Source organism: Nocardioides sp. CPCC 206347, assembly GCF_048654605.1.
In the GTDB taxonomy this organism is placed as follows: Bacteria; Actinomycetota; Actinomycetes; order Propionibacteriales; family Nocardioidaceae; genus Nocardioides.
Genome location: NZ_JBMCYZ010000009.1, coordinates 1 through 56413 on the forward strand (window position 1 = coordinate 1; position 56413 = coordinate 56413).

52 protein-coding genes and 1 other RNA gene (1 of these 53 cut by a window edge) are annotated in these 56413 nt (G+C 69.4%); 28 read left to right on the forward strand and 25 right to left on the reverse strand.

What is annotated here, in order from left to right; all coding sequences use genetic code 11:
• The 3 genes from ACOACQ_RS22960 to ACOACQ_RS22970 all read left to right on the forward strand — a co-directional run.
• Positions 1-713: LPXTG cell wall anchor domain-containing protein (locus tag ACOACQ_RS22960; RefSeq protein ID WP_420289353.1), on the forward strand; the 713-nt coding region annotated here is incomplete at its 5' end.
• Positions 714-1161: 448 nt separating this feature from the next.
• Complete coding sequence (locus tag ACOACQ_RS22965) at positions 1162-1317, forward strand: hypothetical protein (protein ID WP_420289354.1); 156 nt, start codon at positions 1162-1164, stop codon at positions 1315-1317.
• On the forward strand, positions 1310-2845 hold the full coding sequence (locus tag ACOACQ_RS22970) for a sigma-70 family RNA polymerase sigma factor (protein ID WP_378595961.1): 1536 nt from the start codon (positions 1310-1312) through the stop codon (positions 2843-2845). Before ACOACQ_RS22965 ends, ACOACQ_RS22970 begins: the two co-directional genes overlap by 8 nt.
• A gap of 222 nt (positions 2846-3067) precedes the next feature.
• On the opposite strand, the gene rnpB is transcribed toward ACOACQ_RS22970, so the two are convergent.
• Positions 3068-3441, reverse strand: an RNA gene (gene rnpB, locus ACOACQ_RS22975) — RNase P RNA component class A.
• A gap of 150 nt (positions 3442-3591) precedes the next feature.
• Here rnpB and ACOACQ_RS22980 point away from each other — a divergent pair.
• On the forward strand, positions 3592-4008 hold the full coding sequence (locus ACOACQ_RS22980; RefSeq protein WP_378595960.1) for a tetratricopeptide repeat protein: 417 nt from the start codon (positions 3592-3594) through the stop codon (positions 4006-4008).
• Between the two features lie 20 nt (positions 4009-4028).
• On the opposite strand, the gene ACOACQ_RS22985 is transcribed toward ACOACQ_RS22980, so the two are convergent.
• From ACOACQ_RS22985 to ACOACQ_RS23000, 4 genes are all read right to left on the reverse strand, one after another.
• Positions 4029-4310: an excalibur calcium-binding domain-containing protein gene (locus tag ACOACQ_RS22985; RefSeq protein WP_378595959.1), complete on the reverse strand. Its 282-nt coding sequence runs from the start codon at positions 4308-4310 to the stop codon at positions 4029-4031.
• Positions 4311-4379: 69 nt separating this feature from the next.
• Entirely contained in the window at positions 4380-5225 is an 846-nt protein-coding gene (locus ACOACQ_RS22990; protein ID WP_378595958.1) for a transglutaminase family protein, read from the reverse strand.
• Positions 5225-6178: an alpha-E domain-containing protein gene (locus ACOACQ_RS22995; protein WP_378595957.1), complete on the reverse strand. Its 954-nt coding sequence runs from the start codon at positions 6176-6178 to the stop codon at positions 5225-5227. The genes ACOACQ_RS22990 and ACOACQ_RS22995 overlap by 1 nt, the downstream gene beginning before the upstream one ends.
• On the reverse strand, positions 6178-7689 hold the full coding sequence (locus ACOACQ_RS23000; protein WP_420289355.1) for a circularly permuted type 2 ATP-grasp protein: 1512 nt from the start codon (positions 7687-7689) through the stop codon (positions 6178-6180). The genes ACOACQ_RS22995 and ACOACQ_RS23000 overlap by 1 nt, the downstream gene beginning before the upstream one ends.
• Before the next feature lie 78 nt (positions 7690-7767).
• On the opposite strand from ACOACQ_RS23000, the gene ACOACQ_RS23005 reads away from it, so the two are divergent.
• Genes ACOACQ_RS23005 through ACOACQ_RS23015 form a run of 3 tightly spaced genes read left to right on the forward strand, consistent with a single transcriptional unit; the run spans position 7768 to position 8907 of the window.
• The gene (locus ACOACQ_RS23005; protein WP_378595955.1) at positions 7768-7950 is read left to right on the forward strand and encodes a hypothetical protein; all 183 of its coding nucleotides are present in this window, start codon (positions 7768-7770) and stop codon (positions 7948-7950) included.
• A gap of 11 nt (positions 7951-7961) precedes the next feature.
• A complete protein-coding gene (locus ACOACQ_RS23010; RefSeq protein ID WP_378595954.1) occupies positions 7962-8273 on the forward strand; it encodes a hypothetical protein in 312 nt (103 codons plus the stop codon).
• A 1-nt stretch (position 8274) separates the two neighbouring features.
• The gene (locus tag ACOACQ_RS23015) at positions 8275-8907 is read left to right on the forward strand and encodes a TetR/AcrR family transcriptional regulator (RefSeq protein ID WP_378595953.1); all 633 of its coding nucleotides are present in this window, start codon (positions 8275-8277) and stop codon (positions 8905-8907) included.
• Between the two features lie 13 nt (positions 8908-8920).
• Here the strand turns inward: ACOACQ_RS23015 and ACOACQ_RS23020 are convergent, their stop codons facing one another.
• A complete protein-coding gene (locus ACOACQ_RS23020; protein WP_378595952.1) occupies positions 8921-10189 on the reverse strand; it encodes an NADH:flavin oxidoreductase/NADH oxidase family protein in 1269 nt (422 codons plus the stop codon).
• On the reverse strand, positions 10186-11028 hold the full coding sequence (locus ACOACQ_RS23025) for an SDR family NAD(P)-dependent oxidoreductase (RefSeq protein WP_378595951.1): 843 nt from the start codon (positions 11026-11028) through the stop codon (positions 10186-10188). The genes ACOACQ_RS23020 and ACOACQ_RS23025 overlap by 4 nt, the downstream gene beginning before the upstream one ends.
• Positions 11029-11128: 100 nt before the next feature.
• Here ACOACQ_RS23025 and ACOACQ_RS23030 point away from each other — a divergent pair, with 100 nt between their 5' ends.
• From ACOACQ_RS23030 to ACOACQ_RS23080, 11 genes are all read left to right on the forward strand, one after another.
• A complete protein-coding gene (locus ACOACQ_RS23030; protein WP_378595950.1) occupies positions 11129-11743 on the forward strand; it encodes a TetR/AcrR family transcriptional regulator in 615 nt (204 codons plus the stop codon).
• A gap of 42 nt (positions 11744-11785) precedes the next feature.
• A complete protein-coding gene (locus tag ACOACQ_RS23035; RefSeq protein ID WP_378595949.1) occupies positions 11786-12193 on the forward strand; it encodes a hypothetical protein in 408 nt (135 codons plus the stop codon).
• 17 nt (positions 12194-12210) lie between these two features.
• Complete coding sequence (locus tag ACOACQ_RS23040; protein WP_378595948.1) at positions 12211-12582, forward strand: hypothetical protein; 372 nt, start codon at positions 12211-12213, stop codon at positions 12580-12582.
• A 37-nt stretch (positions 12583-12619) separates the two neighbouring features.
• Positions 12620-13183 carry an HhH-GPD-type base excision DNA repair protein gene (locus tag ACOACQ_RS23045; protein WP_378595947.1) on the forward strand — a complete coding sequence of 188 codons (564 nt, stop codon included), beginning with the start codon at positions 12620-12622 and terminating at the stop codon, positions 13181-13183.
• A gap of 46 nt (positions 13184-13229) precedes the next feature.
• On the forward strand, positions 13230-13895 hold the full coding sequence (locus ACOACQ_RS23050; protein ID WP_378595946.1) for a TetR/AcrR family transcriptional regulator: 666 nt from the start codon (positions 13230-13232) through the stop codon (positions 13893-13895).
• Positions 13895-14704: an alpha/beta fold hydrolase gene (locus tag ACOACQ_RS23055; protein ID WP_378595945.1), complete on the forward strand. Its 810-nt coding sequence runs from the start codon at positions 13895-13897 to the stop codon at positions 14702-14704. The genes ACOACQ_RS23050 and ACOACQ_RS23055 overlap by 1 nt, the downstream gene beginning before the upstream one ends.
• Position 14705: 1 nt before the next feature.
• Positions 14706-16163, forward strand: a complete 1458-nt coding sequence (locus tag ACOACQ_RS23060) for a flavin-containing monooxygenase (protein ID WP_378595944.1) — start codon at positions 14706-14708, stop codon at positions 16161-16163.
• Complete coding sequence (locus ACOACQ_RS23065; protein ID WP_420289356.1) at positions 16163-17830, forward strand: GMC oxidoreductase; 1668 nt, start codon at positions 16163-16165, stop codon at positions 17828-17830. The genes ACOACQ_RS23060 and ACOACQ_RS23065 overlap by 1 nt, the downstream gene beginning before the upstream one ends.
• Positions 17827-18375 (forward strand): DUF4334 domain-containing protein, encoded by a 549-nt coding sequence (locus tag ACOACQ_RS23070; protein WP_378595941.1) that lies wholly within the window; start codon positions 17827-17829, stop codon positions 18373-18375. Before ACOACQ_RS23065 ends, ACOACQ_RS23070 begins: the two co-directional genes overlap by 4 nt.
• A gap of 117 nt (positions 18376-18492) precedes the next feature.
• Positions 18493-19998 (forward strand): RNA polymerase sigma factor, encoded by a 1506-nt coding sequence (locus tag ACOACQ_RS23075; protein ID WP_378595940.1) that lies wholly within the window; start codon positions 18493-18495, stop codon positions 19996-19998.
• An 80-nt stretch (positions 19999-20078) separates the two neighbouring features.
• On the forward strand, positions 20079-21497 hold the full coding sequence (locus tag ACOACQ_RS23080) for a hypothetical protein (protein WP_420289357.1): 1419 nt from the start codon (positions 20079-20081) through the stop codon (positions 21495-21497).
• Between the two features lie 21 nt (positions 21498-21518).
• Here ACOACQ_RS23080 and ACOACQ_RS23085 read toward each other — a convergent pair whose 3' ends face one another.
• The 6 genes from ACOACQ_RS23085 to ACOACQ_RS23110 all read right to left on the reverse strand — a co-directional run bounded on the left by ACOACQ_RS23085 (position 21519) and on the right by ACOACQ_RS23110 (position 26465).
• Entirely contained in the window at positions 21519-22103 is a 585-nt protein-coding gene (locus ACOACQ_RS23085; protein WP_420289358.1) for a thermonuclease family protein, read from the reverse strand.
• 99 nt (positions 22104-22202) lie between these two features.
• Complete coding sequence (locus ACOACQ_RS23090; RefSeq protein WP_378605109.1) at positions 22203-23024, reverse strand: ABC transporter ATP-binding protein; 822 nt, start codon at positions 23022-23024, stop codon at positions 22203-22205.
• Positions 23021-24076 (reverse strand): FecCD family ABC transporter permease, encoded by a 1056-nt coding sequence (locus ACOACQ_RS23095; RefSeq protein WP_420289359.1) that lies wholly within the window; start codon positions 24074-24076, stop codon positions 23021-23023. The genes ACOACQ_RS23090 and ACOACQ_RS23095 overlap by 4 nt, the downstream gene beginning before the upstream one ends.
• Entirely contained in the window at positions 24073-25131 is a 1059-nt protein-coding gene (locus ACOACQ_RS23100) for a FecCD family ABC transporter permease (protein ID WP_420289360.1), read from the reverse strand. The genes ACOACQ_RS23095 and ACOACQ_RS23100 overlap by 4 nt, the downstream gene beginning before the upstream one ends.
• On the reverse strand, positions 25124-26134 hold the full coding sequence (locus tag ACOACQ_RS23105; protein WP_420289361.1) for an ABC transporter substrate-binding protein: 1011 nt from the start codon (positions 26132-26134) through the stop codon (positions 25124-25126). Before ACOACQ_RS23105 ends, ACOACQ_RS23100 begins: the two co-directional genes overlap by 8 nt.
• 109 nt (positions 26135-26243) lie before the next feature.
• Complete coding sequence (locus ACOACQ_RS23110) at positions 26244-26465, reverse strand: DUF7455 domain-containing protein (RefSeq protein WP_056711173.1); 222 nt, start codon at positions 26463-26465, stop codon at positions 26244-26246.
• 366 nt (positions 26466-26831) lie between these two features.
• On the opposite strand from ACOACQ_RS23110, the gene ACOACQ_RS23115 reads away from it, so the two are divergent.
• Positions 26832-28895 (forward strand): DNA gyrase/topoisomerase IV subunit B, encoded by a 2064-nt coding sequence (locus ACOACQ_RS23115; RefSeq protein ID WP_420289400.1) that lies wholly within the window; start codon positions 26832-26834, stop codon positions 28893-28895.
• 49 nt (positions 28896-28944) lie between these two features.
• Positions 28945-29250, forward strand: coding sequence for a hypothetical protein (locus ACOACQ_RS23120; RefSeq protein WP_378605099.1), 306 nt, complete (start codon positions 28945-28947; stop codon positions 29248-29250).
• Positions 29251-29272: 22 nt separating this feature from the next.
• Here the strand turns inward: ACOACQ_RS23120 and ACOACQ_RS23125 are convergent, their stop codons facing one another.
• Positions 29273-30289, reverse strand: coding sequence for an LLM class flavin-dependent oxidoreductase (locus ACOACQ_RS23125; RefSeq protein ID WP_420289362.1), 1017 nt, complete (start codon positions 30287-30289; stop codon positions 29273-29275).
• Between the two features lie 137 nt (positions 30290-30426).
• Between ACOACQ_RS23125 and ACOACQ_RS23130 the strand changes: the two genes are divergently transcribed.
• Positions 30427-30798, forward strand: coding sequence for a hypothetical protein (locus ACOACQ_RS23130; protein ID WP_420289363.1), 372 nt, complete (start codon positions 30427-30429; stop codon positions 30796-30798).
• Between the two features lie 14 nt (positions 30799-30812).
• Here the strand turns inward: ACOACQ_RS23130 and ACOACQ_RS23135 are convergent, their stop codons facing one another.
• From ACOACQ_RS23135 to ACOACQ_RS23150, 4 genes are read right to left on the reverse strand one after another with little or no spacing between them, the layout of a single operon-like run.
• A complete protein-coding gene (locus ACOACQ_RS23135; RefSeq protein WP_378605091.1) occupies positions 30813-31307 on the reverse strand; it encodes a beta-class carbonic anhydrase in 495 nt (164 codons plus the stop codon).
• 9 nt (positions 31308-31316) lie between these two features.
• On the reverse strand, positions 31317-33083 hold the full coding sequence (locus ACOACQ_RS23140) for an MFS transporter (protein ID WP_420289364.1): 1767 nt from the start codon (positions 33081-33083) through the stop codon (positions 31317-31319).
• A gap of 14 nt (positions 33084-33097) precedes the next feature.
• Complete coding sequence (locus ACOACQ_RS23145; RefSeq protein WP_420289365.1) at positions 33098-33814, reverse strand: LppX_LprAFG lipoprotein; 717 nt, start codon at positions 33812-33814, stop codon at positions 33098-33100.
• A 4-nt stretch (positions 33815-33818) separates the two neighbouring features.
• The gene (locus ACOACQ_RS23150; protein ID WP_420289366.1) at positions 33819-36323 is read right to left on the reverse strand and encodes a DNA gyrase/topoisomerase IV subunit A; all 2505 of its coding nucleotides are present in this window, start codon (positions 36321-36323) and stop codon (positions 33819-33821) included.
• Positions 36324-36405: 82 nt separating this feature from the next.
• Between ACOACQ_RS23150 and ACOACQ_RS23155 the strand changes: the two genes are divergently transcribed.
• The 3 genes from ACOACQ_RS23155 to ACOACQ_RS23165 are packed head-to-tail and all read left to right on the forward strand — an operon-like array spanning position 36406 to position 40929.
• The gene (locus ACOACQ_RS23155; protein WP_420289367.1) at positions 36406-39129 is read left to right on the forward strand and encodes a GNAT family N-acetyltransferase; all 2724 of its coding nucleotides are present in this window, start codon (positions 36406-36408) and stop codon (positions 39127-39129) included.
• A 51-nt stretch (positions 39130-39180) separates the two neighbouring features.
• Entirely contained in the window at positions 39181-39774 is a 594-nt protein-coding gene (locus ACOACQ_RS23160; RefSeq protein WP_378598080.1) for a DUF5998 family protein, read from the forward strand.
• Positions 39775-39801: 27 nt separating this feature from the next.
• Positions 39802-40929 (forward strand): alkaline phosphatase family protein, encoded by a 1128-nt coding sequence (locus ACOACQ_RS23165; protein ID WP_378598078.1) that lies wholly within the window; start codon positions 39802-39804, stop codon positions 40927-40929.
• Here the strand turns inward: ACOACQ_RS23165 and ACOACQ_RS23170 are convergent, their stop codons facing one another.
• Positions 40930-41595, reverse strand: coding sequence for a thymidine kinase (locus ACOACQ_RS23170; RefSeq protein ID WP_378598076.1), 666 nt, complete (start codon positions 41593-41595; stop codon positions 40930-40932).
• A gap of 177 nt (positions 41596-41772) precedes the next feature.
• Between ACOACQ_RS23170 and ACOACQ_RS23175 the strand changes: the two genes are divergently transcribed.
• Positions 41773-43095 carry a hypothetical protein gene (locus ACOACQ_RS23175; protein WP_420289368.1) on the forward strand — a complete coding sequence of 441 codons (1323 nt, stop codon included), beginning with the start codon at positions 41773-41775 and terminating at the stop codon, positions 43093-43095.
• Here the strand turns inward: ACOACQ_RS23175 and ACOACQ_RS23180 are convergent, their stop codons facing one another.
• Positions 43096-43842, reverse strand: a complete 747-nt coding sequence (locus tag ACOACQ_RS23180) for a CatB-related O-acetyltransferase (protein WP_420289369.1) — start codon at positions 43840-43842, stop codon at positions 43096-43098.
• 55 nt (positions 43843-43897) lie between these two features.
• Between ACOACQ_RS23180 and ACOACQ_RS23185 the strand changes: the two genes are divergently transcribed.
• Positions 43898-45925: a M3 family metallopeptidase gene (locus ACOACQ_RS23185; protein ID WP_420289370.1), complete on the forward strand. Its 2028-nt coding sequence runs from the start codon at positions 43898-43900 to the stop codon at positions 45923-45925.
• A gap of 64 nt (positions 45926-45989) precedes the next feature.
• Here ACOACQ_RS23185 and panB read toward each other — a convergent pair whose 3' ends face one another.
• The 4 genes from panB to ACOACQ_RS23205 all read right to left on the reverse strand — a co-directional run bounded on the left by panB (position 45990) and on the right by ACOACQ_RS23205 (position 52201).
• On the reverse strand, positions 45990-46844 hold the full coding sequence (gene panB, locus ACOACQ_RS23190) for a 3-methyl-2-oxobutanoate hydroxymethyltransferase (protein WP_378598066.1): 855 nt from the start codon (positions 46842-46844) through the stop codon (positions 45990-45992).
• Positions 46845-46952: 108 nt separating this feature from the next.
• Positions 46953-47459: a VOC family protein gene (locus tag ACOACQ_RS23195; protein ID WP_378598064.1), complete on the reverse strand. Its 507-nt coding sequence runs from the start codon at positions 47457-47459 to the stop codon at positions 46953-46955.
• A gap of 78 nt (positions 47460-47537) precedes the next feature.
• The gene (locus ACOACQ_RS23200; protein WP_420289371.1) at positions 47538-47726 is read right to left on the reverse strand and encodes a HEAT repeat domain-containing protein; all 189 of its coding nucleotides are present in this window, start codon (positions 47724-47726) and stop codon (positions 47538-47540) included.
• A gap of 395 nt (positions 47727-48121) precedes the next feature.
• Positions 48122-52201: a phage tail protein gene (locus ACOACQ_RS23205; RefSeq protein ID WP_420289372.1), complete on the reverse strand. Its 4080-nt coding sequence runs from the start codon at positions 52199-52201 to the stop codon at positions 48122-48124.
• A gap of 145 nt (positions 52202-52346) precedes the next feature.
• Between ACOACQ_RS23205 and ACOACQ_RS23210 the strand changes: the two genes are divergently transcribed.
• A complete protein-coding gene (locus ACOACQ_RS23210; RefSeq protein ID WP_378598060.1) occupies positions 52347-54407 on the forward strand; it encodes an NAD(+) synthase in 2061 nt (686 codons plus the stop codon).
• A 57-nt stretch (positions 54408-54464) separates the two neighbouring features.
• Here ACOACQ_RS23210 and ACOACQ_RS23215 read toward each other — a convergent pair whose 3' ends face one another.
• Positions 54465-54923, reverse strand: coding sequence for a hypothetical protein (locus ACOACQ_RS23215; protein ID WP_378598058.1), 459 nt, complete (start codon positions 54921-54923; stop codon positions 54465-54467).
• Positions 54924-55088: 165 nt separating this feature from the next.
• Here ACOACQ_RS23215 and glnA point away from each other — a divergent pair, with 165 nt between their 5' ends.
• Positions 55089-56413, forward strand: partial view of a type I glutamate--ammonia ligase gene (glnA, locus tag ACOACQ_RS23220; protein ID WP_420289373.1) — the 5' portion only. 16 nt of this gene lie beyond the right edge of the window; the window shows 1325 of its 1341 coding nt (coding positions 1-1325); its start codon is at positions 55089-55091; its stop codon lies beyond the right edge, outside the window.

Here is a 56413-nt window from a genome sequence, read left to right on the forward strand (position 1 = left end):
TCACGGTGACGTGTGACCCCACGACCCTGGCGCCCGGAGCGACCGTCACGTGCGAAGCAGACGCGCCGTACGTGATCACCCAGGCTGACGTGGACGCCGGGACGGTGGAGAACGTCGCGACCGCGACCGGTACGCCGCCGACTGGTCCGCCGGCGACGAGCAAGCCGGACGAGACGATCACTGAACTGGACGACGAGCCGGCCCTGACGCTCGACAAGCGCGCCGCGAAGGTCACGGACGTGGACGGCGACGGGCTGACGGATGCAGGTGACACCATCGAGTACGTCTTCGAGCTGGTGAACTCCGGGAATGTGACGCTCACCGACCTGAACGTCGACGACCCGATGCTGGTTGCTGCCGGGATCACGATCAGCTGTCCGGTGACGTCCCTGGCGCCGTCGGAGAAGGTGACGTGTGTCGCGGACGAGGAGTACATCATCACGGCCGCCGACGCTCTGGCCGGATCGGTCCGCAACACCGCGACAGCGGCGTACACACCGCCCGGCGGGACCCCGGTGGTCACGCCGCCGGACTCGGTGCAGACGCCGACCGAGGTCCCAGGAGACGTCTCCTCCGGAGAGACACCACCTGATGGCGGAGTGCTGCCCAACACTGGCGGTCCTTCTCTGGTCCTGACCGTGGGTGCCGTGGTCGCTGTCCTGGCCGGTCTCGTCCTGGTGGGACGTGGGCGGAGACGCCACGAACTGGCCTGAGCCGATGCTGTCCGGTCCGGTCCGGTCGCTCGCGTGCGACCGGACCGGACGGGTGCGTTCCTGAGTCAGGTCGTGTGGGCATCGAACTCCTACTGGAAGACAGGGCGGACAGCCGCCCCGGCGCCGCGTTGGTGCCAAGGAAATGTGAGGAATGATGGTGGGTAGCAAGACAGGTCTCGGACTGGTGCTCGCGTTCAGTGTTGTCCCGATGGCTGCGTGCGGCGGTGACGGAGGGGCTTCGCGGGACCAGCCAGCGGCCGCGACAAGTTCGTCGGAGTCACGAGTGCCGAGTGGGGACAACGGCGACCTGATCGATCCGGTGGGTGCTCGCGCCGATCTCAGGGACTTCCAGTGCGCGCCGAAGGCAAAGAGCAGATGGGCCGCGGGGGGTGCGATCGCCAACGACAGTGATCGAGCTGCGCGTTACCTTGTGCGGGTGTCTGTAGTGGTGTCTGACACCAGCGAGGTCGTTGTCACCCGGCGCCGCACGTTCGACGTCGCGGCCGACAGCAACAAGGAGTTCACGATGACCGGCCTGCGGGGCAGGACCGGTGATGCCGTGGAGTGCACCGTCCGGGTGGTGAGGTCAGAGCTCGATGACTGAGACGCTCGAACCCGCCGTGGTGACGCTCAGCGACGAGGCGTTGCTCGACCTCGTGCGCTCGGGCGACGCCGGTGCGTGGGCCGAGCTGTTCGGTCGACACCATGAGGCCGCGACGAGGATGGCGCGGGGTGTTGATCCCTCGAACGCCGATGACCTCGTCTCCGAGGCGTTCACCCGTGTCTATCTCGCCGCGCGGAAGGGAGCCGGCGTCCGGTCGGCCTTCCGCGCCTACCTGTTCCAGACGATCCGCAACCTCGCCGTGAACCGCTTCCAGCGGGACCGCCGGATCATGTGGGTGGACGAGCTCCCCGACCAGGGCGCGGACACCGCGGCTTCGGGTCAGGTGGAGGACCGGATGACCTCGGAGATGCTCGCCGACGCCTTCCGGTCTCTACCACCGAGGTGGCAGGCCGTCCTGTGGCACACCGCGGTCGAGGGCGAGGACCACCAGGTCGTCGGCCGGATCATGGGACTGAAGCCCAACGCCGTGGCCGCACTGAGTTTCCGGGCGCGCGACGGATTGCGCCGCGCCTACATCGACGCACACGTGGCTGCGACCGACGTGGCCGCGTGCCAGGCCGTACGGCGCCTCGTACCGGGCCACGTCCTCGGAAAGCTGTCACGCCGCGAGCAGGAGCGAGTCGCGTCACACCTCGACGAGTGCAACGCGTGCTCCGCAGTGGTCCTGGAAGTCGTGTCGGTGAACGGCCGCCCCGGGGCGGCCCTGCTGCCGGCGATCGTCGGTCCAGTGCTGGCTGCCGGGTACGTCGGCCAGGGTGGTGCTGCTGGAACCCTGCTCAGTCACCCGACGCCGCTGTTGGTGCTGAGCAAGCCCCATCACGGGGCACTCGCCGCTGCAGGAGTCACTCTCGTGCTCCTGCTCGGTGCTGCCGGGGCCTCTGTGGTGCTCCTCGATGAGGAGCCGCGCAAGGACCGGCCTGCCGTCAGCGCGCCCGCCACCTCGCTGGGCACGCAATCCGAGGCGACGCTGCCCGAGCAGTCGGCAACGGCGACGCCACGGAGCCCGTCCGCCACCTCGGCCCCGTCGCCGTCGCCGTCGGCGACGCCGTCCGCTTCTTCGTCCACCGTCCCGGTGCCTGTTTCGCCTGCCCCCAGTACCGGCAAGCCGGTCGATCCCGAATCGACCGAGGCGTCCCAGCCCGTCCCGCCGACCCGCACCGACCTGGCCATCACCGGCGGCTCCGTGACGTCGTACCCGGACCACGAGCACCTACAGCTGACCCTCGGGCCGGAGTCGTCGGCCTCCGGCACGACGATCACGTTCCAGGTGCTCGGCCTCGAATCCTTCACCGCTCACCGCAGGGGAGAGTTCCGGCCCGGTGCCTGCGAACTCACCGATCGGGGCGACGCCGGGCAGCCCAGTGAGGTGACCTGCACGTTGAGCGCAGGCACCGCTGACTTCGCCCTCGACGTGGTGGTCGCGGGTGAACTCGTCGTGTCGGCGGAGATCAGCGCCGACAACAACATCGACGCCAACCCCAGCAACAACAGCTGGCAAACGCCGTAGCGGAAGTTCTTCTCGACCGCGTAAGGAACTGCGGTGCTCCGCTGTCTTCTCGATGAGCGCGGCGGGAGGGAGCCCGGCCGCGGAGGCTGGCCCGCTTTCCTCTCCGAAAGCATGCCGGCCTTGAGACCGGTCGTCGTCCCCATGCGCGCGGTCGGATCCTCAAAGGGATCGAGGGCGCGTGCGGCCCCACCACACGCCGCGCCCTCGATCCGCCAGCAATGGGGGACGGGCTGGTCTGTAAGCCGGGTTCTGTCCCTGTTGCCAGGGGGCGACCATCCATCTACGGCTGCCGTTGCCGACAGCCTCCAGCAACCTACCCGCACGCTCGGGCGAGCAGCCCTCAAGCGCGTGCTGTCTGGTCTTGCTCCGGGTGGGGTTTGCCTAGCTGCCCCGGTCACCCGAGGCACTGGTGGGCTCTTGCCCCACCGTTTCACCCTTACCGATTCTCCGAGGAGCGCCGGCGGTCTGTTTTCTGTGGCACTTTCCCGCGGGTCACCCCGGGTGGGTGTTACCCACCACCCTGCTCTGTGGAGCCCGGACTTTCCTCGGGACCTGTCGCCTCACGGCGGAGATCACGCGGTCGCCCGACCAGCCCGTCCGTGGGTCACCCTAGTGGTGCGGGAGCGTTCCGGGGGTTTCGAGGCTCGCTTCGCTCGCACCTCAACCACCGGCCCGGCTTCGCTTCGCTCGCACCTCAACCACCGGCCCGCGGGAACATCAGCCCCCGCCAAGGAGTTGGTACGACCATGACCGAGTTCCGCCTCCAGGCGCCGGCGATCGTGTTCCCCGGTGCGTCCAGCGACCACGCGTCGGCGTACCGCACCGCCCACGACCTGCTCAGCCGCAACGCTCCTCGTGAGGCGCTCGAGGTGCTCGAACCGGCGCTCGTCGAGGAGCCGACGAACCGTGGCCTGCGTTCGCTCCGGGCGTGGGCGTACTTCCAGCGGGCTCAGCTCCAGAAGGCCACCACCGAGCTCACCGCCCTGGTGGACGAGGACCCGACGGACACCTGGTCGCGGCACACCCTCGGACGCACGCTCGAGCGGCAGTCGAAGCACGACGAAGCCCTCCCGCACCTGCGCCTCGCTGCGGTGATGACGGGTGACCCCGAGCACGAGTACGACGTCCTGCGGGTCGAGCGGAGCGCGGGGCGGGTCGGCTGACGTCCAGCCCCAGGCCCGGGTCAGCGCTCGCAGGCAGTGCCGTCGCGGTCGCGGTCGAGGCGCTTGTAGTTGGTCCAGTAGACCTTCTTGGCGCGTCTGGTCGTCGACGGGCGCCCGTATCCCAGGCGAACCTGGCGGGCAGCCGCCGTGGCACTCTTGGCGACCCCGTGCGGGTAGACCTTGGCGAGCTTGGTGCAGCTGGAGTAGTAGGTGCCGGCCGCATCGGCTGCCGGGGCGAGTGCCACGGTCACGGGCATGGAGAGGGCGGCAGCGGCCAGGGCTGCAGCGAGGCGTCGGGTCATGGCGGTGACATTAGAGAGGATTCGCCAAAATGATCGGCGAATGCTGGAAATCAGGCCTTTCTTCCCGGGTCAGCTGAGCCGGGTGACCTCGACGAGGACGTCGAGCTTCGCCGTCTTCGCGCCCGAGTAGATCCCGCGCAGCGGCGGGACGTCGGTGTAGTCGCGGCCGTGGCCGATCGCGACGTACCGGTTGCCCGGCGCGGTGTTGGTGCCCGGGTCGAAGCCCTGCCAGCCGTCGTCCCACCACTCCACCCAGGCGTGCGAGTCGCCGGCGACGGTCTCGCCGATGACAGGGTCCTCGACGGGGTGGACGTAGCCGGAGACGTAGCGCGCGGGGATGCCGAGCGTGCGGAGTCCGCCGATCGTCAGGTGGACCATGTCCTGGATGACGCCCGCCCGCTGTTCCCATGCGTCCGCTGCCGGCGACTCGACGTCGGTGGCGCCGGGCAGGAAGTCGATCTGTTCGTGCACCAGGCGGCAGACCTCGAGCGCAGCGAGGCCCGGCAGGTCGGACGCCGTACCGATCGCCCTGACCTGCTCGGCGAAGTCCTGCGGCGGTGCCACGAGGTCGTTGACCACCAGGAACTCGGTCCAGCGGTCGCTCACCTCGCGTTCGGAGTACGACGACCAGGGGGTTGTCGCAACGGGGGAGCCGGTGCGGTTGACCTGCACCGTCGAGGTCGCCGTCACCGTCATCACGTCGTGCGGGTCGACCACCTCGAACGCCGTCACTTGGCAGCCGAAGTAGTCGGTGGACGTGGAGGTCCACGGCTTCGGCGTCACCTCGAGCCGGTTGTGCACGACGATCTGCTCGGGCGTGGTCACGGGTGTCATCCGGGCCTGGTTGTAGGAGGCGGCCGCCCGGCCGTCGTACTCGTACTTCGACGTGTGCACGATCCGCAGCTGCATCGACATCAGACTCCGACTCCCTTCCAGGCCACCGCTTCGGCGCCCGCGAAGTAGCGGTGGCTGATCGCGTCCGTGGCGGCCGCGCAGGTGCGCTGCAACCGCTCCATCTCGTCGGGTACGTCGGCGACCAGGTCCGCGAGCGAGCGGTACTCCAGCTCCGCCCGGACCCGGCCGATCAGCCGGTGTGCCTCGTCCTGGAACCCGGCGCGGTGCGGGTCGCCCCCGATCTTGTCCATCGACTCCTCGGCGCGGTTCAGCGCGAACACCACGGACCGGGGGAACAGCCGGTCCAGCAGCAGGAACTCCGCCGCGGCCCGATCGGTCTCGATGCCGCGATAGGTGCGCAGGAACGCGTCGTACGCACCCGACGCGCGCAGCGCGGACGTCCACCGGTCGGCGGCGCTCGACAGCGCGGTGGTCGCGACGAGTCGTGAGGTCATGTCGGCGCGCTCGATGCTGCGGCCGAGCATGATGAACTGCCAGCTCTCGTCACGGGTCATCGTGGCGTCGGCGGTGCCGGTGATCAGGGCGGCGCGCTCGCGCACCCACTGGAAGACGTACGGCGGCCGGAGGGTCTCGAAGTGCCCCGTCGGGATCGGGCGCCAGGTGGTGTTGATGACCTCCCACAGCGGGACCGTCAGCGTCTCGCGGGCACCTCGCGCGGACTCCCGCGCGGAGGAGAAGATCGCGGCGATCGAGTTGGGGCACTGCGGGTCGTAGGCGAGCAGGCGCAGCACCTGCTCGATGGTGACCGGGCCGTGCACGTCGACGCCGAACTCGGCGGCGATGTCCGGCTCGACGCCCATGCACGCCAGCAGGTCGCGGCAGGTCTGGGTCTCGTCGACCGATCCGTCCTCGAGCAGCAGCTGGGACTGGACGTCGAGGATGCGGGCGGTGTCGTCGGCGCGCTCGATGTAGCGGCCGATCCAGAAGAGCGACTCCGCGATCCGGCTGAGCATCACTCCACCCCCTGCGACTGGGTCTGCGTCTGGGGCTGGGTCTGCGACTGGGACTGCGCTTGCGCCTGCTCGGCACTCGTCGGACCCGCCAGCACCCAGGTGTCCTTGGTGCCGCCACCGCGCGAGGAGTTCACGATCAGCTCGCCCTTGCCGAGCGCGACCCGGGTGAGCCCGCCGGGCAGCACCCACACGCGGTTCCCGTCGTTGACGGCGAACGGCCGGAGGTCGACGTGCCGCGGCCCGAGCTCGCCGTCCACGAAGGTCGGGACGGTCGACAGCTGCACCACCGGCTGGGCGATCCAGGCGCGCGGGTCCTCGATCACCTTCGCGCGGAGTTCGTCGAGCTCTGCACGCGTCGCACGCGGACCGATCACGATGCCCTTGCCGCCGGACCCGTCGACGGGCTTGACGACCAGCTCGTCGATCCGGTCGAGCACCTCCTCGCGGGCCGCGGCATCACCGCAGCGCCAGGTGTCGACGTTGCGGATCACCGGCTCCTCGTTGAGGTAGTACCGAATGATGTCGGGCATGTAGGTGTAGACGAGCTTGTCGTCGGCGACCCCGTTGCCGACCGCGTTGGCCAGCGTCACGTTGCCGGCTCGCGCCGCGTCGATCAGGCCGGGGCAGCCGAGCATCGAGTCGGCCCGGAAGTGCACCGGGTCGAGGAACTCGTCGTCGATGCGGCGGTAGATGACGTGCACCGGGGCCAGTCCCTTGGTGGTCCGCATCATCACCTCGCCGCGCTTGCAGACCAGGTCGCGCCCCTCGACGAGCTCGACGCCCATCGTCCGCGCCAGCAGGGTGTGCTCGAAGTAGGCGCCGTTGTAGACACCCGGAGTCAGTACGACGACCGTCGGGTCCGCGACGCCGGCCGGTGCCGCGGCCCGCAGCGCGGCGAGCAGCCGCTGCGGATAGCTGGCCACCGGCCGGATCCGGTGCTGGGCGATCGTCTCGGGCAACGCGGCCGAGATCGCGCGGCGGCTGGTCATCACGTACGACACCCCGGACGGCACGCGCACGTTGTCCTCGAGCACCCGGAACTCGCCGAGGTTGTCGCGGATCAGGTCGATGCCTGCCACGTGTACACGCACCCCGTTGGCCGGGCGGACCCCCGCCGCCTGCCGGTGGAAGTGGGAGCTGGTGGTGATCACGGCCCGGGGGATCACCCCGTCGTCGAAGACGTTCCCGGCGTCGTACACGTCGGCGAGGAGCATCTCGAGCGCCTGGACCCGTTGCTGCAGGCCCTTCTCGATCACCGTCCAGGTGTCCATCTCGATCACGCGCGGCAGGATGTCGAGCGGCATGGCGCGCTCTTCGCCACCGATGTCGAAGGTGATGCCCTGGTCGAGGTAGCTCGCCTGGAGCGCCTCGACCCGGCTGATCAGCTCGGGTGTGCTCATCTTGTCGAGCGAGTCACGCATCCGGAGGTACGGCGGTCGCAGCTGGGCGCCGTCGAACATCTCGTCGTAGGCGGGTCCGGCGGTCCCGTAGCCCTCGAACATCGTGCTCATCCTCGGACCTTACTCATCTTCGGTAACACGGATGTTGCAGGACATGACCCCATCGTCACCGCGCGGTAGTTTCTTGCCATGGCGTACTGGTTCTGCCTCACCCACCACACTGTCGAAGGCGCCGAAGGGTGCCCCAACAAGGATCGTCTCGGGCCCTACGACACGGAGGCCGAGGCATCCCGTGCGCTCGAGAAGGCGGCCGAGCGGACCGAGGCCTGGGACGAGGACCCGGTCTGGAACGACGACGTCGAGCCCGAGTGATCGGACGCTAGGTGCCGTTCTCCCGTCGCCGCCGGATCCGTCCGGTGGTCATCGACCCTGCCACGGGCAAGCAGATCTCGGCCGCGCCGTTCATCGGCCTCGGCCTCGTCGTCTCCTCTGCGTTCCTCTACGGCGTGGCCTTCTGGCTGGTCCCGGTCTGGGTCGCTGCCTTCCTGCTGCTGACCTGGCTCGTGATGCTCGTGTCCTGCTTCGCCTGGTGGACGCCCGTCCCGCACCGTCTGGTGCCGCTCGGGGTCTTCTCCTTCGTCTGGTGGTTCGTGGCCGTCGCCGCGGCCGGGGTGCTTCTGGACTGGAAGCCCTGACGTGCCCGCCCGTCCGCGTTCCTCCGACGACACGTCGACCCGGCGCCGTCTCGCGCCCGAGGCGCGTCGGGCGCAGCTGCTCGCCGTCGCCGAGGACGTGTTCGCGCGCCTGGGATTCCAGGGCACCGCGGTGGACGACATCGCTGCAGAGGCAGGCGTCACCCGCACCCTGATCTACAAGTACTTCGCCGACAAGGACGAGATCTACCTCGAATGCGTCCGCGTCGCCCGCGAGACGCTGGACGCGGCCATGGTCTCGGCGGCCGGGCAGCACGACGCCCCGGAGCAACAGCTGCGCGCGGGCTTCCACGCGTACTTCCGGTTCGTGCGCGACGGTGGTTCCAAGTGGGACGTGCTGTTCGGTGGCGGCGCGGCTGCCACCGGTTCGGTGGTCGACGCAGCCGCGGCGTTCCGCTACCAGACCGTCGAGGTCATCACCGCGCTCCTGCTGGCCGCGGCTCCGAAGCTGGCCCAGGACGCCGCGATGACCTACGCCCACGCCATTTCAGGCGCAGCCGAACAGGCAGCGAAGTGGTGGCGGCGCAATCCCGACACGTCCGTCGACACCCTCGTCGAGCGCCTGATGGACGTGCTGTGGGCCGGTCTCGAACGGATTGCGACCTTGAACGCCTGAGGAACGCCAGGCTTCAGCCGCGCTTGGCCTGGAACGCCCCGGGCCCGTTGCGCAGACCGAGCATGATCGCCGTCTCGATCCACGAACGGTCGGGATCGGGCTCCTTGCCCGCACCCAGCCGGTGCAGCTGGTCGGTGTGCCAGGACAGGTCGAGGGCGCTGTCCATGGTGCGGAGGTTGGTGACCTTGCCGAGGAGGGCGCGAGCGCCCGTGCGCACCTGCGCGCTGGGCAGCGAGGTCCGGCCGTTCTCCAGGATGGAGCGGGGCGCGTCGGGCACGACGCAGGTCGGGCGTCCGAGGCCCACGATGTCGCAGTCGCCGGACGCGACCGCTGATTCCATTGCTGCAGTCGAGCGGAAGCCACCCGTCACGGCAATGGGTACGTCGCCGGCGAGATGCCGCACCGAGGCGGCGTACTCGAGGAAGTAGGCCTCGCGGGCGGCGGTCGACGCACGCAGCGCGCCCATCATCGCCGGGGCCTCGTAGGACCCGCCGCTGATCTCGATCATGTCGATGCCGCGATCGACCAGAGCTGTCACGACGTCGCGCGACTCCTCCTCGGTGAATCCACCGCGCTGGAAGTCCGCCGAGTTGAGCTTGATGCCGACGGCGAATCCGGGCTGGGTGGCCGCCTTGATGGCGCTGACGATCTCGAGGACGAACCGGCGCCGTCGTTCGGAATCGCCGCCCCAGGCGTCGTCGCGCTGGTTGGTCAGTGGCGAGAGGAACTGGGTGACGAGGTAGCCGTGCGCGCCGTGGACCTGCACGCCGTCGAAGCCGGCCGCCTCGGCGATCGCGGCCGTCGTGGCGTAGCGCTCGATGATGTCGCGGATCTCGGCGTCCTCCAGCGCGCGCGGCTTCATGGCACCGGGGAACTTCGCGGTGATCGCACTCGGCGCGACGGGTCGGTTCCGGCTGACCAGGGCATTGGCCTGCCGGCCGGGGTGGTTGATCTGCATCCACAGGGGAGTGCCGCTGTCCTGGAAGCCGCGGGCCCAGTGCTGCAGCCGGTCGAGGTGCCGGTCGTCCTCGACCGCGACATTGCCGGGCTCACCGAAGTGCCGGCGGTCGACCATCACGTTGCCGGTGACGACGAGGCCGTAGCCACCGTCCGCCCAGCGCGCGTAGAGCCGTTCGAGCCGGTCCGAGGGCCCGCCGTCGCGGTCACCGAGCGACTCGCTCAGCGCCGACTTCATGAACCGGTTGGCCAGGTGCTGGCCGTTGGGCAGCTCGAGGGGCGCGGCGAGGTGGTCCACGACCGGAGTGATCTGGCCGGTGCTCATGCCGACACCTTCTTCAGGGAGCCGGTGAGGCGACGGGAGACCGCCGCGAACGGGCGCTGGTAGGCAGATCCGAGAACCCTCACGACGAGGTCGACCGCGATGGCGTCGGCCCCGATGAGCACCTTGGCCCGGCGGGACTTCACGCCGCGGAGGATCGTCCGCGCGGCCGTCTCCGGCGACGTACGGGTCAGCTTCTCCTCGAAGAGGCGCGACAGCCCGGAGGTGTCGCCGTCGTTGCTCGCCGTGGCGTTGTTCACGATGTTGGTCTTGATGCCGCCCGGGTGCACGCAGGTGACGCCCACCGGGTGGCCGGCCACGAGCATCTCCTGGCGCAGTGCCTCGGTGAACCCGCGGACCGCGAACTTGGCTGCGTTGTAGGAGCTCTGCGTCGGAACGCTGAAGAGTCCGAAGATGCTCGACACGTTCACCACGTGGCCGTCCCCGGACGCGATGAGGTGGGGGAGGAACGCCTTGGTCCCGTTCACCACGCCCCAGAAGTCGACGTCGATGACCTTCTCGATGTCGTCGTACGGGCTCTCCTCGATGGTGCCGAAGATGGTGATGCCGGCGTTGTTGATCACCATGTTGACCGAGCCGAAGTGGGCAGCCACGGTGTCGGCCCAGGCATGCACGGCTGCCCGGTCCCGCACGTCGAGGACCTGGGTGTGGGGAGTTCCGCCGAGCTCCTTGCAGAGCAGCTCGGTCTCTGCGAGGCCGGCAGCGTCCCAGTCGCTGAGTGCGACCAGGGCGCCCTCGTCGACGAGCTGCAGTGCCAGCGCGCGGCCGATACCTGAGCCGGCGCCCGTCACGGCGACGACGCGGTCCTGGAAGTTCTTCATGTGACTCCTCCTGTGTGGTGCGTCGACAGTAGTTGCCAGTCAGGCGACTGGCAAGTCATCTGACTTGCAAATGCATCGAGACCTGCACCACGATCGGCGCATGCCCCCGCCCGCGTCATCGCCTGCGCCGCGCCGCCAGGTCGATCGCCGCTCGGCGACGACCGACAAGCTCCTCGACGCCACGATCGAGTGCCTCGCCGAGCTCGGGTACGTCGCCACCACCACGCGGCGGGTGGCCGAGCGGGCCGGTGTGAGCCAGGGCGCGCAGCAGCACTACTTCCCGACGAAGGCGGCGCTCGTCGACGCCGCGATGGTCCGGCTGACGGAGCAGCTGATGGCCGACGCCATCCAGCGCGGGGTCAAGGGGGACGACGAACGCGAACGTGCGGGCGAGCTGCTCGACATGATCTGGGAGATCCACAACCTCCCGGTCACGCCGGCAGTGCTCGAACTGTTCACGGTCGCGCGCACCGACCCGAAGCTGGCCCGTCGGGTCGCCGAGCTGACCGGCGCCGGCATGGCCGGCCTGCAGCTCGTCGCGGCGCAGGCCCTGCCGACCTACGCCGCCCGCCCGGGCTTTGCCGACCTGTTGCAGATCGTGATGGCAACCCTTCGCGGCACGGTCATCATCGCGGCGATCCCCGGGGCCGAGGCCTCCCATCCGTCGTGGCCAGCGGTGCGGGCGCACCTGATGGCGAGCCTCGAAGCGCTCTGACAACCCGAGCGTCCGGTTGTCGAGCGTGGTCGAATACGGACCATGAACGGTCCTGGCCAGTCGCCGCCGCCGAGGTACTTCGGCGATGTCAACGGCGCTCACTGGTCGGTAGACAGGCCGGCGGGTCTTGTGAACGACGACGCCCTCGAGTTCACCGTTGCGGGCGACGTCATCAAGTTCATGTGGGACTACGGCGTGGTGGTCCCGCTCTGGGACGCGACTGGGCTGGTTCCCGAGGAGCCAGCATGGTTGCGAGAAGTGCTGGGGTTGAGTGACACGCTGATCAACGACCTGACGGACTGGGGAAACGCGATGAATCATGTGGACGCGAAGCCGCCCCTGACCACCGAGCAGGCCCTTGCCGACCTGAGTCGGCGCGCGAAGGAACTCGTTGATCGCCTCCAGCGGGAGCTCGGCCCACGATTCACGGTGAGGTACAAGCCGTGGTGACGCCAGAGGACCCGTCCGTGGCTGTCATCGAGGAGATTCTCGCGGCAGCGGCCAGATCTGCGGGCCAGGTGCCGACCCGAGACGGCAAGGCTGTCGTCGACCGCGCCGCGTGGTTCTGCACCTGCATCACGGACTTCGGCACGGATGCTCCGACGTGGGTGATCTACGACATCGTCGACGGAGGTCTTGGGTGGTGCCGCGTGCCGGATCGGTTGGACGTGTCGGACCTGGTGGTAGCGCGAGTCGTGGATGGCGATCACGTCCACCCAGAGCAGGTGCTGCACTGGCTGCAGGGCACGAACGGAAACCCTTGGAGTGTCCGTGCAGGTGCCGCTGGGACTGTCCTCGGGGACCTGGCCCGCAGGATTCGCGACCTCCAGGCCGACTGATCTGCCTCGCAGGCGGGGCGTCATGGAAGATGGCCCCATGGCCATCCACATCACCGACAACCCCGAAGCCGACGAGCTGCTGTCGACCAACCCGTTCGCCCTGCTCGTGGGGATGATGCTGGACCAGCAGTACCCGATGGAGCACGCCTTCGCCGGCCCGCAGAAGGTCGTGAGCCGGTTCGGCCCGTTCGACCCGGCAGCGATCGCGGCGGCGGATCCCGAGGAGTTCGCGGCACTCTGCTCGACGACTCCGGCGATCCACCGGTTCCCGGGATCGATGGCGGCCCGCCTCCAGGAGCTGGCCCGGATCGTGGTCGATGAGTACGACGGCGACGCGTCCCGCATCTGGACCGAGGCCGCCGACGGCAAGGACCTCGCGAAGCGGATCCAGGCGCTGCCCGGCTTCGGTGCCCAGAAGGTCAAGATCTTCGTCGCGCTCGTGGCCAAGCAGCTCGACGTACGCCCGATGGGTTGGGAGAAGGCGGCGGGGGACTACGCCCTGGACGGGTATCGCTCGGTGGCGGACGTGGTCGACCCCGTGTCGCTGCAGAAGGTGCGGGACCACAAGAAGGCTGCGAAGGCGGCAGCGAAAGAAAAGTAGGAATCACCTGCTTCCGGGAATCGCATGATTCCTGTATGGTCGTCGCATGCCCTCCGCGACGACCGCTGCTGACGCATCCTCGGACGCACCCGCGGGACGGCTCTGGCAGGGCCAGACGCCTGACGCCCGCGAGGCGGACCGCCGCCATCGCCTGGTCGAGGCCGGCCTCGAGCTGGTCGGCACCCAGGGTGTTGCGGCGATGACCATGCGGGCCGCGTGCCGTGAAGCATCGGTGGGCCCGCGCTACTTCTACGAGCTGTTCGCCACCCGCGAGGAACTGCTGGAAGCGGTCTACGACGAGACCGTCGACCGGATCCGCGAACCGATCCTCGCTGCCGTCGCCACGGCAGCAGAGGGCGACGGCCAGATCGCCGCCATCAGGACCGCCTTCACCACCGCGGTCGCCGTGGTCGAGTCCGACCCGCGCCTGGGCCGCATCCTCTTCCGCGAGTCGGCCGCCGATGACACGCTGCGCCCCCGGTCGCAGGCGGCGATGCCGGAGTTCGTGCTGAACGTGGTGGCGCACGTGGTGCCCGAGCGCGCCGAACAGCTGCGGGGTGCGGCCGGCGGCTGGACGCTGATCGGCTTCTCCGCCGCAGTCTTCTCGCTGTTCCTCGCGTGGAGCGAGGGCGTGCGCCACACCTCCCGCGAGGACTTCATCAACCACTGCACCGCGCTCGCGGTCGACACCCTGGAACTGGACGTTGCGTGATGACCGAGATCTCCCATGACCGGCGCGGTGCCGGAGCTCCGATCGTCCTCGTGCACGGCATCGGCAGTCGGTGGCAGTGCTTCGAGCCGATCCTCGACCGGCTCGCCGAGGACCACGAGACGATCGCGATCGACCTGCCCGGCTTCGGTGCCTCGCCCCTGGTCGACGGGGTCAGCCCCGGCCCGCGCGGGTACGCCGACTGGCTGGCCGGCTGGCTCGCCGACAACGGCATCGATCGCCCCCACCTCGTCGGCAGCTCGATGGGCGGCGGTGTCGCCCTCGAGCTCGGCCGACGAGGCGTTGCCTCCGGCGTCACCGCATTCTCGCCGGTCGGCTTCTGGGGCACCCCGGGCCTGCTCTGGACCCAGGGCCTGCTGACCGCGATCCGCTCCGCAGCGGTGCACGCCGAGCCGGTGCTCGGCCGACTGATCGACCATCCCGCCGGTCGGGCGGCCCTGCTGGGGTCGATGTTCGGGCACCCGACCCGGGTCAGTCCCGACGCAGGTCGTGCTGACGTCGCGGCGCTCGCTGCTGCGACGGCGTTCCCGGCCGCCCGGCAGGACTTCGGTCGTTACGCGCTGGGTCCGGACGACGACCCGGGCGCGCTCCCCGACATCCCGGTCACCGTCGCGTGGGGCACCCGTGACGTCGTACTCATCCACCGCACGCAGAGTGCCCGTGCTCGCGTCGCGCTGCCGTTCGCCCGGCACGTCGACCTCGTCGGCTGCGGCCACCTCCCGTTCAACGACGACCCCGCCACCTGCGCCCGACTCGTGCTGTCGGACGCCTCGACCCGCAAGGACGCCTGACATGAACTCGATGAACCCGTCGGTCGCCGTCATCGGTACCGGCTTCGGAGGCCTGGCCGCCGTGATCGAACTGAAGAAGCAGGGCTTCGACGACATCGTCGTGTTCGAGAAGGCCGACGACGTCGGGGGAGTGTGGCGCGAGAACACCTACCCGGGTGCGGCGTGCGACGTCCCGTCGCCGTTCTACTCGTACTCCTTCGAGCCCAACCCGCGCTGGCCGCACCGGTTCTCCCGGCAGCCCGCGATCCTCGAGTACATCCGCCACGTTGCCGACAAGTACGACGTCCGCCGCCACATCCGGTTCGGGACTGAAGTGACCGGCGCGGCATTCGACCAGGACTCCGGGAAGTGGACGGTCGAGCTCGACACCGGTGAGGCCGCCGTCGTGGACGTGCTCGTCTCCGCGGTCGGACAGCTGTCGCGTCCCTCGATCCCCGACATCGCCGGGGCTGACTCCTTCCAGGGCGACAGCTTCCACTCCGCCGAGTGGGACCACGACGTCGACCTGAGCGGCAAGCGGGTCGCGGTGATCGGCACCGGCGCCAGCGCGGTCCAGTTCGTCCCCGAGCTCCAGAAGCAGGTCGGGCAGCTGGCGCTGTTCCAGCGCACTGGGCCGCACATCCTTCCGCGGCCCGACCGGGAGTTCAGCGAGCGGCACCACCGGGTGTTCGAGAAGCTGCCCGTCACCGAGCGCGCCGAGCGGCTGACCTGGTACGGCGCGGTCGAGGCACTCAGCATCGCGTGGGTCTACTCCCGGCCGCTGGCCGCCGTGCTCAAGGCGAGGTCGAAGCGGCACATGCGCCAGCAGACCAAGGCGAAGCCCGGCCTGTTCGAGAAGGTGTGGCCCGACTACACGATGGGCTGCAAGCGCGTCCTCTTCTCCGACAACTACCTCCCTGCCCTGGCGCAGCCGAACGTCGACGTCATCACCGACGCCATCACCGCGATCACGCCGAACGCCGTGGTGACGGCCGACGGCCGCGAGCACGAGGTCGACGCCATCGTCTGGGGGACCGGCTTCAAGGCGACCGAGTTCCTGGCGCCGATGTCCATCAAGGGTGACGACGGCCGCGACCTGCATGACGTGTGGCGCGGCAGCGGCGCGCGCGCCTACTACGGCATGACCGTCCCGCACTTCCCGAACCTGTTCATCATGTACGGCCCCAACACCAACACCGGTGGCGGTTCGATCATCTACTTCCTCGAGGCGCAGGCGGCCTACCTCGGCAAGTACGTCGCGCACCTGGCCCACGTGGCGCGGCCGCTGGCCGTGCGGCCCGAGGTCGAGCAGGAGTACGACGAGCGCATACAGGCGCAGCTCAAGGACAGCGTCTGGACGCAGTGCTCGTCCTGGTATCGCACCGCGAGCGGACGAATCACGACAAACTGGCCCCGGCTCGGGATCCAGTACAAGGCGCAGGCGAAGTTCGACCCTGCCGACTACGAGGCGGTTTCCTGATGAGCAGCAACAGGCACGACTACGACGTCATCGTCGTCGGCTCGGGCTTCGGCGGGAGCGTGACGGCACTGCGCCTGACCGAGAAGGGCTACCGGGTCGGTGTGCTCGAGGCCGGCCGGCGCTGGAACGCCGAGAACTTCCCGAAGACCAACTGGAACCTCCGCAAGTCGATCTGGGCACCGCGGCTCGGGTTCACCGGCCCGCAGCGGATCAGCGTGCTCGGCAAGTGCCTGGTCTTCAGTGGTTCGGGCGTCGGAGGCGGATCCCTGATCTACGGCAACACGCTCTACGAACCGCTTCCGGCGTTCTACGACGACAAGGCCTGGGCGCACATCACCGACTGGCACGACGAGCTGGCGCCGTACTACGACCAGGCCAAGCGGATGCTCGGTGTCGTGGAGAACCCACGCACCGGACCCAAGGACGACCTGCTGCTGCAGGTCGCGCGTGGCCGCGGCGTGGCCGAGACGTTCCACAAGACCCAGGTCGGCGTGTTCTTCAACGAGGGCAACGAGGGCTCGGAGGTCGACGACCCGTACTTCGGCGGCGCCGGTCCTCGCCGGTCCGGCTGCATCCACTGCTCGGAGTGCTTCACCGGCTGCAAGCACAACGCCAAGAACACGACGGACAAGAACTACCTCTACCTCGCCGAGCAGAACGGTGCCGAGGTGCACCCGCTCACCACCGTGACGTCGGTCCGCAAGGACGGTGACGGGTACGTCGTCGACACCGAGCGTTCCAACGGAAAGCTGCGCAAGGGTCGGCGTACGTTCACGGCCGAGCACGTCGTCTTCGCCGCGGCCGCGCTCGGCACCCAGAAGCTGCTGCACAAGCTGCGCGACGACGGCACCCTGCCCGAGCTGTCCCCGCGGCTGGGGGAGCTGACCCGCAGCAACTCCGAGGCGATCATCGGCGTGCAGAGCAGGAGCCGTGACGACTTCGCCCAGGGCGTCGCCATCACCTCCTCGATCCACCCCGAGCCGCAGACCCACGTCGAGGTCTGCACCTACGGCAAGGGCCAGAACTCCATGTTCGCCCAGACCGTGCCGATGATCGACGGTGGCGCGTTCCGCTTCCTGCGGTTCCTGCTGGGCGCAGTGCTGCACCCGCTCGTCATGCTGCGGTCGATGGACCTGCGGCGCGCGTCCGAGCGGTCCGTGATCCTGCTGGTGATGCAGTCCGTGGACAACTCGCTGACCTCGTTCCTCAAGGGCGGACAGCTCAAGACGAAGCAGGGCACCGGCGAGCCGAACCCCGACTGGATCCCGCTGGCCCACGAGATCGCCCGTGAGTACGCCGTCAAGGCCGACGCCGATCCGGGGAACGTCGCCACGGACATCTTCAACATCCCGGCGACGGCGCACTACATCGGTGGCTGCACCATCGGTGACTCGCCGGCCACCGGGGTGATCGACCCCTACCAGCGGATCTACGGCTACCCCGGCCTGCACATCGCCGACGGCAGCGCGATCACCGCCAACCTCGGCGTGAACCCGTCGCTGACGATCACCGCCCAGGCGGAGCGGGCGATGGCGTTCTGGCCCAACAAGGGCGAACAGGACGCTCGACCCGCGCTCGGCGCGGCGTACGAGCGCATCGCGGCGGTGGCCCCGAAGGCGCCGGTCGTTCCCGCCAACGCTCCTGGCGCACTGCGGGTGTCGGCATGAGCGCCGCGACGACCGCCGCTGCGACGCTCGCCGAGCTCGAGCGCGGGACCGATCCCGAGACGGCGCTCGCGTTCTTCGACTCGCTCCCCGCCGTGACCTGCGACGAGCTCCGCGGGAGGTACCGGGGCCGTGAGCTGCTGACCGGCCACCCGATGGACGGCCTGCTCGAGGCCTCGGGCTGGTACGGCAAGCAGTTCGACGACGCCGACCACGTCCACCCCCTGCTCTTCCAGGGGCGTGGGGGAGAGGTCTTCGCGGTCGAGCCGCGCAAGGTGCCCCTCGGCATCGCACCGAAGATCCCGTCGGCCGTGGTCGACCGCTCCCAGGGTGCCGTCGGCGCCCTCAAGGCGGCCCTTCGGACCAAGAAGCACCGGGCGCGCCTCCGTGCCGTCGAGTACCGCGGCGTCGTCAGTGCCGCGATGGTCTACGACCACCTGCCGATCATCGACGTCTTCCGCCGGGTCGACGCCGACACCCTCCTGGGCGTGATGGACCTGCGTGACTCTGCGCCGTACGTCTTCGTTCTTCAGCACGACCAGACCTGACCGTCAGGGCCGCAACACGCCCCGATGGTCAGACGGTGCCCGTGCCCGTGGCAGAATGACGAAGCGGTCTTGACGCCTCCGGGCCTCGCCGCGCCCAAGTTCCGTTTGAATCGAGAGGTGTTCGTGTCTTCGAACCATCGTTCGGTCCCGCCCGTCGTGCTCACGCACCCGTCGATCGTCGCGCTGATTGAGCGTGGCGCACCGTCGGGCAGTGTCGCTGCGGAGGACGTCCGTCAGGCCTGTGCTGCTGCTGACGTCGCACCTGCCCACCTGAAGGGCCTGATGGGCCACCTGTCGGGCCTCGGTATCGCCGTGGAGCTCGGCTCGCCCGTCGAGCAGCGTGCCGTGGCTGCCACCACGGCCAAGAAGGCTGCGGCGACCGCCACCACCGCCAAGAAGGCGCCCGCCAAGAAGGCTGCTGCCGCTCCGGCCGCGCCCGCCGCGGCTGCTGCTCCCGCTCCGGCGAAGAAGGCGGCTGCCAAGAAGGCGGCGCCCGCGAAGAAGGCTGCTGCCGAGGTCGTCGACCTCGCTGATGTCGCCGTCGTCGCGATCGGCCCGGACGGGAAGAAGATCCTCCCCGACATCCCGGACGACCAGTTCGAGAAGGATGTCGTCGCCGACCCGACGATCAAGGAGGACGAGAAGACCGCGTCCTTCATCGTCTCCTCGGCCGACGAGACCGACGAGCCTGCCCAGCAGGTCATGGCCGCCGGCGCGACCGCCGACCCGGTCAAGGACTACCTGAAGCAGATCGGCAAGGTCCCCCTCCTCAACGCCGAGATGGAGGTCGAGCTCGCCAAGCGGATCGAGGCCGGTCTCTTCTCCGAGGAGAAGCTCGGCAAGGGCGGCAAGATCAGCCCGAAGATGACCGAAGAGCTCGAGTGGATCTCCGAGGACGGCCGCCGCGCCAAGAACCACCTTCTCGAGGCCAACCTCCGCCTCGTCGTCTCGCTGGCCAAGCGCTATACCGGCCGCGGCATGCTGTTCCTGGACCTGATCCAGGAGGGCAACCTCGGTCTGATCCGCGCGGTCGAGAAGTTCGACTACACCAAGGGCTACAAGTTCTCGACGTACGCCACGTGGTGGATCCGTCAGGCGATCACCCGCGCCATGGCCGACCAGGCCCGCACCATCCGGATCCCGGTCCACATGGTCGAGGTCATCAACAAGCTCGCCCGTGTCCAGCGCCAGATGCTGCAGGACCTCGGTCGCGAGCCCACTCCGGAAGAGCTCGCCAAGGAGCTCGACATGACCCCGGAGAAGGTCGTCGAGGTCCAGAAGTACGGCCGTGAGCCGATCTCGCTGCACACCCCCCTGGGTGAGGACGGCGACTCGGAGTTCGGTGACCTCATCGAGGACTCCGAGGCGATCGTGCCGGCCGACGCGGTGTCGTTCACGCTGCTCCAGGAGCAGCTGCACGCCGTCCTCGACACGCTCTCCGAGCGTGAAGCAGGCGTCGTGTCGATGCGCTTCGGCCTGACCGACGGCCAGCCCAAGACGCTGGACGAGATCGGCAAGGTCTACGGCGTGACCCGCGAGCGGATCCGCCAGATCGAGTCGAAGACCATGTCGAAGCTCCGTCACCCCTCGCGCTCGCAGGTCCTGCGCGACTACCTGGACTGACGCACGACTGATCGCACCAGGAACGCCACGACCGCCCCGTCTCCGCAGCAGCGGACACGGGGCGGTCGTACGCTCGGGCCATGCGCCGCGTTCTCGGGTCCGGGGTCCCTGTCCTGTTGCTCGTCGGAGCCCTCGTGGCCGGCTGCAGTCTCGAGCACGAGTCGGACGCGAAGCCCGAGGCTGCCGCGCAGTCGTCCGTGGCACCGTCCGGAGAGCTGCGCCTGGCGGACACGGTCGACCCGCAGCTGTTCGGAACCGGTGACGGCCTGGTCCTCGTCGCGTCCCGCCTCGCCGACGACGGTCCGTACGGCGGCGTCGTCACCAGCTCGTACGACGGCAGCGGATGGACGTCCGGCGAGAGCCTCTCGACCGACGGTGTCCGAACCTCCGGCGCGCGGGTCGTGATCAACCCGTCGGGTGTCGGCGTCGCGCTCTGGACCGAGGCGTCCGGCGAGGAGTCCGACAGCGAGGAGCCGACGTCGCCGCCAGTCGTGGCGCGCGTGCGCCAGGCGGACGGCGCCTGGACCGAGGCCGAGACCCTGGGGGCGATGGCCTATCTCGAGGACGTGCAGGTCAACGCCCGCGGGGATGTCGCGGTGCTCGGCTACCCCGACGAGGGAGTGCGCGTGCTGGCCCTGCGGCCGGCGGGAGAGGACTGGAACCTCACCGACCTGTCGTCGTACGACGCCGGGTCGATGGCGCTCGACGAGGACGGCGGTGTGCACCTGGCCACGACGGGCACGAACCGTGGCGGCGGGGGACCGGTGCAGGTCTCGTACCTGCCGGCAGGCGGCACGTGGACAGACCCCATACCGGTGCCGCTCGACGACATCGCCACCGAGGCAGCGCAGATCGTGGCGCTCCCCGGTGGAGGCGAGGCTCTGCTGGTCGGCACGATCTCTGCCACGTGGCAGTCCACCTTCGACACGCAGTACTACTGGGCGACGGAGTACCACCTGCTGCGCCGCGGCGGCACGACCGGGGGCTTCACGGAGCGCTGGTCTCACGACGGGGCCACCGACATGCGGGTCGTGGCCGACGGCAAGGGAGTCCGGCTCACCTGGATCCAGGACGAGGCCGGCCAGCAGGTCGAGGGTGCGGCCGGTCCCACGACCGTGCCGACACGGCAGGCACTGCTCACCCGTGGCCCGGACGGTGCGGTCGTCCGTCTCGGCGAGGCCCCGGTCGAGATGTCGGACTCCGAGATCGGCGGTGGCCTGAGCTTCATGACGGCGTCGGGGTGCGACGGGCCGGCCGTCATCTGGCGTACGCATGACGAGCAGGAAGGGCCGGACCACCTGCAGGTCCGGGTGGGTGACCGGGAGGCGACGGTGCCCGACGAGGGTGCGCGACCCGTCGTGGACCTCCAGGCTGCCCTGGCCTGCACCGGGGGCGTGCCGTGGCTGGCACGTTCGGCCGACCTCGAACAGGTCGGTTCCGACGACGGCGGGGACCTGCGCATCGCCGGGGGAACGGTGGTGGCCGGTCCGCTCGGCTGACCGGTCAGCCGCCCGACCGGGTCAGCACCACGTCCAGATCCCGACGCGCGCGTGCTGCGCCGCCTGCTCCACGCGTTCGTAGGTGGCCCGCTTCCTGAACGGGCCGTTGCGGTAGACGTAGACCTCCGCGAGCCCGCGGCTCAGCTGGTCCTGTCCCAGGTCCAGCCGGTCGGAGGACCTGCGGACGTAGCGGAGCAGTCGGTCATAGCGATCGACGCGGGGCTGGTGGGGGTCGGCGCGCATCACGACGCCGGTGCCGCGGGGCAGCAGGGCCTTCAGGTGCTTGGACGCCGTGGGGCCGCCGCACTCGTGTGCCCCCAGGATGGTCTCCGGGGTGTCGATGCCGAGGATCCGGACGTAGCGCACGGATCCGTTGCGCAGCCGTACGACGACGGTGTCGCCGTCCTGGACCCGGAGCACCCGCGCGTCCGGCCGCACCGGCTCGGGGGTCGTGACAGCAACGGACGCCTGCTTCGCAGCCGCGACGGCGAAGCCGTGCTGCACCGGCTCCAGCGGCTCGGCCGACCCGTGGTGGGTCAGGCCTGCGGTGAGGGCGCCCGCGGCGAGGGTGGTGGCAAGGGTCAGGCGAAGGAGGGGCAGTCGCACAGGTCCATGCGACAGGGCGCGGGTGGGCGTCCAGCGTGCTGCGGGTGGATGTCGCGCGACAGCCCCGTGAACAAAGAATCCGGTCGGCCGGGGTGCCGGTCAGTCCCCGGACGGCACGATCATCGGCGTGCCCGCAACGGGGTCCGGCACGACGACGCAACCCAGTCCGAAGGCCCGTTCGACGAGTGCGGCGGTCACGACTTCGACGGGGGCGCCCTCGGCCAGGACCTCGCCGTCGCACATCACCACGAGGTGGTCGCTGTAGCGACAGGCGAGGTTGAGGTCGTGCAGCACGGTCACGATCGTGCGGCCGGTCTCGCGGTTGAGCGTGCGCAGCAGGCGCAGGAGGTCGACCTGGTGTGCGATGTCGAGGAAGGTCGTCGGCTCGTCGAGCAGCAGCAGGTCGGTCTCCTGGGCCAGGGCCATGGCGACCCACACCCGCTGGCGTTGCCCGCCGGAGAGCTCGTGCAGGGGCCGGGCGATCAGCGATGCCGTGTCGGTGGCGTCCAGCGCCGCGGCCACGGCGTCGTCGTCCCGGGCCGACCAGTGCCGGAACCAGCCCTGGTGCGGGTGCCGGCCCCGCGACACCAGGTCGCCCACCGTGATCCCGTCCGGCGCGACGGGGGTCTGCGGGAGCAGCCCGAGGATCCGGGCCACCTCGCGCGAGCCGTGGTCGAGGATGGGCGTGCCGTCGAGCAGGACCTCGCCGGCGCGCGGGCGCAGCAGTCGGGCGAGCCCGCGCAGCAGGGTCGACTTGCCGCATGCATTGGCACCCACGATGGCGGTGACCCGGCCATCGAGGATGTCGAGGTCCAGGTCGCGTACGACGGTCCTGTCGTCGTACCCGAGAGCGAGGCCGCGGGCCGCGAGGCGGGCGGTGGTGTGTTCGACGGCTGGGGTCTCGGTGATGGGCAGGGTCATCCGCCCACTCCTCTCCGGTTGGTGGTGGCCAGCAGCCACAGGAGGTACGGCGCCCCGACGGCCCCCGTGACGACGCCGGTCGGCATCTCGATGGGAAGGACCTGGACGGCGATGTAGTCGGCGACCAGGCACAGGACCGCGCCGACGGCTCCCGCAGCCACGATGCCGCCGCGCGCCGGGCCGAGCAGTCGGTCCGCGACCGGGCCGGCCACCAGCGCGACGAAGGCGATCGGGCCGGCGACGGCCGTGGCCAGAGCCGTGAGCAGGACCCCGACGCCGAGCAGCAGGAGGCGCGTGGGTTCCAGACGGGTGCCGAGCCCGCGGGCGGTGTCGTCGCCGAGCTCGACGTTGCGCAGCATCCGTTGCAGGACGGGCACGGTGGGCGCCAGCAGCAGCAGGCACACCAGCAGCACGTTGTTCTCGGTGTCGCCGGCCTGGCCGATCGATCCGGTGAGCCAGTGCAGGGCTTCGCGCGCTTCGGTGAGCGAGGTCCGGGTGAGCAGGAAGCCGGTGATGCTGGTGGCGAACGCCGACATCCCGATCCCGATCAGGATGAACCGGTAGCCCGAGACGCCGTCGCGCCAGGCGAGCAGGTACATCGCGGTCGCGAACACCAGGGCGCCGACGAGCGCGAGCACCGGGATGCTCGGGCCGGACAGTGCCGGGACGGCGAGACCGGCCACCGCGAACACGCTGGCGCCGGCCGAGATCCCGACGAAGTCCGGCGAGGCCAGCGGATTGCGCAGCAGCTGCTGGAAGATCGTGCCGGCGGCGCCGAGCGCGAGTCCGACGCCGATGGCCGCCTTGACCTGGGGGACGGCCAGGTCCTGGACGATGAAGTCCACGGCGGGGTTGTCGCCGGTGCCGAGGAGCGAGCCCAGCACCTGGCTGAAGCTCAGGCGGACCGAGCCGAAGCAGAGCGTCAGCAGGCCCAGCAGCAGCGCGACACCCAGCAGCACGGTCGGTACGGCGATCGCGCGCTGTCGACGCCTCCGCCGGTGTCGTCGTACGTCGACCGCTGCTTCTGCTGCGACCAGGGTCGCCGTGCTCACAGCTCCGCCAACCGGCTGTAGCGCACGAGCAGGATGAAGAACGGTGCGCCGAGCATGCCCAGCACGATGCCGACCTGCAGCTCGCCGTCGCCGCCGATCACCCTGCCGAGGATGTCGGCGCCGAGGAGCAGCAGCGGTCCGAGCAGCAGCGAGTACGGCAGGATCCACCGGTAGTCCGGGCCGCATATTGCACGGGCGACGTGGGGCACGACGAGGCCGACGAACACGATCGGGCCACAGGCCGCGGTCGCGGCACCGCACAGCACCGCGACGACCGTGAACAGGCCGATCCGGGTGCGGGTCAGGGAGACGCCGAGCCCGCGGGCGGCGTCGTCGCCGAGGGCGAGTGCATTGAGCGGGCGGCCACAGAGCACCCCGACGACCAGGCCGAGGATGAGGATCGGGGCCACTCCGGTGACGATCGGGGCGTAGCGTCCGGCCAGCGAACCGACCTGCCAGAAGCGGTACTCCTGCTGGGCCTGCAGGTCGGTGAGCAGCAGGCCGGTCGTGACGGCCGTGAGGCCGGCCGTGATCGCGGCTCCGGCGAGCGCCATCTTGACGGGCGTCGCGCCTTCGCGGCCGATCGAGCCGACGGCGTACACGAGAGCAGTCGCGGCGAGGGCACCGACGAAGGCCAGCACGACGTGGAGCTGGATGCCGCTGACTCCGAGCAGGGTGATCCCGGCGACGACGGCCAGGGCGGCGCCCGCCTCGATGCCCATGATCGAGGGGTCGGCGAGCGCGTTGCGGGTCAGTCCCTGCAGGACCGCTCCGGAGACGCCGAGCGCGGCGCCGACGAGCACGCCGAGGATCGTGCGCGGCACGCGCAGCTCGATGGTGACGGTGTCGTCGGTGGTCGCCGCGGTGAACTGGCGCAGTGCGTCGATGACCTCGGAGAGGCCGATGGACCGCGAGCCCTGGGTGACGCTGACGAAGCCGGTCAGCAGGACCAGGCCGCCGAGCACGAACAGCCCGGCGGTGAGCGCGCCCGGGCGCCGGACGCGACGCATCGCATCCGGCGCCACGGTCGCGGTGGCCACCGCCTGGTCAGTCACCGATGGAGTCGTCGAGGCCGGACAGCTCCTCGGTGAGCTTGTCGAGGGCGACGGCGTAGTGGCCGTACGTGTGCAGCCAGAAGCCGGGCCACTCGACGACCTGACCGGCCTTCGCTGCGCGGATCGAGCTCCACGTCGGCTGGTCCTTGACGGTCTTCTGGTCGGCGATGAAGCTGCGGCTGTCGAACATCAGCACGTCGGGCTGGTACTTGTCGGCCTTCTCCCAGCTCAGGTTCTCCCAGTACGGGAAGCCCTTGTCGGGGGAGTCGGGCTCGATGATGTCCAGGCCCCAGCGGTCGAAGTCGAGCAGCTCGGGCGCGAACTCCGGGTTGGCGACGTAGAGCAGGTCGCTGGCGGGGGAGACGGCGAGGGCGGTGAAGTCCTTGTCCTTCATCGCCGCGATGAACGCGTCGCGCGACTTCTCGAAGGCGGCTTTGTCCTTGCTGCCCTGGGAGTTCTCGATGTCCGCGCCAAGGCTCTCGGCCAGGTCCTCGTAGCCCTCGGCGAGGTCGAGGATGGAGTCGCCCTGCGCCGCGCCGACGACGGGCGCGAGCTCCGCGAGCTTCTTGCTCTTGGCCTTCACGCCGTCCTCGAAGCCCGAGTGGGCCTTCTCGGCGGGCCACCAGTCGGCGACGATCAGGTCAGGGCTCAGGGTCGAGGCCTTGGCGACGTCGATGGAACCCCACTCCTCGCCGAGGATCGCGATCCCGGTGAGGTCCAGGTCCTTGAGGTTGGGGTCGGTCGTGACCGGCTCGTCGGCGTAGATCCCGACCGGCTTGATGCCGTACGCCATCAGCGCGGCGGCCTCGGCGGCGTGGGCGATGATCCGGGTCGGCGTCTTGTCGAGCTCGACGACCTCGCCCGAGCCGTCGGTGAACTCCCAGGGCCCGTCGGGGACCTTCGAGGAGTCCTTGGCATCGGACTTGTCGGCAACGTCGGAGCTGCAGGCGGCGGTACCGAGCGTGAGCACGGTCGCGAGCGCGAGGGCCAGAGTTCTCTTCACGACAGGGAAGCCTAACCTAACTAACCCACCATCGGTCGAGCGGCCCTGCTGGTGAAATGCGAAGGGCCCCGGCGCAGCGCGCCGGAGCCCTTCGGTGGAGCGGGGTGACTCAGTCGTCGGCGAATGCCGGCTTCGTCGTCAGCTTGTGGGTCTCGTCGTGGACGTTCGCCGCGATCTCCTTGAGCTTGTCACCGTGCTCGCGAGCGTGGTGGGCACAGAAGAGCAGTTCGCCACCGGAGGTGAGTTCTACGCGGAGGTAGGCCTGGGCACCACAACGGTCGCAGCGGTCCTCCGCGGTGAGCGGGGCGCTGGGAGCAACGATAGTTGTCATCTCGGCCTCTCTTTCTTTCGTCTTCACCCCTATCGGGTGTCGACGTGATCAACGTAGCGACTGGATCAAAGATTCCCGTCAACGTGAGCTTTCAATCCACTGCGGAGCCTTCATCCAATCACCTGATGGGTGTCTGCTGTCTGATTTTCCACCGCTTGAAACATCCCTGTGACCATCCGATCGATCAGGGTTCCCTGGTCCGACCGGTGACCCCTCCCGTTGTGGGAGGGATACCTGGCATCGTCTCGCCGCCCCAGCCCGTGTGCCTGCACCGGACTCCGGCGTGTCGCCGGTAGATTCGTACCTCCACCCGCCCCGCGTGGGCGTCCACCACCGTGTCATCCGCATCACTTCGAGGAGCAGGTCATCGCCGACAACACCTACAACGCAGCGCATCTGCTGGTCCTTGAGGGCCTCGAGGCCGTGCGGAAGCGTCCGGGGATGTACATCGGCTCCACCGACACCCGCGGGTTGATGCACTGCCTCTGGGAGATCATCGACAACGGCGTGGACGAGGCGCTCGCGGGCGCTGCCCACAAGGTCGAGGTCACCCTGTTCCCCGACGGCTCCGTCGAGGTGTACGACGACGGGCGCGGCATTCCGACGGACAAGGAGCCCAAGAGCGGGCTGACCGGTGTCGAGCTCGTCGCGACGAAGCTCCACGCCGGCGGCAAGTTCGGCGGGTCGTCGTACGCCGCGACCGGTGGTCTGCACGGCGTGGGCCTGTCCGTGGTCAACGCCCTGTCGAGCCGGATGGACATCGACGTCGACCGCTCCCCGGCGACGCAGGGGATGAGCTTCCAGCGCGGCGGTCCCGGCACCTTCGCCGGCGACGGTCCGGACGCGCCGTTCACGCCCGCGACCGGACTCAGCCGCAAGGGCGGCCGTGTCGCCAAGGGCAAGTCGGGCACGCGGGTCCGGTTCTGGCCGGACCGGCAGATCTTCACCAAGGACTCCAAGTTCGAGCTGGACGGCCTGATCGGGCGGGCCCGGCAGACCTCGTTCATCGTGCCCGGGCTCGAGCTGGTGATCCGTGACCAGCGCGAAGCCGAGCACACCGAGGAGCGCTTCCGCCACGACGGCGGCATCGGGGAGTTCTGCGAGTTCCTGGCGCACGACGAGGCGATCACCGACGTGCTCCGGCTGCAGGGCAGCGACACCTTCACCGAGACGGTGCCGATGCTCGACGACAAGGGTCACATGAGCCCGCAGGACGTCGAGCGTGAGCTCGTCGTCGACGTCGCCGTACGGTGGGGCACCGGCTACGACACCGAGGTCAAGTCGTTCGTCAACGTCATTGCCACGCCCAAGGGCGGCACCCATGTCAGCGGCTTCGAGTCGGCCTTGACCAAGACGTTCAACGAGGCGATGCGCGCCACCAAGGCGCTCAAGGTCAACGACGACAATGTGACCAAGGACGACATCCTCGAGGGCATGACGGCGGTCGTCACGGTGCGTCTGGCCGAGCCGCAGTTCGAGGGCCAGACCAAGGAGATCCTCGGCACCCCCGCGGCCAAGGCGGTGGTGAGCAAGGTCGTGGCGCAGCAGCTCAAGGAGTTCCTGACCTCGACCAAGCGGGTCGAGAAGGCCCAGGCCAAGCTCCTCATGGAGAAGGTCGTCGGTGCCTCGAAGACCCGCATCGCCGCGCGCCAGCACAAGGAGACCCAGCGCCGGAAGAACGCGCTCGAGTCGTCCTCGCTGCCCTCCAAGCTGGCGGACTGCCGAGCCAACGACAACGAGCGCACCGAGCTGTTCATCGTCGAGGGTGACTCCGCGCTCGGTACGGCGAAGCTGGCCCGCAACGCGGAGTTCCAGGCGTTGCTGCCGATCCGGGGCAAGATCCTCAACGTCCAGAAGGCCTCGGTCGGCGACATGCTCAAGAACACCGAGTGCGCCTCGATCATCCAGGTGGTCGGCGCCGGCTCGGGTCGCACCTTCGACCTCGAGGCGCGCCGCTACGGCCGGATCATCTTCATGGCGGACGCGGACTCCGACGGCGCCCACATCCGGTGCCTGCTGGCGACGCTGTTCTTCAAGTACATGCCCGACCTGGTCGCCGAGGGTCGCGTCTACACCGCCGTCCCGCCCCTGCACCGCATCGAGATCTCCAACCCCCGCAAGGGCCAGGAGAAGTACGTCTACACCTTCTCCGACCCCGAGCTGCAGCGAAAGCTCGCCGAGCTGAAGAAGAAGAACATCCGCTGGAAGGACCCGGTGCAGCGCTACAAGGGTCTCGGCGAGATGGACGCCGACCAGCTGGCCGAGACGACCATGGACCCCCGTCGTCGTACCCTCCGACGGTTGACGGTCGACGACGCCGCCGTGTCGGCCGAGGTGTTCGAGCTGCTGATGGGCAGCGAGGTGGCTCCGCGCAAGGAGTTCATCGTCCAGGGTGCCTACGAGGTCGACATGGAATCGCTGGACGCGTGACGCGAGCCGGGACGGTGGGGCGCTCGGTGCTGAGGAAGCGGGAGTCGCCGTGACTGTGCCCGAGGACCGGGCCAAGCATCTCTATCGGGCAGCACTGGTCATCGACGAGTTCGACTCGGTCGGCGCCGTTGCCATCGCCGTTCTGTCCGTCATCACCTTCGGGTGGTACGGCGACATGACCGACCCGCGCCACCGGATCGAGATCCGCCGGCTGGAGTCGGGTGAGGTGGTGGCCACCATCGCCTGGGTGCGCAGACACACGCAGGCCACGCGCGTCCTGGGCGACGTGCAGCGGGACTTGTCGATGATGTCGCCGGAGGACTTCAGGGAGCGGTACGACTTCGACGACGAGTGAACGCGATCGCTGCCTGGTGGGATCAGTCGATCTCGCGGCAACGCCGCACGAGGTCGCGGACCACGTCGTCCGGGGCGTCCGGGACGCCGAGCACGATGCCGTCGCACAACCCGGCGTACCAGGTGGCGAGAACGTCGGGGAGCGTGGCGAAGGTGCCCTGCGGCACGAGCCGGTCGATGACCTCGTCGGTGAGGTGGTCGCCCAGCCCCGCCCAGTCCGATCGCGCTGCCATGGCGGTCAGCTCCTCGCCGAGGTCCTCGAGGTCGAACATCGCGAGCTGGGGGCGGTAGGCGGGGGTGCTGTAGAGGAAGGCCAGCTCGGGGCGTCGGGCATCGCGGACCGCGGCGAGGTCGTCGTACGACGCCGCCATGAGGGGTTGGGGACCGGCAATGAGGCGCGGGAGCCCGGACCGGCCGGCGCGCTCGCAGCCCGTCTGCAGGGCGGGCAGGATCGCCGAGCTGATCATGGTGGGGTGGCTGTTCGTGGGGTGGCAGACGAAGCCGTCCGCGACCTGCCCGGCGAGCTCGCACATCCCGCGGTTCACGCCCCCGGTCCAGATCGTCGGCGCCGCGACGTCCAACGGGCCGGGGTTGAAGTACGGCTGGAGGCGGGTCAGCGGGTAGTGCGGGCCGTCGTGGTTCAGCTCCGCACCGGTCTGGAAGCTCTCGAACGAGGCCCGGACCGCTGCGACGTAGTCGCTGAGCCGGGCCACGGGCTCGGACCACGGTGCGGCGTAGCGTCCGATGATGTTGCCGCGCACCTGTGAGGCCAGCCCCAGCTGGAACCGTCCGCCGGAGAACCGTGCGAGGTCCCACGCCGTGTAGGCGGTGAGCATCGGGCTGCGCGCGAAGGCGACCACCATGCTGGTGCGCACCGTCAGGGTCGTCGTGTTCGCCAGCGCGAGCGCCGCGACGGTGAACGGGTCGTGGATCGTCTCCGGCACGTGCATCACGTCGAAGCCGAGGTCCTCGGCGCGCCGGGCCCAGGCACCGACCCCGGCGAGAGGTGAGCTCGCCGGCCATGATGCGACGATCTCCATCGAGTGCTCCGTCCACGTCGTTGCTGGGCCGACCATGGCACGGATGGGGCCGCCCGGGAAGCCACGGCGCTGTAGGTTGGGCGAGGAAGGCGATCTTGCCGCTTTCCCTCTTTCTCCGTGGGGGCGATCAAGCAGTGGTGAGCGACACGAGGGCGGCCGTCGTCAAGGTCCTCAAGGCGCGGGGTGCCAAGGCCCGTCGCGGTCACCTGCGGCTGCAGGTCGGTGACCTGTTCTGGTACGTCGACCCGCGGGTCACGGGCGTTGGCCAGCGCGCGACGCTGGCGCTCGAGGTCGGCTGCTGGGTGCCGGACCTGCCGCCCGAGCCGGACGGCGGGGCGGTGGACTGCCCGCTGCTGATGGACTACGCGATCGCCGATCCGGTGGCCGACACCGGGACGTTGGTCGACCTGCTCGGATCGATCGGCACGCTGGCCGAGCTGCGCGCGCGACTCGACGAGCTGACGGGCGCGCTCGTCGACAAGTCGCTCCGCGCGCTCCTCGACGCCTGAGCCGGGCGCTGGGCTCAGACCTGCTGGGAGAGCAGGCCGGTGTCGACGTCGTAGATGAAGCCGCCGACGTGGATGGTCTCCGGGATCAGCGGGTGCGAGCGGACCCGACGGATGTCCTCGGCCAGCGCGGTCTTCTGGTTGGCGATGACGTGGAACGGGTGCCACGACACGTCCTGGCCGGTCGCCTCACCGATCTTGGCCTGGATGTCGGCCTCGGACGACGACGCCATGGCGCAGCGGGTGTGCGGGATGACCAGGATCCGGTCGACGTTGAGAAGGTGCACGCCCAGGACCAGCGCCTCGAGCGCGGCCTCGGTCACGCGACCACCCGGGTTGCGGAAGATCTTCGCGTCGCCGTGCTTCAGGCCGAGCATCTTCAGGGGGTCGATGCGCGAGTCCATGCAGGTCACGATTGCGACACCGGCATGGGCCTTGCCGTCGAAACCACCGAACTCGAAGTGGTCCGCGAACTCGCGGTTGGCCTTCAACAGATCGTCGAATTCACCCATGGCGGAAGTCTATCCAGCAGTCCGGAGCACTTCCGCGGTGTCCACTTCGCGGGTACCCGCGCGGGCGAACAGGATCAACGCCAGTACGGCGGCGGCGAACGCCGCGACGGCAGCGCCGACGAAGACGGCGTGCTCCTGGACGATGCCGAGCTCGCGGATGCCGAGCGAGGGGTCGGCTGCCTGGGTGGCGTAGAGGCGGCGCAGGCCGATGGTCGTCAGCGCGGAGATGCCGACCAGCATGCCGATCATCCGGGCGACCACCACGAGCGCGCTGGCCAGGCCGTGGGAGTCGTCGTCGGTGTTGGCCAGGATCGCGGCGTTGACCGGCGCGAGGGCGAGGCCGAAGCCGAAGCCGCCGATCACCAGGGGGACGTTCGAGCCGAAGCCGTCGAGGCTCGTGGCGTCCCACTGGGCCATCGCGAGGAACGAGACACCTGCCGCCGCCATGCCGATGGCCGTCAGCACGCCGGCGTTGAGGCGGCGCAGCAGCCACCCGCCGACGATGGCACCGAACGGCAAGGCGGCAAGGAAGCGGAGCAGGACCAGCGCGGCGCCGAGCTGTGAGTCGGGCTGGGTGGTCGTGCGTGCGAACAGCGGGATGTCGACCAGCGCCGCGATCAGTGCCCAGCCGACGAGGAAGCTGACGACCAGGGCGCCCCACGCAGGCGTCGCCCGGAGCGCCCCGCGCGGCACGATCGGGTCATCGGCACGGCGCAGGTGCACCAGCAGCAGGATCACCGCAATCCCCGAGCCCACGAGGAACCACGGACCCTGTGGGGAGAAGACCGCCACCTCCGGGTCGGCCGTGGCGAACGCCAGGACGATGCCGCCGAGGGCCGCGGCGAGCAGGCCGGCGCCGAGCAGGTCCGCGTCCAGCAGGTGCCGGAACCAGCCGCGCAGGTCGACCAGGGGCCGGGGCAGAAACCAGCAGCAGACCAGGAACGCGACGAAGGAGCCGATCGTGACGAGGCCGATCGGGGTGACCCAGCGGCTGCCGCCGTCGACGTACGGGATGAAGAGCTGGCCCCAGGTGAGGTCGCGCTGGATCGACGCGGGTTCGAGGAAGGTGATCACCCCGGCGGTGAGGGTGATCGCGAGCAGGAGTGCGGTGACGGCCGCCGCTGGTCGAGGTGCGAGCGCAGCGAGCCTCGAAACCCGGTGAGGTGCATCGCCTGCGGGGGTTTCGAGGCTCGCTGGCGCTCGCACCTCAACCACCGAGCCGCGAGCCAGTGCGCCGACGACCAGCACCAGCAGCACCCCGCCGGCCAGGTTGATCGCGAAGATCCCGCGCCAGGAGGTGAAGGACAGGACCAGTGCGCCGAACAACGGGCCCAGCACGCTGCCGAATTCCTGGACGGCGGAGACCAGGCCGAGCGGCAGTCCGCGCCGTTCGACCGGGTAGAGCGCGGCGACCAGCGACATCGTGGCGGGCACCAGTCCGCCACCGCCGACGCCCTGCAGGAACCGGCCGGCGACCATGCTCGGCAGGTCGTAGGACACCGCGGTGACCAGCGAGCCGATCGAGAAGAGCACGAGGGACATGGCCAGGACGGGTACCTGGCCCCGCAGGTCGGCGATCCGGCCGATCAGCGGCAGCATGGCGACGTACCCCAGCAGGAAGCCGGAGACGATCGGTGCCGCACGCTGCAGCTCGTCGATGGGGATGCCGACGCCGGCCATCATGTCCGGCAGTGCGAGCACCACGACGTACGTGTCGACCGCCGCGAAGGCGACGGCGATGGCACAGAACGTGAGGAGAAGCCGGTCCCTGCTCATTCCGGTCCTGCCGGTCATTCCGGTGCGGAGATGTCCTTGGTGACGTCGTACTTGGTCACGTCGATCGTGTAGGTGACCTCGTCGGAGTCGGGGAAGAAGACGCCGGTCAGGCGGGCGGACCGGAGGTAGCCCTTGTCATCGATGCGGTACGTCGCGTCGAACGCGTCACCCTCGGCGCAGGGCAGGATCGCGCGGATCGAGTCGCCCGTGGCCGTGCCGGTGTAGGTGCTGAAGGTCTCCTTGTTGTCCTTGCCGCCGCGCTCGGTCTTGCCGGCGGAGACGTCCTCGCTGCTGGTCAGCACCGAGGAGACCCCCGAGTCGGGGTCCAGGAGCAGCGCCGGGTCGGGGGCGCAGAGGTCCTCGGGCTGGAAGCGGTCGCTCCAGCCGCCGAGGAGGGCGTGGTCGATGTACATCGTGCCGTCGACCGAGATGACGGGGACGCCGGTGACCGGGATGCCCGACACGTTGCCGTTGGCCGAGCCCTCGAAGGCCGGCGGGTCGGCGGTGATCGTGCCGCTCGCTGCCGAGAGGTAGTCGACCCCGGGGTCGTCGCCCGTGGAGATCGACAACTCGATGCCGCTGGTCTCGTCGAGGAGCTTCTTGGCCTTCACGCCGGCGTCGGACCAGTCCGCGCCAGCCTCGGGTTCGTCGCCCGAACAGGCGGCGAGGCCGGTCACAGCAAACAGGCCGGTGAGCAGCGCGGCGGCCACCCGGGTGCGTCCGATCGTCATGACATCACCCTGACACATCGGCGGTCGGGCCGGCGGTCGGGCCGGCGCCCAGGCTGGCGGCCAGGGGGCCTGCGGCGGCGGCGAGTGCCTGGCTGCCGGGCACTCCCGATCCGTCGCGGCGTCCCGTGGCTGCGGGGAGGTCGACCGGGGCACCGCTCGCTGCGGCGGCCCGCGCGGGCGCCGTACCGGCCCAGGCGAAGACCAGGGTGTCCTCGCCTTTGAGGAACCGGTGGCAGCGCACACCGCCGGTGGCGCGGCCCTTGGCCGGGTACTCGGCGAAGTCGGTCACCTTCACCGCACCCGGCTCGGTGCCGGGCAGCGCGGTCGACGAACCGGAGGACGTGACCACCACGGCGGGGGAGGCGAGGTCGAGGACACCGAACCACGCGACGCTCTCGCCGGCCGCCAGCTTCACGCCGGCCATGCCGCCACCGGACCGTCCCTGTGGCCGGACGCCCGCGGCGCCGTAGTGCAGCAGCTGGGCGTCGGTCGTGATGAAGCAGAGCTCCTCGGTGCCGCTGACCAGCTCGACCGCGCCGACGACCTCGTCGCCGTCGGCGAGCCGGATCACGTCCCACTCGTCCTTGCTGATGACCTCGGGGTTGACCCGCTTCACGACGCCCTGCTTCGTGCCGAGCGCCAGCCCGGGGCCCTCGGTCGCCAGCGAGGTCAGCGCCAGTGCGCGTTCGCCGGGCACGAGGTCGAGCACCTCGGTGAGCGGCAGGCCGCCCGAGAGGTTGGGCTCGTTGGCCGACGGTGGGATCGCGGGCAGGTCCAGGACGCCCAGCCGGAGCAGCCGCCCGGTCGAGGTCAGGACGCCGACGTCGGCACGGGCCGTCGTACGGATGGCGGAGACGACCACGTCGTGGTTGGCGCGCCCGCCACCGCTGCCGATCTCCTCGGCGTTCGTGGTGCGGGCCAGCAGGCCGGTGGAGGAGAGCAGCGCGAAGCAGGGCTCGTCGGCCACTTCCAGGGGCGCGGCTGCGGCGGTGATCGCGGTCGAGCCGGCCGACTCGAGCAGGACCGTGCGACGCGGGGTACCGAACGTCTTGGCGATCTCGGCCAGCTCGTTGGAGACGACCTTCTTCAGCAGTCCCTCGTCGGCGAGGATCGCGTCGAGCTCCTCGATCTCCTTGCGCAGCTCCGACTGCTCCTTCTCCAGGTCGATCCGGGAGAAGCGGGTGAGGCGACGCAGCTGCATCTCGAGGATGTAGTCGGCCTGGGCCTCGGAGAGGTCGAACACGCTCATCAGGCGTTCGCGTGCGGCGGAGGCGTCGTCGCTGGTGCGGATCAGCTGGATGACCTCGTCGATGTCGATCAGGGCGAGCAACAGGCCGTCGACGAGGTGCAGGCGCGCGGCCTTCTTGTTGCGCCGGAACTGCGAGCGACGGCGGACGACCTCGTAGCGGTGCTCGAGGAAGACCTCGAGCAGCTCCTTCAGGCCGAGCGTGCGCGGCTGGCCGTCAACGAGGGCGACGTTGTTGATGCCGAAGGACTCCTCCATCGGCGTCTGCTTGTAGAGCTGCTCGAGCAGCGCCTCGGGGACGAAGCCGTTCTTGACCTCGATGACCAGGCGCAGGCCGTGGGACCGGTCGGTGAGGTCCTTCATGTCGGCGATGCCCTGGATCTTCTTGGTCTGGACCAGGGTCTTGATCCGCTCCATGACCTTCTCGGTGCCGATGTTGAACGGCAGCTCGGTCACCACGATGCCCTTGCGGCGGCCGATGGTCTCGATCCGGGCAGTGGCCCGCATCTTGAAGACGCCGCGGCCGGTCTCGTAGGCGTCGCGCACGCCGTCGAGCCCGACGATCTTGCCGCCCGTCGGCAGGTCGGGACCGGGGATGAACCGCATGATCCCGTCGAGATCGGTCTTCGGGTGCACGATCAGGTGGCGCAGCGCCTGCACGACCTCGATCAGGTTGTGCGGGGCCATGTTGGTCGCCATGCCGACCGCGATGCCGGTCGTGCCGTTGACGACCAGGTTCGGGATCGCCGAGGGCAGGACCGTCGGTTCGTACTCGCGGCTGTCGTAGTTGGGCTTGAAGTCGACGGTGTCCTCGTCGATCGAGTCCGTCATCGCCACCGCAGCCGGGGCCATCCGGGCCTCGGTGTACCGCATGGCGGCCGGCGGGTCCTCGCCACCGGGCGACCCGAAGTTGCCGTGGCCGTCCACCATCGGCAACCGCATCGACCACGGCTGCGCCGTACGGACGAGGGCGTCGTAGATGGCGGTGTCGCCGTGCGGGTGCAGCCGACCCATCACTTCACCGACGATGCGCGCGCACTTGGAATGGCCGCGGTCGGGCCGCAGGCCCATGTCGTTCATCGTGTAGTAGATCCGTCGCTGGACCGGCTTGAGGCCGTCACGTGCATCGGGCAGGGCCCGGGAGTAGATGACGGAGTAGGCGTACTCCAGGAAGGACGACTGCATCTCGTCGCCGATGTCGGTGTCGAGGATGTGCTCCTCGAAGTCCTCCGGGAGGGGTTCCTGCTTGGTGCGACGTGCCATGGGAGTCATTGTCCCGGTCGGCCCTGGCCATCGGTGACCGGCCACGCCGGACGGATGGGGGCGGGACCGATAGATTTGCGGTGTGAGCGCTGGCGACCCGACCCCGACCGAGGAGATTCAGGCACCGCCCGCGCACTGGGAGGGCGACGTACTGCTTCGCGACGGGCGTACGGCGCACATCCGGCCGATCCGTCCCGAGGACGAGGAACTCATGGTCGAGTTCTACGCGCGGGTCTCCGACGAGTCGAAGTACTACCGGTTCTTCTCGCCGATGCCGGTGCTGTCGGACCGCGACGTACGCCGGTTCACCCACGTCGACCACCGCGACCGTGTGGCGCTGGTGATGATCCTGCAGGAACGCATGATCGCCGTCGGGCGGTACGACGTCGTGGCCGACAACGAGGCCGAGGTCGCCTTCCTCGTGGAGGACGGTCACCAGGGCCGCGGCATCGCGCAGCTGTTGCTCGAGCACCTCGCCCAGGCCGGCCGCGAACGCGGCGTCGAACGCTTCACCGCCGAGGTGCTGCCCGACAACAGCCGGATGATCCACACCTTCCGCGACGCCGGCTACCGCGTGGCCAGCGGCTATCACGACGGTGTGATCACCCTCGAGTTCCCCATCGACCCGACCGACACCGCGATCGGGGTCATGCGCGACCGCGAGCACGCAGCCGAGGCCGCGTCGATCCAGCGCTTCTTCCACCCCAAGTCGGTCGCGATCATCGGCGCCAGTCGCCGCCAGGACACGATCGGCCAGGTGCTGGTGCGCAACCTGGTCACCGCCGACTTCACCGGCCGGGTCTATGTCGTCAACCCCAGCGCTCCGGCGGTCTCGGGCATGCCGGCCTACAAGAACGTCAACGACATCCCCGATGACGTCGACGTCGCGATCGTCGCGGTCCCGGCCGATTCGGTGACCGACGTCGTCCTCGACTGCGCCAACAAGGGCGTGCACGGCCTGATCGTGATCTCCTCCGGCTTCGCCGAGACGGGGGAGGAGGGCCGCAAGCGCCAGCGCCACCTCGCGGGACTCTGCCGTTCCTACGGCCTGCGCCTGATCGGCCCGAACTGCCTCGGTGTCATCAACACCGACCCGACCGTCCAGGTCAACGCGTCGCTGTCGTCGGTCATGCCGACCCGCGGCCGTGCCGGCTTCTTCTGCCAGTCCGGTGCACTCGGCTCCGCGATCCTCGAGAAGGTCAAGAACCGTGGTCTCGGCATCTCGACCTTCGTCAGCGCGGGCAACCGCGCCGACGTCTCGGGCAACGACCTCCTGCAGTACTGGGAGGAGGACGACGCCACCGAGGTCGTGATGATGTACCTCGAGTCGATCGGTAACCCGCGCAAGTTCTCGCGGATCGCGCGCCGCGTCTCGCAGCGCAAGCCGATCGTCGCGGTCCGGTCGGGTCGCACGACGCAGGGTGTGCCGATGGGCCACGCGGTCCGCCGGATTGGTGCGCCACAGGCCGCGGTCGACGCGATGTTCCGCCAAGCCGGAGTCATCCAGGTGGACACCCTGGACGACATGTTCGACGTGGCGCAGCTGCTCGCGCACCAGCCGCTGCCGCGGGGACGCCGGGTCGCGATCGTCGGCAACTCCGACGCGCTCGGCCTGCTCGCCGCCGATGCCGCGTCCGCCGTGGGCCTGGTGGTCAACCGGTCCGTCGCGCTCGGTGCGGACGCCACGGCCGAGGACTTCGAGGACGCCCTCGACAACGCGATCGACGACCCCGACGTCGACTCGGTCATCGCCGTCTACATCCCGCCGCTCGACGTCACCGGCGAAGAGGTCGCGAACGTCCTGGCCGCCGTCGGCGAACAGTCCGACAAGCCGCTGGTCTCCTCGTTCCTCGGCGCCGAGGGCATCCCCGAGCTGTTGCGCGTGCCCGACGTCGCGGGTTCCTCTGCCGGACGAGGCTCGGTTCCGTCGTACCCGGCAGTGGAGGCGGCGGTCCGGGCGCTCGCGCGCGTCGTCGAGTACGCCGTCTGGCTGCACGCGCCCGACGGCCCGGCCGCCGACGCGGGCGAGGTGGACGTGCCCGCTGCGAAGAAGCTCGTCAAGCGGGTCCTCCGGTCGGCGGAGGGCGAGGTGGGCGATCGCGAGATCGAGCTCGACCAGTCGTTGGTCACCGAGCTGCTGGGCCACTACGGCATCGACCTGTGGCCCACCCGCCCGGTGGCCGACGCCGAGGCGGCTGTCGCCGCCGGCGAGGCACTCGGCTGGGACGTCGTCCTCAAGTCGACCCTCGACTCCCTGAGGGAGCGCCCGGACCAGACCCACGTGTGGCGCAACATCAGCGACGCCGAGGACATGCGTGATGCGTGGGAGACGCTGACCCAGCTGATCGACCCGGCGATGGGGCGGTTCGTGGTCCAGCGCAGTGCGCCTCCGGGCGTGCCCGTCGCGATCCGATCCTTCGAGGACCCGCTGTTCGGTCCCGTCGTGTCCTTCGGCATCTCCGGCCCGGTCATCGAGCTGCTCGGCGACTGGTCCTACCGGATTCCGCCGCTCGGCCAGCACGAGGTCGCCTCGATGGTGCGCGAGGTGAAGAGCTCGCCCCTGCTGTTCGGGTACCGCGGCGCTGACGCCGTCGACGTGGCCGCGGTCGAGGACCTGATCACCCGCGTCGCCGCCCTCAAGAACGACCTGCCGAACGTCAGCTCCCTCGAGCTCACCCTCGTCCTTGCGGGAGTCGACGGCGCGCAGACGCTCACCGCCACGGCCCGGGTCGCGACGATCAAGGACCCGCGGCCCGATTCTCTGGTGCGACGGATGCCGGACCTGGAATCCACCATCCCGGACTGAGTCGTCGACGCCTCTCGCTGCGCTTTCCGGCTGCCGTGCGAGGATGCGTCCATGCCGAATGCACGTCTTCGCGGTGGCGACGAACCCGACCGGATCGCCGACCTCCAGACTGCGATCAACCGCACCGGCTACTACCCGGAGGTGGTCGCCGATGCGGTCACCGGCGCCCTGGGCGGCGAAGCGGTCGTGTCGTACTACGTGCACCACGAGCCGACCTTCGAGCGTGACGAGGTCCGCCGGCACCAGACGGTCGTCGTCCTGACGCCGAGCCGGCTGATCCTGGCGCACACCGACGAGCACGCGGGCGACGACCTGCTGCCCGAGCCGTACACCTCGACCTCCACCGAGGCTGTCAGCCTGCGGGCAGTCGCATCGGTCGTGGTGACCCGGATGACGACCAACCCGACCGCCGGCCCGACGCCGCCGGCCGAGGCCGTGCTCACGATCGGCTGGGGTGCGGTGAGCCGGGTCGACCTGGAACCGGCCGGCTGTGCCGATCCGCAGTGCGACGCCGACCACGGCTACACCGGAAGTCTCTCCTCCGATGACTTCTCGCTTCGGGTCTCCGCGGCCGCCGACGGCAAGGACGCGGTCGGGGGACTCCTGTCCTTCGCCGCGTCGCTCTCCGCGCTGACCCGGGGCTGAATCGACGTGGTCGTGGAACAGACCGGCGTGAGCGGATTCTGCGAGCCCGCGTACGGCGTCCGCTCGCTCGGCGACGTCGTCCCCGCCGCGGCGCAGGCGCTCGGCAGCCCGCTCGGCCCGGCCCCCACCGGACTGACCCTTCCGGACGCCGCGTCGTACGTCGTGTTCCTCATCGACGGGCTCGGCGCCCGGCTCCTCGAGCGCTACGCCCACGCGGCGCCGTACCTCTCCTCACTGCTGGCGGGTTCCTCACCCGCGACCGCTGGGGTCCCCTCGACGACGTCGACGTCCCTCACCTCGCTGGGCACCGGCCTGACTCCGGGAGCGCACGGCCTCGTCGGCTTCACCACCCGGATCCCCGGCACCAGCGACCTGCTCAACGCCCTGACCTGGGACGCCGACATCGAGCCGACCCAGTGGCAGCCGCACCAGACCGCGTTCACGTCGCTGCAGTACGCCGGCGTGCGGGTCACCGTCGTCAACAAGCGTGAGTTCAACGGCAGCGGCCTGACGGTGGCTGCCCACCGTGGGGCCGACTACGTCGGCGTCGACCGGGTCGGCGAGCGGATCGCCGCCGTCGTGGCTGCTTCACGCCCCGCACCGCGGCAGCCAGCCCTGACCTATGTGTACGACGGCGACCTCGACTGGACCGGCCACCGCTGGGGCGTCGCCTCGAGCCAGTGGCTCCAGCAGCTGGCGATGATCGACCACGAGGCCGAGCAGCTGCGGGACGCCCTTCCCCGCGACCGTCGCCTCCTGGTGATCGCCGACCACGGCATGGTCGACGTCCCGGGCTCCGAGCGGATCGACGTGAACCACGACGACGACCTTCGTGCAGGGGTCGCTCTCGTCGGCGGCGAGGCACGCTTCCGCCACCTGTACTGCAAGGGCGGCGCCGTCCCCGACGTCGTCGACACCTGGCGCTCCGTGCTGGGCGAACGGGCGGACGTGATGACCCGCGGCGAGGCCATCACCCGTGGCTGGTTCGGGCCGGTGGACCCGTCCGTCCTGCCGCGCATCGGCGACGTGGTCGTCGCGTGCCGGGGCGACTTCGCCGTGCTGTCGACCGAGGGATTCCCCTACGAGTCGAAGCTGATCGGCATGCACGGATCGCTCACGCCCGACGAGATGCTGATCCCGATCCTGCTCGACTGACTATGCGAAGGGCAGCGGCTCGGGGGAGAGGCTGACGGCGCGTGCCCGTGCGGCGGTCAGGCCGCGCCGGTGGTGCTGGCGGCAGAGCACCTCGTAGGCGACGTCCAGGTCGTCGTGCACGTGCGTCGGGGTGTCGCCGTCGACATCGCCCACCACGATGACCTCGCCCTCGGTGACCATCACACCGTTCTCGGTGCGGGCGTTGTGGGTCGCGCGGCGACCGCACCAGCACAGGGCCTCGACCTGCAGGACCTCGGTGCGGTCGGCGATCTCGACCAGGCGCGCCGAGCCGGGGAACAGCCGGGTGCGGAAGTCGGTGAGAATGCCGAAGCAGAAGACATCGATCTGCAACTCGTCGACGATCTTCGCGAGCTGGTCGACCTGCTCGGAGGTGTAGAACTGCGCTTCGTCGCAGATGAAGTAATCGATCCGCGCGCCCTGGGTCAGGGCATCGACGGTGAAGCGCCAGAAGTCGAACGTCGGCTCCACCTCGAGGGCGTCGGCGGTCAGACCGAGCCGCGAGGACACCTTCGCGGTGCCTGCCCGGTCGTGGGAGGTGAACAGCCGGCCGATCCGCCCACGGGCGGCGTGGTTGTGGTTGGTCTGCAGCGCGAGCGTCGACTTCCCGGCGTCCATGGTTCCGGTACGGAAGGTCAGTTCAGCCACGCGCGCATCCTCTCATCCGGTGGCGAACAGGTGGCCGGGTGATGCCCGGGACCAAGATCGGCAGGGGACCGAAGGGTAAAGATCGCTGCTTGAAGGGGCAGATATCCCTGATTCGCGTGCAGAACGGAGCAGACAGGCGAACACTGGGAAACTCCGACCGGACCGAGGAGGGTGACTATGGGGGTCGCCACCATGCTCTTCCAGCGGCGAAAGCATCGCGCGTCGCGGTGGCAGGGTCGCCTGACGACCACCGCTGTGCTGGCCGCCGTTCTCGTCACGGTGCTCGCGGTCGTGGCCTCGCAGACCAGCCTGGTCCGCAGGATCACCTCGGATGACGCCTCTCCCGTCGCTGCGCCGGCCGGCCCGACGACATCGGTCCCCGCAGCAGAAGCCCCCATCGCGGCCGCCGCCGAGCCCGCTCCCGCATTCGTGGAACCGGTTGCCCTGGTACGACGCGCGCCGCTCGCTGCGCGCTACCCGGGCGCCCTGCTGGATGCACCCCTCGGTACGTCGGCTGCCTACCAGCGGGCTGCCGCGATCATCAACCTCACCGCCGACTGCCACCTGGACTGGCTGACCCTCGCTGCCATCGCGCGCATCGAGTCCAACCACGGACGGGGCGAGAACGCTGCGCACAAGGTCGACGTGAACGGCCTGGTGACGCCGGCGCTCGTGGGCAAGCCCCTCGACGGCCAGGGTGGCCGCGGGACGGTCGACGACACCGACGCGGGCACGATCGACCACGACCTGCGGTGGGACGCGCCGGTCGGACCGTTCGGACTGATGCCGGCCACGTGGGCTGCGGTGGCGGTCGATGCCGACAGCGACGACGTACGCAATCCGCAGGACGTGGACGATGCCTCGCTGGCGGCGGCCGTGGTGCTGTGCGCCGGGGGCCGCGACCTGGCCGACGAGAAGACCCTGCGAGCGGCGTTGACGGCCTACCACCTCACGCCGGGATTCGCCGAGACCGTCCTCGAACTGTCGTCGGTGTACGCCGACGAGATGGCGACCGTGCCGGTGTTCCTGCCCCTCCCGGGCACCATGTCGATTCCCGCGGACCTCGCCGAGATCTGTGACTGTGCGCGGTCCGGGTCCACGTCGGCGCGCGAGGCCGCGCCGCAGCCACCGCCGTCGGGTACGGACAGTCCTGGTGAGGAGGCAACGCCGCCTGTGGTGGACCCCGGTGACCCCGGTACCGGCGGGACGATCGACCCGAGTGACTCGGGCGACCCCGTGGATCCTCCCTCGGAGGAGCCGACCGATCCCGCGCCGTCCACCGAGCCCGAACCCGAGCCCGAACCGGCCTCACCGCCTGCCGACACGCCTCCCGCTCCGGAGCCGGCGCCGGAACCGGCGCCGGAGCCCGCACCGCAGCCGACGGCTGCTGCCGAACCGGAGCCCGCGCCGGAGCCTCCGCCTCCGCCTCCGCCGCCGCCCCCGCCGAGCCCGGAACCGGCCACGGAGCCGACCGCAGAGGCCGCGGCGCCGACTGCCTGATCAGTCCCGTCGGGTGCGCCGCCACCGCCGCGGCGCTGCCGGCGCTGCTTCCGGCGCTGGTGCGGTCTCGGCCTCGTAGGCCCGCCACTCGCCGTCGTACGGAGCCAGGCCCTCGTCGGCGATGCGTCGGCGCAGCTCCGCGACGGCCGCCCGCGGGTCGTCGTACGGCAGCCCGGCCAGCTGGTTGGGGCTGAACCGCCACCACTGGACGTCGAGCAGTTCGTCGACCAGGTCCTGGTCGAAGCGAGGCCGCAGCACCCGGGCGGGCACCCCGCCCACGATGGCGTACGGCGGCACGTCCTTGGTCACGACCGCGCCCGCCGCCACGACCGCACCGTCGCCGATCGTGACGCCGCGCAGGATCACGGCATTGGCCCCGATCCACACGTCATTGCCGATGACGGCGGGTCCGCGGGGGAATCCGTGTGCCTTGACCGGGCTGCCCTCGGCGGCGTCGGGATGCCAGCCGAAGCGGCCGCCGTCGTACTGGAACGGCGATGTCGACATCCAGTCCGTGGGGTGGTCGGGCTCACCGATCCGCACGCCCGCGGCGAGGGAGCAGTAGCGGCCGATCTCCGCGCAGTAGTCGATGACTCCGCCGACCAGGTAGCTGAACGCACCGATCCGCAGCGGGGTCTTGGTCACCGTCGGGGCCATGAACCAGACGGGCCCCTCGACCTCGACGCGGGAGACCCGCTGGTGCTTGAGGTTCTTCCGCGAGCGGACGTGCTGATCCTCGGCGTGCATGTCGGGATGGTGTCACAAGCCTGGTGGCTTCGATTCGGCCATCTAGAGTGTGCCCGTGACCTCGGACGCACTTCTCGGAACCAGTGACCTCCCGCACCAGCTGCCGCGCTTCGCTGACATCGCGGACGCTGACTACGGGCCTGCCCTCGAGGTCGCGATGGCCGATCAGCTCCAGGCGATCGCAGCCATCACGGGCAACCCGGAGGCGCCGACCTTCGACAACACGCTCGTGCCGCTCGAGCGCAGTGGGACCGGCCTGACCCGGGTGCTCCGGATCTTCTCCAACAAGGCCAGCGCCGACTCCAGCCCGGCGGTCGACGCCCTGCGTGCGGAGTTCGCCCCACGCCTCGCGGCGCACGGTGACGCGATCCTGCTCGACGCGGACCTCTGGGCCCGGTTGCAGGTCGTGGACGGCCAGCGCAGCACGCTGGAGCCCGAGGCGTCGTACCTCGTCGAGCGCTATGTCATCGAGTTCCGGCTGGCGGGCGCTGCGCTGGGCGAGGACGAGAAGCAGCGGCTGCGTGCGCTGAACGAGGACATCTCCAGCAAGGAGACGGCCTTCGAGCTCGCACTCCAGGCCGACAGCAACGACCTGGCCGTCGTCATCGACGACGTCGCCGACCTCGACGGACTGACCCCCGGTGAGGTGTCGGCGGCGGCCGCTGCCGCCGAGTCACGGGGGCTCACGGGGAAGTACCTGCTGACGCTGGTCCTGCCGACCGCACACCCGCACCTGTCGGCGCTCACTGACCGCGAGGTCCGCCGTCGCCTGTCCGACGCGCAGCGCGCCCGGGGGAGTCGGGGTGGCGCCCACGACACCCGCTCGATCGCGCTCGACATCCTGCGGTTGCGCGCCGAGCGCGCGCGACTGCTCGGGTTCGACAACCACGCCGCCGTGGTGACCGCGGACAACACGGCGGGCACCCCCAAGGCCGTGCGTTCCCTCCTCGAACGCCTGGCTGCGCCCGCCGCCCGCAACGCGCGCAGCGAGCAGGACGCCCTCTCCGCCGAAGCCGGATTCGCGGTCGAGGCAGCCGACTGGGCGTTCTACGCCGAGAAGGTGCGTTCCGCCCAGTACGACGTCGACCTGGCCGCGTTGCGTCCGTGGTTCGAGGCCGAACGAGTGCTGCACGACGGGGTCTTCTTCGCGGCCGAACGGTTGTACGGACTGACCTTCGCCGAACGCACCGACCTGCAGGGCTACCACCCCGACGTGCGGGTGTTCGAGGTCAGTCAGGACGGAACCCCGATCGGCCTCTACCTGCTCGACCTCTACACCCGTGACTCCAAGCGGGGCGGCGCCTGGATGAGCAGCTTCGTCAGCCAGTCCGAGCTGTTGGGTGTCGACACCGCCGTGGTGGTCAACAACCTCAACGTCCCGAAGCCGGCTGCGGGCGAGGCCACGCTGCTCACCTGGGACGAGACCCGCACGCTGTTCCACGAGTTCGGGCACGCACTCCACGGCCTGCTGGCCCGCGCCACCTACCCGAAGTTCTCCGGCACCGCCGTGTTCCGCGACTTCGTCGAGTACCCGTCCCAGGTCAACGAGATGTGGATCCTGTGGCCCGAGGTGCTCGCGAACTACGCCGTGCACCACGAGACGGGCGAGCCGATCCCGGCCGACCTCGTCGCCCGCATCGAGGCCGCGGAGACCTTCAACGAGGGGTTCGCGACGAGTGAGTACCTCGCAGCGGCGCTCCTCGACCTCGCCTGGCACGAGCTCGCACCCGAGGACGTGCCCACCGATCCCGCTGCCGTGCTCACCTTCGAACGGCAGGCGCTGGCGGCCGTCGGCCTCGACAATGCCGCGGTGCCGCCGCGGTACGCGACGTCGTACTTCGCCCACAGCTTCAGCTCGGGCTACGCCTCGGCGTACTACTCCTACATCTGGAGCGAGCTGCTCGACGCCGACACCGTCGCGTGGTTCAAGGAGAACGGCGGCCTCACCCGCGAGAACGGTGACCGCTACCGCCGCCACGTGATCGGCATCGGCGGCACCCGCGACCCGCTCGAGTCCTACGAGGAGTGGCGCGGCCGGCCTGCGCCGATCGAGCCGTTGCTCGCCCGTCGCGGACTCGCCTGACCGCTGACTCCTGAGTTGGGTGGGTGAGAGTGACCCAGAGGTCACTCTCACCCACCCAACTCCGTCAGAACGTGTGCTCGGGGGCGGGGAAGGACCCGCCCTTCACCTCGGAGTCGTAGGCGCGGGCAGCGTCGAGGAGCACGGAGCGGACGTCGGCGTACTGCTTGACGAAGCGGGGGAGCTTGCCGGTGCGCAGGCCGAAGGCGTCCTGCCACACGAGCACCTGGCCGTCGCACTGGTTGCCGGCGCCGATGCCGATCGTGGAGATGTCGAGCTTGGCCGTCACCTCGGCAGCCACGTCACCCGGAACCATCTCCATGACGACGGCGAACGCGCCGGCCTCTTGGACCGCGATCGCGTCGCGCATCACACGCTCGGCTGCTTCGCCGCGGCCCTGGACGCGGTAGCCGCCGAGGGTGTGCTCGGACTGCGGGGTGAAGCCGATGTGTCCGATCACGGGGATGCCGCCCTTGACCATCTTCTCGATCTGGGGCGCCATCTCGACGCCGCCCTCGAGCTTCACGCAGTGTGCACCGCCCTCCTTCATGAAGCGGACGGCGGTGAGGTACCCCTGCTCGGGCGAGGCCTGGTACGAACCGAAGGGCAGGTCGCCGACGACCATCGCGCGGGAGACCGAACGGCTCACGGCGCGCGTCAGCGGGATCAGCTCGTCGACCGTGATCGGCAGCGACGTCGAGTTGCCGAGCACGTTGTTGGACGCGCTGTCGCCGACGAGGAGGAGTTCGATCCCGGCCTCGTCGAAGATCTGGGCTGTCAGCTGGTCGTAGCTGGTCAGCATGGAGATCCGCTCGCCACGCTGCTTCATCTCGCGCACGTGGTGGGTGCGGATCCGCTTGATCGGCGCGGGGCCTGCGGGTGCGCCGCCGTACGGAGCGGTTTCTTCGGGGGTGCTGCTCATCGTCGAGCTCGCTTTCATCTGACTCGCGGCCCGGTCCGGGTCCACGTTCGTGTGAAGGACAACGTCGAGGCTAGTCGCGTCGAGTCCGTCTGCGCGCTGTGTGTTGGGTCACCCCGTCGGGGCCGGTGGCCCGGCGGCGTCGGCGGCAGCCTCCAGATCGGTCACGATGATCCGTCGCATGCCGAGCATCGCCTGCGTCGCGGCGGCCGCGCGGGACGGATCGGGATCCGTCACGAGTTCATAGAGCCGGGCCGGGACGATCTGCCAGGACAGGCCGTAGCGGTCCTTGAGCCAGCCGCAGACCGACTCCTGGCCGCCGTCGACCAGGGAGTCCCAGTAGTAGTCGACCTCGGACTGGTCGCGGCACGTGACCGAGAACGAGACGGCCTCGGTGAACGGGAACGCCGGTCCTCCGTTGATGCCGCGGAAGGTCATCCCGTCGAGCGTGAACTCGCCGGCCATCACCGTGCCGGGCTCTCCGGGGCTGCCCTCGGAGTAGCGGCTGAGGTGCCCGATAGAGGAGTTCGGGAAGATGCCGGTGTAGAAGCGCGCGGCTTCCTCGAGGGTGTCGTCGAACCACAGGCAGGGCTGGATGTGGCTGCTCGCAATGCTCATGGCAGGACAGACCGGTGCACGCGCAGCGACTCATCGCGGCCTAGGCAACAGCCTCGTCAACTGGGTCTCACGCGAGTGTCAGTGCCGGGGCTGCGGGCCAGTTGCCAGCTGCGCGAGCGCAGCTGCTGATTCGGCTGCGGCGGACCTGACATCAGGCTCGGGGTCCGACGCCGCCACGGCGTCGAGGGCGTCGGCGATGTCCTCGCTCGCGAGGTAAGGTCCGGTCCACGCAGCGGCCAGGCGGACCAGCGGATGTTCGTCATGCATTCTGGCCAACCACTCATCCACGACGCCAGGTAGACCGGGGTCGATGCAGCCGGCGATCAGGTCGTACAGCGTGTCACCAAGGTCAGCCCAGTACCGACGGCTGCTTCGCGCCGCCTCCAGGAGGGGTTCGGGGGGCGCCAAGAGGCCGTCCTGCACCAGCCCGTGGAACAGCTCTGACGCTCGCGGACCTGTCGACCACAGGTACGTCCGAGCGATTTGGCGATCCTCGACAAGGGCGATGGGCGCGCCATCGTGCTGCCAGGACGCCAGCACGTTCCGCTGCTCGGCCCCGGGCCATGGTGGCGTGACCGGAGACTCTGTCACCGTTGTCCACCCAAGCGCCGCTCCGACCTCGTCGAGCCCTGCTGTTGTGGGAATGCCGCGGATCGAGAGTGTCACTCCGGGCCCTCCGATCCTTTGCGTGCTGCCTCTTCCAGGCGGTCCCGCAGTTCGTTGCGGATGAGCTTGTCGAGTTCCTTTTCGCTGAACCCGGTCTTCTTCCCCAGCAGCGTCTCGACATAAGCCACGGCCAGTGCCATCTCTCGTCGGACGAACTCCACGACCTTGGGTCCTGAGCCCACTGTTGTTGCTGGTGAGGCGTGAGGCACATCCTCGTCCTTGGAAACGCGTCTGCTTGCAGAGCCTGCCCCTCCGATCGCCATCGGGTTGTGCTCGGTCACCATCTTCTCAACCGTTCCGCCATGCTTGCCTTCCGCCACCTCGTGCGCCATCGCAGACCCGACGAGGTGGGACGGGCTGCGGCCTGACTCCACCGCCTCGAGGCGGGCCAGCCGGAACAGGTATGCGACCGCCTCCTTGTCGTTGCCAAGCGGCCGAGCGGGGATCTTGCCCTTGTCGGCCTCACGGATGGCTTTGGCGATCTGCGCGTCGGTCGCACCGGTGCGTATCTTGATGGCGGCGAGTTCAGCGATGATGTCCGGGGTGTACTTGCCCTTGCCTCCGAGGCCCTTGACGTGAATGTGCCCCGGGGCCGATGTCCGCGTTTGCTGGTCTGACGTAGTCACCCCCTTCGCAGGGGTGATGTTCTCGGTTGTCCACTCCGGCCGTGGCTGGTGAATGATCGCACTCGCCTCGGCGGCCTTGCCCTGGCTCGGCCGAGGGTCCTTGCCGGGCTCGCCAAGGTGCTTCTTACGGTCCCTGATGATCTGTGCCACTCGGTCCCGGACGTCCTTCGACGCCATCAGTTCGTTGGCGATCGTCCGAATCAGCGCGTGGATCTTTGCGGCGGAGAGCTTCTCCTGAATGATCTGCGACGGGGTTCGCTTGCTGGCTCGCTGAACGGTGATGTGGACCTCACCATCGGGCTCCGTGACCAGCTTGGCCGCCGTCAGCCCATAGGTCGCCTTGAGTCCGGGCAGAGCGGCTGCCACGCCGCCTTTGCTCGACTCCGGCTTGGCCAGGAGCGCAGTGGCCGCGGTGGCGGCGGCCGTCAGGTCGGGGTGATCGCGCTCGTGTCCCGGCTTGTCCTTCCGCGTCAGCCGGTCCTTGACCTTGCCGGTGACACCCTTGACCCCTGCGATCGCCCTATCCTTGACCTTCTTGCCGAACGACTTGGCCTTCGCGCCGAGGCCCTTCAGGCCGCGAATGACCGGGCCGGCGAGCTTGAGGCCCTTCTTGATCACGAAGTCGATCGCCTTGTTGAAGGGTCTCTGGATGGCCTGGATGATCGACTTGATCTTCTCGCCGATGCCGCCGATGCCGAGCACGCTGGCGATGAAGCCGATCAGGATCGGCACCATCTGGCCGAGTGCGTCCTCGATCTTGTTGACCACCGCGGACACGTTGCCCTTGGCGATGTCGACGACTCCGTCGATGACGGTGTTGACGAACTTCATGATCCGGGCGGCGTTGTTGACGAAGAACATGACCACGTCGTAGATCAGCTTGCAGGCCTTGATGAACGCGGCGGCCGGGTTGAGCAGTGAGATCAGCCAGGTGATGCCGGCGGTGATGATCTTGGTGATCACGAAGTCCTGGATCTGCTCCATGATCATGTTCTTGATGTCGCCGAGCTTCTCCACCAACATCTCCCAGATCGCGCCGATGCCGCCGCTGGCGATCTTCTGGAAGATGTCGACGCCCTTCTCGATCGCCGCCATCGCCTTCTCGCCGATCTGCTTGACGATCCGGTTGCGAATGTTGGCCCAGGTGAGGCCGAAGATCGAGGCGAGGAGCTTGATGATGCCCTTGACGTCGAAGGTGTCCGGGATCTCGATGCCGGCCTCGCCGAGCTGGCCGAACAGCCAACCCATCAACCCCTTCTTGAGGTGGGTGCCGATGTTGGCGAAGAACTTGTTGATGCCGCCCTTGATCGCGCCGATCAGGTTGCCGAGGAATCCGATCGGGTCCTTGATGATGTCGCTGATCGCGGCGGCAGCGCGGGCCAGGGTGTTCTTCAGCATCGTGACCAGTTCGCGGATGGTGTTGATGACGGCCTTGATGGCGCCGATCGCCTTGTCGACCAGGCCCTTGTTCTCGGCCTGGAGCTCCTCGATCCGCTCGTCGAGGCCCTTGCGCGCCTCGACGTACTTGGTCGCGAGCGACTCGACGACCTCGTTCTGCTTGTTGTCGACGTCCGACTCGAGCTGCTCGAACTTGTCGCCGATCTCCTTGGCCGCGTCCGCGCCGACCTTCCGCAGGTCCGGGGAGAGGGTCTTGACGTACGCCGCGATCTCACCGCGCCCCTTGGCGATGCGATCCTTGGCCGCCTTCAGGTCGTTGCCCACGATGTCGGCGACGTTGGCGATCACGCCGTCCATCTGCTTGAGGTAGATCTCGCGGCCGGCCACGTAGAACTCGTTGACCTTGTCGGGCATTCCCAGCAGCTTGTCCTTGGCCCAGCGCAGGCCGCCCAGCCAGCCGCTGTACCGATCCGCCTTGTACGCCGACATCTTGGCCGAGACGTACGACTCGAACGCCTGCTTGGCCCCTGCCTCGCCCTTCTCGAACGCCGCGTCCACCTTCGGGTCGATGCCCTCGAGAGTCTTCTTCACGTCCGCCTCGGTGGCGGCGAAGATGCCCTGGATCTTGTTGGTGACGTCTGCGCGTTTCTGCTCGTCCTTCGACTTGGTCGTGCCCTTCGCTGCCATCAGCTTCGCCATGGCCGCGCCCTTGGCACCCTGCATCGCCGCGACCCCGCCCTTGGTGTCGGCCTCGGCCTGCTCGCGGCCCTGGGCGAGAGTGGCCTTCTCCTGCTGGCGGTATTCAGCCGGGGCCGTCTTGGCATGATGTGCGGCCTTCTGCTTGTCCGCCAGCGCACCCTGGAACTCCGGCTCGTTGGACTTCGCGAGCTGCTCGTCGGTGACGTTCGCGTCGGCCATCTCCTGGTCGGCCTGGTGCTTGCCCGCTTCGAGGTTGGTCTGTTCAGCAGGTGCCGGCTTGGGCACCGCGCCGTCCGCGGGGATGGCCGGGGCCGCGCCCGGGTTCTCCTGGGACATCGGCGTCACGGGCTTGGCGATGGACTTGGACTGGTCAGGAGCCGCCTCGGCCGACGCCTCGATGTCGTGGGCGGCATCGTCCTTGCCCTGGCCGACCATGCCCTTGACCTCACCCTTGACCTCGCCTGCCTTGCTGGCTGACGGGTCGCAGGCCTCCTTCAGGTTCTTGGGCGCCTTGGCCTCGATCGCGGTCTTGACCGCCGCGATGAACGCCTTCTTGTCGAAGGTCCCGGCCTGCTGGGAGTCCATCTTGTCGACCTTCGCCGCCTTGGCCTGGCCGGCCATGTCGTCGGTCGGTGCGAGCGCGGCGCCCTGGGCTTCCTGCGCCTTCGACGCGGCCGTCGGGTGTGACTTCTTGTCCTTCGCCACGCCCTTCACTCCGCCGGTGACCCGCACGAACGCCGGATCCTCCTCCGGCCGCGTCCCAACGGGCGCGACGGGTGGCTGGAGGCGCATGTCGGCAGCGATCGGCGCCGGAGCTGCGGGCCCCGCTGCACCGCCGGCCCCCGCGGGGACGGGCCCAGCGGCCTTGGCCGCGGGTGCTCCGCCGGCCACCTTCGGCTTCGCGGCGGCGGCCTTGGCCGCAGCCGGAACTGCCGGCACCGGCTTGGGCGGCGGCACCGGCTTCTTGGCCGCCACCGAGCCCGGCCCGAAACCGGTCTTGGTCACCGCAAGTGCCGAGGCGGGCGGCTTGGGTCCTTCCAGTTCGACCGGCACGCCCAGGGTCTTGGCCTGTTTGAGTCCCGTCTCCACCAGGTCGATGGACGGCTCGTCCTTCTTGATCTCCGTGAGCGCGCGATCGATCTCGACCACGGCCTGCTCGCTGGGTCCCTTGACCTTGGCCGCCATCAGGGCTGCGACAGCAGCGTTGCCGGCGTTGCGCTGAAGGGCGAGTACGGCGCCGGCCCGGCCGCCGTGGGCAGGCCCCGGTCCGCCGGCGGCACGACGGCGGCCGTCATCGAGGGCATGGGACGCCTCAGCCTTGACGGCCTCGGCTCCCTGTCGGGCTCCGGCCATGTTCCAGAGTCGCCGACGCGGGGTGGCTGCGACCTCGGACGAGGTGCACGTACGAGGGCAGTGCCACCTGCCCGATGGGGCGGCGCGCCCGTGTGCTGGAAGCGACCAGCATCGCGTGGGACACGGCACTCCCTAGACTCGCGTCGTGGACTTCTACTCGGCCTATGCCCACGGGTTCGCCCGGGTGGCTGCCTGCACGATCCCGATCCGCGTCGCGGACCCGGCGGTCAACGCCGCAACGGTCATCGAGGAGGCGCGCGCCTGTCACGACGAGGGCGTTGCTGTCGCGGTGTTTCCCGAACTCTGCCTGAGCGGCTACGCAGTGGATGACCTCTTCTTGCAGGATGTTCTCCAGGAAGCGGTGCTGGCTGCGATCGACGCCGTGGTCGAGGCAAGCAAGGACCTGCTCCCGGTGATCGTGGTGGGCGCACCGCTGGTCAAGGATGACCGGCTCTACAACTGTGCTGTCGTCATCCACCGCGGCAAGGTGCTGGGTGTCCCGGCGAAGTGGTACCGCCCGACCTACCGCGAGTTCTACGAGGCTCGGTGGTTCGGGTCTGCCGAGGACCAGGACGACGAACACATCACGCTCGGTGCTCACGGCGAGGTTCGGTTCGGCAAGCACCTCCACTTCCAGGCCACCGACCGGCCCGACCTGCGCCTCTTCGTTGAGATCTGCGAGGACATGTGGGTGCCGATCCCGCCGCATGCCTCTGCCGTACTTGCTGGCGCGACCGTGTTGGCCAACCTCTCGGCGAGCCCGATCACCATCGGGCGCGCCGAGGACCGCAGGTTGCTCGCCCGCAGCGCCAGTTCCCGCTGCAATGCGGCCTACATCTACACGGCAGCTGGGCAGGGTGAGTCCACGACCGATCTGTCGTGGGACGGACAGACGATGGTCTACGAGATGGGTGACCTGCTCGGCGAGAGCGAGCGATTCCCGGACGGTCCCCGGCGCACAGTGGTCGACGTGGATCTCGATCGAATCCGACAAGAACGGATCCGGCAGGGGACGTTCGACGACAACCGCCATGCCTACAGCCAGTTCCGCAGCGAGGCCCACGTCATCGAGTTCACCCTCGACCCGCCGACGGGCGACATCGGTCTGCGCCGCAAGGTCGACCGCTACCCGTTCGTCCCCGACGACGCGGAGCGGCTGGCCCTCGACTGCTACGAGGCCTACAACATCCAGGTCTCCGGCCTCGAGCAGCGGCTCAAGGCGATCGGCAACCCGAAGATCGTGATCGGCGTCAGTGGCGGTCTCGACTCGACGCACGCGCTGATCGTCGCCGCCAAGGCGATGGACCGCCTGGGTCGGCCGCGCAGCGACATCCACGCGTTCACGATGCCGGGCTTCGCGACCGGTGACACCACGAAGTCCTACGCCACCCGGCTCGCCACGGCCCTCGGCTGCACGTTCGCGGAGCTCGACATCAAGCCGGCCGCCCGGCAGATGCTCGAGGACCTCGACCACCCGTTCAGCGACGGAGAGCCCGTCTACGACATCACCTTCGAGAACGTCCAGGCCGGACTCCGCACCGACTACCTCTTCCGCCTCGCCAACCACCGCGGCGGCATCGTGCTCGGCACCGGCGACCTTTCGGAGCTCGCGCTCGGCTGGTGCACGTACGGCGTCGGTGACCAGATGTCGCACTACAACGTCAACGCGGGCGTCCCGAAGACGCTGGTCCAGCACCTGATCCGGTGGGTGATCGACACCGACCAGCTCCACGACGGGAAGCACTACGACGACGAGGCCGACCTGGTCCTGAAGGAGATCCTCGAGCAGGAGATCACCCCCGAGCTGATCCCGACCGAGGAGGGCAAGAAGCCGCAGGCGACCGAGGACTCCGTCGGTCCCTACGCCCTGCAGGACTTCACGCTCTACCACGTGATCCGGCGCGGCTACCGGCCCAGCAAGATCGCCTTCCTCGCGTGGCACGCCTGGCACGACCAGTCCGCCGGCGAGTGGCCTCCGGGCTTCCCCGAGGAGCGCCGGGCGTCGTACGACCTGGCGACGGTGCGCAAGTGGCTCGAGGTCTTCACGAAGCGCTTCTTCAGCAGCCAGTTCAAGCGGTCGGCACTGCCGAACGGTCCCAAGGTCAGCGCCGGCGGCACCATGTCTCCGCGCGGTGACTGGCGGATGCCGTCGGACGCGAGCGCGGCTGCCTGGCTGGCCGAGCTGGAGAACGTGCCGAAGGCCTGAGGCCGCAGGCGAGTACGACGGCGGGGCCCGAACCCCCGCCGCCCCATGTTCGCCGAGCTAGGCCTCCCGTTTGTGGTTCCCGCGGGCCATCCGGGCCAGCGCGAAGCAGCAGAACGCGAGCGCAAGCATGCCCACGCCGAGATGGGCCAGGTCGTCGACGCTGAAGACGTTGATCGCGAGGACCACCAGCCAGATGCCGAGGACGTCGGCACCGAAGTGGGGCGCGGCCGCCAGGAGCACGCCGAGGGCAACGGTGAGGGCACCGATCCACATCGTCGCGTCGCTCGCGTCACCGGGCAGGAAGTTGTTGGCCCACACCGAGACGTAGCTGTCCCAGGTGTCGGTCATGAAGCCGACCATCATGTCCAGGCCCCACACGATCGCCAGCACGGTGAACGTCACCCAGAGGGCGACTCTTCCTTGCCGGTCCGAGTCGATGCTGGAGAAGTTGGTCAGGTCATGCAGTTCTTCGCGCATGTCATGGGTGAGGTGTTCCCTCGAGTGCATAGTGGCCATGGCGCTTCCCTTTCTCGAGCGGTCCCCTTTTGAGGGACTTCACTTTCGAAGGTAGACCTGCTTGTGCACTTGCGCCATGGTCCGGACGGAACCAGATTCGGCACGCAGCCGGGCTCTGGTCGAGCCTCGCCGACACCGCCGTCGATCACCCCCTACGCTGACGCCATGGGTAAGCAAGAAGACTTCGTTCTCCGCGCACTCGAAGAGCGCGACGTCCGGTTCGTGCGGTTGTGGTTCACCGACGTGCTCGGGTCCCTCAAGTCGGTCGCGGTGGCGCCCGCGGAGCTCGAAGGCGCCTTCTCGGAGGGCATCGGCTTCGACGGCTCGGCGATCGAGGGCTTCGCCCGCGTCTACGAGTCGGACATGCTCGCGCTGCCCGACCCGACGACCTTCCAGATCCTTCCGTGGCGCAGCAGCGAGGGGCCGTCGACGGCTCGCATGTTCTGCGACATCGTGATGCCGGACGGCTCGGCGTCGTACGCCGATCCCCGCAACGTCCTCAAGCGGACCCTGAGCAAGGCCGCCGAGCAGGGCTTCACGTTCTACACGCACCCCGAGATCGAGTTCTACCTCTTCAAGAACGAGCCGCAGCCGGGCGAGGAGCCGATCCCGATGGATCGCAGCGGGTACTTCGACCACGCTGCCCACTCGCACGGCTCGGACTTCCGTCGCGAGGCGATCACCATGCTCGAGGCGATGGGCATCTCGGTGGAGTTCAGCCACCACGAGGCCGGCCCGGGCCAGCAGGAGATCGACCTCCGGTACGCCGACGCACTGACCACGGCGGACAACATCATGACGTTCCGCACGGTCATCCGGGAGGTCGCGCTGAGCCAGGGACTCTGGGCGACCTTCATGCCGAAGCCGTTCACCGAGCACCCGGGTTCGGGCATGCACACGCACGTCTCGCTCTTCGAGGGCGACCAGAACGCCTTCTACGAGGCGGGCGCGGAGTACCAGCTGTCGAAGACCGGGCGCCAGTTCATCGCCGGGGTGCTGCAGCACGCCAGCGAGATCAGCGTGGTCACCAACCAGTGGGTCAACTCCTACAAGCGGATGATGTTCGGCAGCGAAGCGCCGTCGTACATCTGCTGGGGGCACAACAACCGCTCGGCGATGATCCGGGTGCCGATGTACAAGCCGATGAAGGGCCAGTCGACCCGGATCGAGCTGCGCAGCCTCGACTCGGCGTGCAACCCGTACCTCGCCTATGCCGCCGTACTCGCGGCCGGGCTGAAGGGCATCGAGAACGGCTACGAGATGCCGCGTGAGGCCGAGGACGACGTGTGGGCCCTGACCGAGCGCGAGCGCCACAGCCTCGGCATCCAGCCGCTCCCGAAGAACCTCAACGAAGCGATCAGCATCGCCGAGAGCTCCGAGCTGCTGGCCGAGACGCTGGGGGAGCAGGTCTTCGACTTCTTCCTGCGCAACAAGCGCGCGGAGTGGGACGAGTACCGCGGCCAGGTCTCCGCCTTCGAACGCGACCGGAT

Excerpts from the sequence above, each read along its gene's own strand:
- ACOACQ_RS23150 (WP_420289366.1), bottom strand. The coding sequence starts at position 36,323 with ATGGCACGTCGCACCAAGCAGGAACCCCTCCCGGAGGACTTCGAGGAG.
- ACOACQ_RS23200 (WP_420289371.1), bottom strand. The coding sequence starts at position 47,726 with ATGCATGACGAACATCCGCTGGTCCGCCTGGCCGCTGCGTGGACCGGA.
- ACOACQ_RS23145 (WP_420289365.1), bottom strand. The coding sequence starts at position 33,814 with ATGACGATCGGACGCACCCGGGTGGCCGCCGCGCTGCTCACCGGCCTG.
- ACOACQ_RS23000 (WP_420289355.1), bottom strand. The coding sequence starts at position 7,689 with ATGAGCACGATGTTCGAGGGCTACGGGACCGCCGGACCCGCCTACGAC.
- ACOACQ_RS23110 (WP_056711173.1), bottom strand. The coding sequence starts at position 26,465 with ATGACAACTATCGTTGCTCCCAGCGCCCCGCTCACCGCGGAGGACCGC.
- ACOACQ_RS23065 (WP_420289356.1), top strand. The coding sequence starts at position 16,163 with ATGAGCAGCAACAGGCACGACTACGACGTCATCGTCGTCGGCTCGGGC.
- panB (WP_378598066.1), bottom strand. The coding sequence starts at position 46,844 with ATGAGCAGCACCCCCGAAGAAACCGCTCCGTACGGCGGCGCACCCGCA.
- ACOACQ_RS23125 (WP_420289362.1), bottom strand. The coding sequence starts at position 30,289 with ATGGAGATCGTCGCATCATGGCCGGCGAGCTCACCTCTCGCCGGGGTC.
- ACOACQ_RS23035 (WP_378595949.1), top strand. The coding sequence starts at position 11,786 with ATGAACGGTCCTGGCCAGTCGCCGCCGCCGAGGTACTTCGGCGATGTC.
- ACOACQ_RS23135 (WP_378605091.1), bottom strand. The coding sequence starts at position 31,307 with ATGGGTGAATTCGACGATCTGTTGAAGGCCAACCGCGAGTTCGCGGAC.
- ACOACQ_RS23050 (WP_378595946.1), top strand. The coding sequence starts at position 13,230 with ATGCCCTCCGCGACGACCGCTGCTGACGCATCCTCGGACGCACCCGCG.
- ACOACQ_RS23080 (WP_420289357.1), top strand. The coding sequence starts at position 20,079 with ATGCGCCGCGTTCTCGGGTCCGGGGTCCCTGTCCTGTTGCTCGTCGGA.
- ACOACQ_RS22980 (WP_378595960.1), top strand. The coding sequence starts at position 3,592 with ATGACCGAGTTCCGCCTCCAGGCGCCGGCGATCGTGTTCCCCGGTGCG.
- ACOACQ_RS23090 (WP_378605109.1), bottom strand. The coding sequence starts at position 23,024 with ATGACCCTGCCCATCACCGAGACCCCAGCCGTCGAACACACCACCGCC.
- ACOACQ_RS23005 (WP_378595955.1), top strand. The coding sequence starts at position 7,768 with ATGGCGTACTGGTTCTGCCTCACCCACCACACTGTCGAAGGCGCCGAA.
- ACOACQ_RS23030 (WP_378595950.1), top strand. The coding sequence starts at position 11,129 with ATGCCCCCGCCCGCGTCATCGCCTGCGCCGCGCCGCCAGGTCGATCGC.
- ACOACQ_RS23045 (WP_378595947.1), top strand. The coding sequence starts at position 12,620 with ATGGCCATCCACATCACCGACAACCCCGAAGCCGACGAGCTGCTGTCG.
- ACOACQ_RS23070 (WP_378595941.1), top strand. The coding sequence starts at position 17,827 with ATGAGCGCCGCGACGACCGCCGCTGCGACGCTCGCCGAGCTCGAGCGC.
- ACOACQ_RS22995 (WP_378595957.1), bottom strand. The coding sequence starts at position 6,178 with ATGCTCAGCCGGATCGCGGAGTCGCTCTTCTGGATCGGCCGCTACATC.
- ACOACQ_RS23195 (WP_378598064.1), bottom strand. The coding sequence starts at position 47,459 with ATGAGCATTGCGAGCAGCCACATCCAGCCCTGCCTGTGGTTCGACGAC.
- ACOACQ_RS23180 (WP_420289369.1), bottom strand. The coding sequence starts at position 43,842 with ATGCACGCCGAGGATCAGCACGTCCGCTCGCGGAAGAACCTCAAGCAC.
- ACOACQ_RS23060 (WP_378595944.1), top strand. The coding sequence starts at position 14,706 with ATGAACTCGATGAACCCGTCGGTCGCCGTCATCGGTACCGGCTTCGGA.
- ACOACQ_RS23215 (WP_378598058.1), bottom strand. The coding sequence starts at position 54,923 with ATGGCCACTATGCACTCGAGGGAACACCTCACCCATGACATGCGCGAA.
- ACOACQ_RS23020 (WP_378595952.1), bottom strand. The coding sequence starts at position 10,189 with ATGAGCACCGGCCAGATCACTCCGGTCGTGGACCACCTCGCCGCGCCC.
- ACOACQ_RS23160 (WP_378598080.1), top strand. The coding sequence starts at position 39,181 with ATGCCGAATGCACGTCTTCGCGGTGGCGACGAACCCGACCGGATCGCC.
- ACOACQ_RS23055 (WP_378595945.1), top strand. The coding sequence starts at position 13,895 with ATGACCGAGATCTCCCATGACCGGCGCGGTGCCGGAGCTCCGATCGTC.
- ACOACQ_RS22985 (WP_378595959.1), bottom strand. The coding sequence starts at position 4,310 with ATGACCCGACGCCTCGCTGCAGCCCTGGCCGCTGCCGCCCTCTCCATG.
- ACOACQ_RS23205 (WP_420289372.1), bottom strand. The coding sequence starts at position 52,201 with ATGGCCGGAGCCCGACAGGGAGCCGAGGCCGTCAAGGCTGAGGCGTCC.
- ACOACQ_RS22970 (WP_378595961.1), top strand. The coding sequence starts at position 1,310 with ATGACTGAGACGCTCGAACCCGCCGTGGTGACGCTCAGCGACGAGGCG.
- ACOACQ_RS23175 (WP_420289368.1), top strand. The coding sequence starts at position 41,773 with ATGGGGGTCGCCACCATGCTCTTCCAGCGGCGAAAGCATCGCGCGTCG.
- ACOACQ_RS23140 (WP_420289364.1), bottom strand. The coding sequence starts at position 33,083 with ATGAGCAGGGACCGGCTTCTCCTCACGTTCTGTGCCATCGCCGTCGCC.
- ACOACQ_RS22990 (WP_378595958.1), bottom strand. The coding sequence starts at position 5,225 with ATGTCGATGCAGCTGCGGATCGTGCACACGTCGAAGTACGAGTACGAC.
- ACOACQ_RS23025 (WP_378595951.1), bottom strand. The coding sequence starts at position 11,028 with ATGAAGAACTTCCAGGACCGCGTCGTCGCCGTGACGGGCGCCGGCTCA.